Consider the following 57,671-nt stretch of genomic DNA (forward strand, 5'->3'; position numbering starts at 1 on the left):
CACCAACCCGTCTCTTTGACTCGTTGCTGGTAAGATAACACTCTACGGCTTCGATATAAGTTTCTACTGAAATCTTAGTCATACAAATACCCCCAAAGTTGTGTTCCAACTTTAGGGGTAAAGGTCAATCCGAAGGCTATTATCATTTAAACGTTGAGTTTGTGGCGCATCCAAGCTTTGCGGGCTTCTTCGATCAAGAATACTGGAATTGGAATGATCACCAAGAATAGCCAGTCGCTGGGTTGCAAAACCGTGGTGTTGAACAATCCTTGGAAAAATGGGACCACCGTCAACACGAATAGCAACAAGACTTCAAAGACGATACCATACCAAATGCGTTTGTTGGAGAAGATCCCGGCTTTGATCACTGAAGCGAATTGGGTCCGGCAGTTCAAGGCATTGGCGATTTGGAAGAAGACGATCGACCCTAAAAACATGGTGGTAGCGCGCGCATAGCCGACCCCATTGCCCATTAAAGCGACTTTTGGCCAGCCGTTTTGCCAGTTGACAAAGAAGTAGGCAAACGTGGAGATGACGCTGGTCAACAACCCATACCAAGCGAAAGCTTTAAACACGACTCGCTTGTTCATCAAGTGTGCCGTGCGCTTGCGTGGGGGCTGATTCATGATCCCAGGTTCTGAACGCTCTGAGCCTAGGCCCAAAGCCGGCAGCATGTCAGTACCTAAGTCAACCGTCAAGATCTGCATGACGGTCATTGGCAGCGGGATCAACCCGCGAGAAAACAGGAACAAGACACTCGGGATCGCTTCTGGGACATTCGAGGTCAAAATGTAGGTCAAGAACTTTTGCAAGTTGGCATAAACCGTGCGACCTTCTTCAATGGCGGCAACGATCGAAGCGAAGTTATCATCTGTTAAAATCATGTCGGCAGCATCTTTGGCCACATCGGTACCAGTGACCCCCATGGCCACCCCGATATCGGCTTTCTTCAAAGCTGGGGCATCATTGACACCATCGCCAGTAGAAGCGACGATCTCACCATTTTCTTGCAAGGTCGACACGATCTTGTACTTTTGTTCTGGGGCGACTCGGGCGAAAATGATCTCACCACGCAGCGCTTCTTGCAATTCTGCTTCGCTCATGGCATCCAATTCAGTGCCAGTTACGACACGCGCTTTGTCAGAAGTTAACCCGATTTTCACCGCAATGGATTTGGCTGTCAAAGTAGAATCGCCAGTGACCATGATGATCTTGATGTTGGCGGCGTGGCATTTGGCGACTGCGTCAAAAATTTCTGGACGTGGCGGGTCAGCCATGACCGTCAAGCCGACAAAGGTCAATTGTGATTCTGTGTTTTCAATCGTCAACGCGTCTAATTGACTTTGGAGATCTTTTTGCAAGGGGATCTCGCGATAAGCGACGGCTAAACTCCGCAAACCAGTCGCGGCAAATTTGGTGTTGGCAGCGTTGATCTTTTCACGATCGTCATCAGTGATCGGGCGCACGACGCCGTTGACTTGCACCGTGGTACATTGCGGCAATAAGTCTGACAAGCTGCCTTTGACACAAGCGGATAAGGTGTGATCGTCATGTTGATGAACCGTGCCCATGCGCTTACGATCAGAGTCAAAAGGAAATTCCTTTAAGCGTGGCGTCTGTGCTTGGGCATCATCGAGATCAAATTTCGCTTTTTGCGCCATGATCACTAAAGCCGCTTCAGTCGGCGTGCCTAAGATCTTCGGCTTGCCGTCGACCATTTGGACGGTGGTGTCGTTGTTTAATGCCGACACGCGCATCAGTTTGTCCAAATCAGGATCTTGTTTGTAATCGACAGGTTGGCCGTTGAGTTGGATCTCGCCGTTGTTGACGTAACCTTGGCCGGTGACGTCGTAATCATGCGCCAGCGTCCAAATATGGTTGACGGTCATTTGATTTTGCGTCAAGGTCCCAGTTTTATCTGAGCAGATCACCGTGGTTTCGCCTAAAGTTTCCACGGAATTCAAGTCTTTGACTAAGGCGTGTTTTTTAGCCATGCGCTGCACACCATGGGCCAACGACAACGTCACTGTTGGCAATAAGCCTTCTGGAATAAAGGCCACGATCATCCCCAACGCGAAAATAAAGGCCTTGGCGATCGGGTAATGCACAAAGAAAATCGACGCGATGAAAAAGGCGACCCCAATGGCAATGGCGATCATGGAGATCTGCTTGGTCAAGTGATCGAGTTGTTTTTGTAGCGGGGACATGACTTTGGTTTGTTGTTGCGTCAAGCTGGCGATCTTCCCAAATTCGGTTTTCATGCCAGTGGCGTAACACACCGCCAAGCCAGTACCAGCGCCTACTGTGGTGCCAGCATAAACCAAGTTGCTTTCGGCAAATTCGCCTTCACCTGCATCATAGCGAATATATTTGGATTCTGGCACTGATTCCCCAGTCAGTGCACTTTGATCCACTTGCATGGAAGTCGCTTCTAGCAGTCGGGCATCCACAGGCACGGCATTGCCGGCTTGTAAGGTGAACACATCGCCTGGCACCAGATCCACCGCGTTGATCTGTTGGCGCTTGCCGTCGCGGTAGACTTGCGTATATGTTGGCAACATCGCCATTAATGAATCAGTGGCTTTTTTGGCTTGGTGTTCTTGCCAAAATGAAAAGACCCCATTGATCACGTTCACCAACCAAATGGCGATCCCCAGTTCCAAGGTGCCACTTAAAATGGCAATGGCCCCAGAAACCCACAGTAAGATCGCCATTAAACTGACGAAGTTCTTCAAAAATACTTTCAATTGCGACGACTCTGCTGCTTTAGTGATCGAGTTTTGACCATATTGCGTGAGGCGTTTGGCCGCTTCAGTTTGGCTCAACCCCGCTTTTGAGGTATGGAGTTGATCCAATACCTCATCGGGCTTGGCTTGCGCATAAGTTGCCCGGGAATTCTCAGTAGCCTTCATGATCCCACACTCCTTTACGAACTATAGACACATTTTAACGCAATCTGGCGCGCGCAACCATGTTGTCACATTCGCTTTTCGGCATATCGATAACTTAATAGGAGATCAGCAGATTTTCAGTTGCAACTGACCAGATCAATGTTTACAGTAATAACAGAGGTGAAGGTGCAGTGAAAATGAAGTGGCAGTATTTCAAGTGGTTCGTCCCGATCGTGGTGGTGTTGCTCGTCGGTTTGTTCGGCGTGCGCAAAGTGATGATGAACCCGCATACCAAAGCGCCTGTGCAAGCCGTCCAAGCCCATGTTAAAAAAACCAAGCCCACCAAGAAAAAAGCGCCTCAACAAGCGGTGATCGATTGGCGCAAGCCGTCTGAAAATAAGCCATATCCTGACGTTAATCAGTATCCGAACTTAGAATTTGTGGTCAGCACGGCCAAACAACGAGTGTATCTCAAAGCCGCTGGCAAAACGCTTTACACCATGTATGCCTCAACTGGCGTGAATCATGCTACCCCAACTGGACATTACGCGATCCAAGCGGAACGCGGGTTGCACTTTTTCAATCCAGAAGTCCAAGTTGGCGCCAACTACTATACCAGCTGGTTAGATCATGGGACCTACTTATTCCATTCTGTTCCAACAGATGCCAATGGGCACTACATTGCGGCCCAAGCGGCTAAGTTAGGCAAAAAGCCAGGCTCGCATGGCTGCATTCGCTTAAGCGTCCCTGATGCGAAGTGGATCTATACCAATGCCAAAGTGGGGATGCCAGTGATCGTTGAGTGATAATTAGCCGGCTAACTATCTGCTAATGAGGTTCGGTCAGACACCTACCAAGCAATTTGCTTGGTGGGTGTCTTTTGCGTCAAATGCGGCAATTGGCGCTACCTTTGCAATTGTAAATGGCCTATAATAAAAACAATACCCTTGGGAGATCATCCATGATTGCAAAATTTATTGCCGATGTGCCGCTACTCCTGGTGCGTTTGCTGACTTTGAGTTTTTTTAGTATTGGGTTCATTCAGTATTTTCAACGCCTGTACAGTCAGGTGTTTCACGAACACAAGTGGCGTCGCTGGTATTTGCTCGCTTTGGCAATCGGTGGCGGCTTTTTCGTGCATTTTGTGGTGATGATGCAACCAGACAGTCAAACCATCATTATCTACCACAACTTGGCGCTATTTATGGTGATGATGCCGCTGTTATTTGACGGCTTCAATCATTTAGAAGTGGCAGTGGATTTCTTAGCGATCGCCGTGTTGTGGGGGTCGCATCACCAAAGCAACTGGGCACAGCCGCAAACGCTGGTGGCGATGGTCGCCTTTGGTGCGTTGCTGTGGGTGGCGCATCAATATGGCCAGTGGGTGTTGCAGCATTGGCCCATCGCCGTTGGCACCGCGTTTGCCATGGGGTTGTTGTTTTGGCTGAGTGTGCCAAATGTTTCCGCACGAATGCCGATGACCATGGCTTTGCGCTTAGAAAACGTCTGCTTGTTTGGGCTGATGTTGGCGTTTGTGTTAGGGTATTGGGCACGGCAAGTTAAGATCGAAGCCACCAATCGCCACTTACAAGAAGTGGCGTATCACGATCAAAACGTCGATTCGCATTACGCCGATCAACAAAAAGAACTCACTGCCTTGGTTGCACAAGCCCAAGTTCGCCATCAACCGTTGACCTTTGCTACGTTTGATTTGGATCATTTTCGCCAAGTGAATGACCAATATGGCCATTTAGCCGGTAATGCCGTGTTGATCCAAGTGGAACAGCGGCTTCAAAAAGTCTTGCAAGCCAGCCAAGTGGCGCATCGCTTTTATGCCACCACTGGCGAAGAATTCAACTTGGTTTTCCCGAATGCCACGCCTGAACAGTTAACGCCGCTGCTGGATACGTGCTGGCAAGCAGTGCGTAAAGGTGATTTTGATTTTGAAGGCCGCGGCATCGCGCTGACGATTTCCGGTGGGGTCACCGCGCTTAAAGCAAGTGACGTGGATGCCAATGATCTTTACAAACGTGCCGATGACAACTTATCGATCTCTAAGCGCTCTGGGCGCGATATTGTCACCATTAATGGTAAGCGCGTTTCTGGGGATGACAAACAAGTCAAGCACGTTGACGACTACCGCTTTTTTGCTCAAGGGGTGTATGAATTAGCCCAATCTGGCAACATTCGCCGCTCCAATGAATTGTTACTGCGTGCTTATGATCCCCTGCAAAAACGCTGGGTCTTGCCAGACACCTTCGAGCTGCCGGCGTGGATGCAAATCGCGTTGATCAAAGAATTCATGCAACGTACCGGCGCCAAAACGGTGAATATCAATTTAACGGCGCATCAATTCGACGATTTGGATTTTGCCACGGCGATGACGCAGTTCGTGGAATCTAGCGACGGGCCAGATCATTTAAATGTCGAGATCACCCAACTCAGCGATTCTGCCACCACTCGGCGCATCAGTGCCTTATATCGCGCGGCTGGCGTGAAGTTGATGATCGATGATGTAGGTAGCGATAACAGTTTTGAATTGGTGCAAGATGTGTTTGGTTACGTCAATAACGTGAAGTTCGCCATGCAAAATCTCCGCAAACAAACCAGCGCTGAGCAGCTGAAACAACGTGCGACTTTTTGGGTCAAAGTCGCCAAGCAACAACATTTGACCTTTGTGTTAGAAGGGGTCGAAAATCAAGCCGATATCGATTTGGCCCATGCCCTTGGGGTCAAATATGTGCAAGGCTATTATTTTGGCAAACCAGCTTTGTCTGTCCCTGATCCCACTGTCCCAGTGACCTTTTGACCCATGCAAAAACGCCTTACCGCCAGTGATTTTTAAAGGTGGTAAGGCGTTTTTGTCGTGGCTTCAAGTCAACTCTGTGGCCACTGAGTCGCCTTGCTTAAAGGCCACTAAGCTGTCTAAGGCTTGTTCGACCATATTGCGCACCGCCACATCGGTATAATAGGCGATGTGCGGGGACAATAACACATTGGGCATCGCCAAAAGCTCATCCCACATCGGATCGTTGAAATCGTGATCTTCAGCCAGTTGCAGTAAATCGTCGGCTTCATGTTCAAACGTATCGATCGCCACGCCGCCAAGTTTGCCTGAGCGCAAGTGATGCAAAAGCGCTCGGGTGTCTAATACATTCGGTCTGGCGGTATTGATGATCAACGTGCCTGCTTTCATTTGCCGAAATGCCGCGTCATCTAATAAGTGGTGATTGCTGGGATCGCCTGGAATATGCAAGGTGATGATGTCGCTGGTGGCGATCAGTTGCGGCAAGGCCACGGCATCATAGCGCAAGGTTTCATCTTTAGGCAAATGCGAATCTGAGATCAACACTCGCGCGCCAAAGCCATTTAAGATCTTGATCACCGCTTGGCCGATATGGCCGGTACCGATCACGCCAACTGTGCAGGCGCCAAGTTCGCGCCCCATAAAGGTTTTGGCCAAGCGGTAGTCATGATCATGCAAGGCCGTTTGTACTGGGCCATTTTGCCGCAGTAAGGCCAACATGCTCATCACGGCAAATTCAGCGATGGCAGCTGGCGAATATGCCGGCACATAACTGACGCGCACATGATGACGACGCGCCGCAGCTAAATCGACATTTTCAAAGCCGGCGTTGCGCAACGCCAAAAAAGGCACCGGTAGCGCTGCAAACAAGTCAGCCGGATAAGGCACTGTTTGAAAACAGGTGATGGCCTCGGCTTGGGCGACTTTGCGGCAAGTGTCGACATTTAAATAGTCGGCAAACAGATCCACTTGGTTTTCGGTGCGGGCGGCCCAAGCTTGAAAGTATGGGACTTCATCGCCGCGCACACCAAAAGCAGCAATATGCATCAGACACCTCCTGAAGGAATCAAAATTTTTCCGTATAGTTTGAATCTTAAGTTTAGCGGATGAAAGTGGTTTTATCAAATTTTATTTTCCCGCCTTTTGTTCTTTCATTATGCTATGATTGGGAAAAAGGGGGTGAGGCCATGATCCGATTTTGGGGCCAACCAAAGTATGCACATGATGAACGGTTTGCTTATGAGTTGTTTTTGCGCGAAAAAGTCGCCGATCAGTGGACTTTCCCTCAAGACTTTGGCCGCTTTGAAGCCGTTGACATTGCCGCCTTGCTCGCTCAAACTGTTGCAGCCGTGGACACTGACACGCAAATGGTGTCGATCAACTTAGATCAACCAGAATTTTCTCGGGTGGATTACTTAGAGGCGTTGCCGAAGCTTCAAGCACAATTACCTGACATGCAGCTATGCGTGGAACTGACAGAACGGCCTAATGGCGTGGCGTTGTCTGCTTTAATATCAGCCGCGCGCACCTATCAAGAAGCTGGGTTGTGGGTATGTTTGGATGACGTCGGCACCGGCGATAACCAATTGCCGCTGGTGAAAGCTTTAGCGCCTTATGTGCAAGAATATAAGTTCGCCTTACAAAACTTCCACGACAACAAAGATTTCATCACCTTGGTGTCGCCTTTGTTACAGTTTTGGCGAGAACAAGCGGAACTTGCCGGGGTGTTTTTCGCCATTGAAGGTTTTGAGAATAAACCGGATCTGAAAATTTCCGAAAATTATCAGCCTGATATCATGCAAGGTTATTACTTCGGACGCCCGCAACTCATTGAGGTCAGCGCGTCATAAGGGGTCAGTTGGAGGTGTGTGGATGCCAACATCGATCAAACAAAGTGTCACCAAAGTCGGCACAGTCTTAACAGATATGGTCATGCCCAATATTGCGGCATTTATTGCTTGCGGGTTATTAGCCGCGGTATGTGCGCCGCATGGCTGGTGGCCTAACGCTGAGATCTATCGCGTGGTGTCATTGAGCCAAGCGTATTTGATCCCGTTGTTGCTGGCGTTTACCGGCGGCAGCAATATTGGTGGCCATCGTGGCGGTGTGGTGGCAACGATCACGGCGATGGGCGTGATCGCTACCGCCCAATCAGCGGCGATCTTAGGGGCAATGATCGCCGGTCCGATCGCTGGATGGGCCGTCAATACTGTCGATGATCATTTGCGTCCGCATGTCAAACAAGGTTTTGAAATGCTGGTGAATAATTTCTCCGCTGGGATCTTAGGAATCGTGTTGGCCTTGGTAGGGTATTACGGCTTGGCGCCGATCGTTGATGCGTTGGCGAATGTGATCGCCAGCGGGGTATCGACATTGATCGCATGGCATTTATTACCATTGGCCAATGTCATTGTGGAGCCAGCCAAGGTGCTGTTTTTAAACAATGCGTTGAATCATGGGATCTTAACGCCACTAGGCACGCAAGCTGCTGCTCAAGCTGGACATTCGGTTTTGTTTTTGGTTGAAACCAATCCTGGTCCGGGACTGGGGATTTTAATGGCGTTTCATTTCTTTGGCCATGGCCATTCGCAAAAGTCCGCCGGCAATGCCGCCATCATTCAGTTTTTCGGCGGGATCCATGAGATCTACTTTCCTTATGTATTAAGCCAACCGGCATTGATCTTAGCGGCGATCGCTGGTGGGGTGGTCGGGACTTTCACCTTTGCCACGTTAGGTGCAGGGCTGACCGCAGTGGCGTCTCCTGGCTCGATCATTTCGATCTTGTTGTTGACGCCACAAGGGATCGGCAACTTCTTGGCAGTGTTAGCCGGTGTTTTGTTTGCGGCGGTAGCGGCTTTTGGGGTGGCGGCATTGATTTTGGTGCATAGCCATCAGCCAGTCACAGAAGTTGATGCCAGTGCGCATCAACAACATGCCATTCGCGAGATCATTATCACCGGCACCACTGGCATGGGCACGCCACAAATGGCAGTAGCGATCTTGCAAGCGAAGTTGCAGACGCTTAATGATATCACCGTTAGCGTCACCTCTAAGCCGATTCGTGAATTGAAACCTGACACCAACGCTTTGTTTATCGCCCGTGACGATTTGGTTTCGGTCGTACATGACCAAGTGCCAGGCGAGATCCACATTCTAGGCGTGACCAATTATTTGCGCTCACCAGTATATGATCAAGTTGTCGACATGCTAAAAGCGCAAAATCAATGACCGAGACCCGCAGCAATTGGCGCTGCGGGTTTTATTTTTGTGCGGTGAGTGGTTCGAAAATCTGGCGGCTGCGGGGAATTGGCGCCCCTGCGGAAAGCAGGCCAAGTTGCCGTCGCCTCCAGATTTTCTACGTTTACGAATTGAATTGACAAATCAATGGCGCATACGACGTGACTGATCGAATAGGCGACTAGTAGGTATAACATATTAGTGCCTAAGCAGTATCAGGCAGTTGTCAGTGATGTTGATGGTGCAAGGCGCATAGGTCGTTTGAATTTGGGACGGAGGTTGGTTGGGCCGGCATCGTGAGATTTCCGTTAGCGATTTATCGCTTACGGAAAGCCGCAGGAAAAGATCCGGCGGGTGGCGCGCATAGCGAGACATCCCGGCTAGCTTTTTCGAGGACCCTCACAATGCCGGCCCAACCAACCGGAGTCCCAAATTCAAACGACCGGCCATCAGCCCAAACAAAAAAGCCTAAAACGGCAACCGTTTTAGGCTTTCAGTTTAGTATTTTGGTTCTAACAAGCGCCGTGGGCGGATGAACGTGGTGATCGCCGTGTCATCTTCTGGAATGTAATCCGCAGCGGTGAAGAACGCTTGCATATCAGGATCATCACATACCAAAACGATGCGGGAAACTTGCTTAAAGTAGTCGTCGAATTGATCCAACAATTCATGACCGATGCCTTGGTGTTGATATTCTGGCAATACGATCAAGTCTTGAATGAACAACACCGTATGCATGTCCGAAACGCCACGGATCAAGCCGACTAAGCTGCCGTCTTCATCACGCGCCGTCAATAGCGTCGAGTTGGCGATGCCGCGAGCGGTTTCGCCAATGTCTTGCAAATAATGGGTAAAACCCACTGCGCCATAAAGCTTTTTAATTTCATGAATGGTCAAACCAGTTTCAAATCGGTACTGCACGATATTGCCTCACAATCATCTTTAAAGTGTCTGCGATGATTGTACCCTTTTGTTGATGAGAGTTCATGCCTAAAATCATTAGGATTCGGTAAAATCGATAAAACCCACATTGTCGTCAATATCGCCGCCATCACCAGACAAGGTAAAAATGCTCATGTTCGGGTCAAACTTCAAACTCAAATGTTCATCCAAGTCTTCTTTGGAGTAGCCTTTGATCCCGATCGGGCCTAAGTTGCTTGATAAGTCGACATCATAATCCGCAGCTTCATCTGAAGCTGGGATGACGTTGAGGGTGAATTGCACTTGCATGTGGATCATGGCATGTTGTGAGTAAGGTCCCACACCATCTTCAAACGTTAACAATAAGCGCTTATCCGGCGCCAAGTGCGGTGTGAGCTTGGCAACTGCTGCGTCGTTAAAATGAATTTCCATGGATATTGCCTCCTTTAATTGGCTACACTCCCTGAGATAAGCATAGTCACTTTGCGTCGATTAGGCAATTTATAAGCCTATACAATTTTTTCGAACGATATTTGCCTTTCGTCACAATTTCTTCACATTTACTCGCTATATTAGGGGCATGGAATAAGTCACCCACTTATTTCCATACCCATACCCAACTTTTTCATTTTTACTCCTCCAAGTAAAAATCGCCAAGTGGCCACCCACTGCTTGGCCAATCCTTACTCCTTGGTCGCCACCACCCATGGCGACCATTTTTTTGTGCCGAAATCAGGAAAATAGTTGATCAAAATATTTATAGAATTCCGAACGATTCCGTTGGACAAGCTGTCGAGCACATTTTCGTTAGGTAACAAATGCCGAAACAATTTTTGTTATTGATCATAATTAATATCTCTAATAATCAAGACGATGTGCTTGGATACTGAAATTAAATAACGCCTATCGCGAGTTTGCTCATGGGCTTTCACCACTCGAAGATCGCATTTTGGACCAATATTTTTACAATTCGTTCGGATTTTTCATACCACTCGACGCAAAAGTGAGATGAAAGCGGGTGGGCGCCGATATTGGCAGTTGAACCGAAATCTCGTGCAAAGGCGTAAATTTGTGTGTACCAATTTTCACACTGTTGAAAAGCGTTTTCAAGGTTGGCATACTTCTTGGCGTACGACAAATTATTCTAGTGTCAAGCGCTAGAAACCTTGGAGGGTTTTTAGGAAATCATATATGCAAAACCTTGGGCGCTCACTGCAGCTACCAGTGGCCGTACTGCCAGCTGCTGCGCTGTTGGTCGGGATCGCGAATTATTGGCTATCGTTTGGGCCAAATGCGATCGCCACGTTTTTGTTGCAAGGTGGTTTGGCAGTTTTGGGTCAACTGCCGATCCTGTTTGCAGTTGGGGTCGCGCTGGGCATGTCTGAGGGCAAAGACGGGGCCGCGGCGTTTGCTGGGTTAGTGGCGTTTGAAGTGCCAGTCAATGTCTTGAAGCCGGAAAATATCGCCGCTTTTACTGGGGTGAAGTTAACGGCTGTAGACCCAGCTTTTTCGCAGATCACCAATGTGTTTATTGGGATCATTGCTGGGTTGATCGCGGCGGCTTTGTATAATCGCTTCCATGCGGTGAAGTTGCCAATGGCGCTGTCATTTTTCTCAGGCAAGCGCGCAGTGCCGATCATGGCAGCGTTTGTCATGATGATCGTCGCGGCGATTTTGTTTGTGGTATGGCCGCCTGTATATTCCGCGTTGGTGGCATTTGGGGAATCTATCGTGAAACTCGGGGCGCTTGGCGCTGGGTTATACGGGTTCTTCAACCGCTTGTTGATCCCAACAGGCTTACATCAAGCACTGAATTCGGTATTTTGGTTTGATGTGGCTGGGATCAACGATATCGGCAAGTTCTTGGCATCCCAAGGGCCAAAAGGGGTCACTGGTATGTTCCAAGCCGGCTTTTTCCCAGTGATGATGTTTGGCTTGCCAGCTGGGGCGTTTGCCATTTACAAAAATGCGCGACCAGAACGGAAAAAAGAGATCGGTTCGTTGATGTTAGCTGGCGCGTTTGCCAGTTTCTTTACCGGTGTGACGGAACCGTTGGAATTTTCCTTTATGTTTGTGGCTTGGCCATTGTATGTGATCCACGCGTTATTCACAGGTTTGTCTTTGGCCTTTGCGGCGTTCATGCACTGGACGGCTGGGTTTGCATTTTCTGCTGGGTTGGTGGATTTCGTGTTGAGTTTCAAAAACCCGATCGCCAACATGCCTTATATGTTGATCCTTCAAGGCTTAGTGATGGCGGTGATCTATTACTTCGGGTTTGATTTTGCCATCAAGAAATTCAACATCTTAACGCCTGGCCGCGAAGCGCTGCCTGCAGATGAAGGCGTAGCGACAGTGGTGACTGACGACAGTGACGACAAGTACACCATTCAAGCCAAGCGCATTTACGCTGCTCTTGGTGGCAGTGACAACTTGAATGTGGTAGATAACTGTACCACGCGGTTGCGCCTGCAGTTAAAAGATACCAAAAACATTGATCAAGCGGCGATCAAAGCCACTGGGGTGCCAGGGATCAATGTGTTGGATCAAAACAATTTGCAGATCATTGTCGGCACTGAAGTTCAATTTGTTGCCGATGCCTTGAGCCAACTCAAAGCGACCAACACACCAGTTGCGGCCATTGAACCTAATGCCGCCGAAATTAAGCCTGTGCCGTCCACCGCGACGCAAGCCGGAGTGGAAGTGGGTTTTCACAGTGTGGCCAAGGGACATTATTTACCGCTGGAACAATTAAGTGATCCCACTTTTGCCCAGAAAATGTTAGGTGACGGCTTTGCGATTGATCCCATTGACGGCAATATCGTGTCACCAGTGGATGGTGAAGTGACCACCGTATTTCCAACCAAGCATGCCATTGGCTTCAAAACGGCAGGTGGGTTAGAAGTGTTGTTGCATATGGGCTTGGACACCGTTGAGCTCAAAGGCGCCGGCTTTGAGGTGCAAGTGGCACAAGGCGACGCGGTCAAGCATGGTCAATTAGTGGCGAAAGTTGACTTAGACGCAATCAAAGCCGCGGGCAAGCAAACGCCAATGATCGTGATCATCACCAACATGGACGCAGTAGGCCTATTGAAATATTTGGCCGTCAGCGACTCAGTGGCCGCAGATGCGCCGATTTTAATGGCAACGACCAAGTAACGGATTAATCAAAAACGCCATTTCAGCCGACGACTGAAATGGCGCTTTTTTGCTCGGGATCAAAGCACTTTAGGGACTCGGGGAAATTTGGCATTGAATTCAGCGCCATGCGGTTGCACGTCGGTGACGGTCAACTTGCCATGATGGGCTTTAACGATCCAAGCGCCGATCGACAAGCCTAAGCCGCTGCCGCCAGTTTGGCGATTGCGGGATTTATCCGCGCGATAAAAGCGCTCAAAGATATGCCTTTTGTCCTCATCGCTGATCGTTGGGCCAGAATTGCCCACCACCAGCTTCCAGTCATTGGCCGACAAGGTGATCTTCACCCAAACCTGGTCGCCGGCAGCGGTATATTTAAACGCATTATCCAACAACAATACCATCAGTTGATGGATGCGTTCTGAATCAAACAACGCCGTGCCATGTTCAGGTAAGTCCATGGTAAAGGTTTTAGCTTGAGAAGCGGCGATATCGTCATAAGGCCGCAACAACTTGGTGAAATAAGGATTTAATTCAAAAGGCTGAATATCCAGTTGCACCGCATTGGAGTCAGCTTTGGCGATCGTTAACAGATCCCCAGTCAACTGCCGCAAACGCTTGGTTTCTGCCAAAGAAGTGGCAATAGCTTCAGTTTGGTCGATGATCTTAGCGTGCGGTTTGGTCAACATCGCTTCTTGTTGGCTTTGGATCACAGCCAAAGGTGCTCGCAGTTCATGCGCGGCGTCGGCCACAAAGTCTTGTTGATGCTGCCAAGCCACCACGATCGGGGCCATCGAACGATTCGACAGCCAATAAGCCAGCGCCAACGCCAACAGCCAAAAAATCACCATGGTCAGCACCAAAGCTTGCCGGAAGGATTTTAAGGCGAACATTTGCGAGTCGATATTTTGCACGACCATCACGTACTTGCCGGCATAACTGCGATTCGGGCTGGATTTGCGGACCTTGATCAACAAGGTGCGATAAGTGCCACTGGTGGTGTTCAAGGTGCGCTTGACGTTGAGGTATTTTTTGTTGAGTTTCATATACTGCAAATACGCGTACGCGTCCATACCGATCTGCGCTTGGTTGGTGATCTTGCCTTTATTGTTGAACACCAATAGCGTCGTGCGCATCGGGCTAGGGTCGTTGGTGGCAGGTTTGCCGTTTCTTAACGGGTTGCGGTCGATGGCGAAGTTAGCTTGACTCGATAAGAGCTTGTATTTTTGTTGCATCATGGTTTGATCGACATCGTGATACACGGAACGCTCATACATCACAAACACGATCAGCCCTAACGCGATGAACAACCCGGCAAAACTCAGTAATTGGGCGACAAATAAGCGCCTTCGCTGGTGTTCGATCGCAGCATCGCTGTTCATTTGGCTCCCTCACTTTGCAGAATGTAGCCGACACTGCGAATGGTTTTGATCATCGCTTCGGCTTGGGTGTGGCGCAACTTTTTGCGCAAGTTGGACATGTAAACTTCCACTACCGAAATGGCAGTATCAGAATCAAAGCCCCACAAGCGGTCAAAAATTTGATCTTTGGTAATGATGGTATCGGCATTTTGCAATAAGTACACCAACAGATCATATTCTTTGCCATTTAAAGTCACTGGCGTATCGGCCACGCTGGCTGAATGGTTGGCCACGTCAACAGCGAGCGGGCCACACTGCAGGACGTTGTTTTGGGCAAGTTTACCTGTGCGCTTGAGCAATGCCTTTAAGCGCATGACTAACTCTTCACGATGGAAAGGCTTGGTCAAATAATCATCCCCACCTAACGTAAACCCGCGTAATTTATCGGCTAACGTATCTTTGGCCGTGAGGATCAACACCGGCGTTTGGACGGCGCGTTGGCGAATGGCTTTCAACAAGTCAAAGCCGTTGACTTCTGGCAACATGATATCCAACACGATCGCGTCGTAGATATCTTGTTCTGCCATGAATTCGCCGTCGCTGCCAGTCAAGGCTTGTGCGACGTCAGCGAAGTCACTGACAAATTCGCAAATACTTTGATTTAAGTGAGGATCGTCTTCGATCACAAGGATCTTTGGTTGATCAGTCATAGCCCAGCCTCTTTTCTAATTACCTTCACTATAGCTGCCGTGCCTAAAAACTACCTTAAAGCGTGTTGCAACTGCGCGCCAATCACGTACAATATTGGTAAACGCATGGGAGATGAAATTCATGGAACCCACTGAAAATGTGACCCGCCTGCAAAAAACCGAAGGCGCCAATACTTTGTTGGAACAAGGCTTTATCACCGAACGCGATGAGCCGGCGATGATGGACAAAACCTGGTGCCAAGAGTTTTTGCTACAAGTTAATGATGAATTGCGCCTGCGCAGTTTAACGCAGCGCGGCGTGTTGGAAAAGTTCAACTATTATATGGGTGATGGGATGATCATTTATGATCCCGAAGTGATGACCCAAGCCGATGCCAAGCGCAAGTTGCGCTATGCCCTAGGCTTTCATAAATAAGCTGGTTTTGCCAACACTGTGGCCAGCTTCGATGGCTTTGGTGGCAGCAATCAAGTGCTTCAGATCAAAAGGCGCCGTGCTAGTCACCGACGCTTGAATGATCCCTGCGTCATATAAGGTTGCCAATTGGGTGAGAATCTGTTTCGTCGAGTCATACGCCACGCCAAAATCTGATTTGGTGAACATGTATTCTTGATCAAAACTTGCGGCTTTGGGCTTCAAGCCAGCCAAGTCCAAGGGCTTTGTTGGGGTGACGATGGTGCCGATATGGCCAAGTGGGGCGATCAATTGCACCGCTTGGGCCAAGTATGGTTCAGGCGCATATAAAATCGCGATGCCGTCAACTAACCGCGGGATCTGGCTGGCCCAATCGTCATGATAATCCAAGACTTGATCGACATGATGTTGCCGCAGCCAGTCAAAGTGTTTGGCACTGGCAGTGGCGATCACTGTCAACCCAGCCCAATGTGCCAGTTGCGTCAGCATCGACCCGACCCCGCCGGCGCCATTGATCACCAGCAAGGTTTTGCCGGTATTGGCGTTAAGCGCTGGGGTGAAGCCCATTTTTTCAAATAATAATTCCCAAGCCGTTAAGCCCACTAAGGGGATCGCCGCCAGGTCTGAAGCTGGCGCAGTGTCAGCTACTGGTGCGATCAAATGTGCTGGCACCGCTTGAAAATGTTGGTAACTGCCAGCTTTTTTGGTGGTGCCGGCATAAAACACCCGTTGGCCAACGGTGTAAGCTTGCACCGCGCTACCAACGGCGGTGATGTGGCCCACGCCGTCATAGCCGAAAATTTTTGGATGCGCTTGAGGCTTCAAGTTAGCGCGCAACTTGGTGTCGATCGGGTTTAAACTGATGGCTTCAAGTTGTATGACGACTTCATCTGCGGCAGGGGATGGGATCGGCAAGTCCACTTCGGTAAACACATTTGGATCGGTGATCGCACGGCCGTTGAAAGCGGCAATGGCAAGATTTTTTGGCATAAAGCGCCTCCGCTGATTAAGATTTTAATAGCTCTAGTGTAAATCACCGACGCAATCTGGTAAACTGGTCACAGCTTGAATATTCGGAGGAAACCCATGTCTCATGCAAAAAGAAGCCACGCATACGGCTTATTCGTACTTTTAGTGATCGCTGCGGCGATTTTCAGTTGGATCGGCTGGTTTGCGACGAACCCCCAAAATCTGATGGCCAAAACTGCCACCATCAGCTTAGGCGTCGGCTTGGCAGTAGGCGTGTGGTTATTGGTGGGTTTGGATGCGTCATGTCAAACGCGCAAAGGCCGCTTTGGTGTCGATTTGGTGATCGGCGGCGCCATGATGTTATTGATCTATATTTTCATGTTGGGGTTGACCTTTGATTGGGTCTTCACCTTTGGCGCCATTGGCATCGTGGTGGTGTTATCCTTGTTATTTGCCGCTAGACGGATCTGATCGACAAAATCAAAACAGCTCTGCTTTGCGATTCAAAAATCGCGAAGCAGAGCTGTTTTTGTGCGCTTGATCAAGTTATTGGACGTGTTCGACGGCGATTTGAATATTTTCTGGGACCCGCGGGCGCAACACGGCAATCAAACTGGCCAAGTCGATGCGAAAAGTCATGCGCACAAAACGACGCGGATTCAAGCTGAAAATCGCCACGACCATTTGTCGACCATTCGGCAAGTCTAGTGGCGTCAAGGTGATCGCAGATAACTTGGTGTAAGGGATCACCCGCGAAAACACCCCAGTGGCGATCACGCGCGTCGGCGTCAAGCCAGAGTTGCCAGCCATGATCACCAAAGTAATGAAGGCGGCAGCAAACACGATGTAAGCGAAGCTGGTGGTGCCAGACGTGATCAACAGCGACGCTAAGATCCCTGCGAAAAACACTTGAAACATGGCATAGCCGCCGCGCACATCGATTTTATTTTGCCAATACAAGTAATACCCGCCGGCGATCAACATGCCGACGTCTAAAATGATGAAGAATATATCAATCATAGTTAATCCTTTCCATCGCTTGCGCTTGGATACAAGCCACTAGCTTGTTGATACCAATGAAACAAACGGGTGACAATGATCTTGATCACCGCAAAGCCTGGGATCCCTAAGATCACCCCGATCAAGCCGAATAAATTCCCGGCAGTCAACAATACCAATACGATCGTCAGCGGATGCATGGCTAACTTGGAGCCCATCACGAACGGCGAGATCAGTTGGGTTTCGATCACCCATTCCACAAAGAAGGTCACGATCACGGCAATCAGCATTTGCGGCGAAGTTGTCGCCCCCACGATCAGCGCCGGGATCATCGCTAGCGCCGAGCCGAAATAAGGGATCAAGTTCAACGGACCGGCGATCAAGCCTAATACCAACGCGAACTTCAAGCCGATCACTGAAAAGCCTACCATAAAAATGATCGCCACAGCCATGGCCACGGTCAATTGACCTTGGACATAAGAGCCGACTTTTTCGTTCATTTCATGCAAGGTATCACTTAAGCTGTGGCGCATGCGCGTCGGAAACAAGTTGACCACTAATGGTGCGAAGTGATCGCCGTCTTTTAATAAGAAGAACAAAATGATCGGCGCTGTGGCCACGGTGATCACCACGTTGCCGACGATGCCAAAGAAGTTCTGGATCCCAGTCACCGTACCTGACAACAAGGAGCCTTTTTTGCTGGAAAGGCTGGTCATCAGTTCTTTGCCAAATTGGTCCAAGTCGTGTTGGGAAATGAAGCTTTGGTTTTCGTTGAGATGCGTCAACCAATCGGTGAAACTTTGCCAATATTGCGGGTAGAACTTGACGATGTTGTTAAATTGCTGTTCGATCGGCGGCACCAGTTTGACGATTGCTAAAACCAACAGCCCTAATACCACAACAAACACCAAGGCAATAGCCAATAGGCGCTTGAAGCCATGTCGTTGTAAAAAGTTGACCAGCGGGTTGAGCAAATAAAACAACACGCCGGCTAAGATCAGCGGCGGGGCCACGATGCCGACAAATGAGCCCACTGGTTTGAAGATCCATGCGATCTGCGTAAAGATCCATAGCGCCAGTAGCACCAATAAGGCATTTAAGCAGCCCACAGTGAATTTACTATTGAGAAAACGGCGGTAGAATCGGGAATGATGATCCATTGTGACCTCCTTGAACGGGTTTGTACTATTAGTGTACCGAATCTAAACCAAATATGCGAATTTAGCCGGTGATCGTCATAATATGTTAGCGCTTACTAAAAAGCCTGTCAAATCAAGGATCTGGCGCTTCTGAATGTAAATTTGCTTTGTAAATTCACGATACAAAACCAGCAAACGCCGACATTAGGGCACCGAATGTAAAAATAATGTATAATTGAGCTTTACATTCGGAGAATTTCGCGTATACTATTAATCATAGCAAACCAAATGTGGTGGAAGGGAGTGTCATCAATGACATCAATTGAGATTATGAAATGGAGTTTACGGGTACTGATTTTGTTAACAGTTGTGCTGATGTTTACGCACATGGCAACTGTCGCGATTCTCTTGTTGGCCATCGATGTACACTTCGGCGTCTTCTATCTGATGACGCGTAACAAGTGTGATCGCCGCCAACTCAAACACATCCCGATGACGCATCGGATGTAAACTGTCGCTCACATCGCGCACCCAACCGTGCCGAATCGAGTAAGCCTGCTTCGGCAGGTTTTTTTGTGCATTCAAACGCGACGGGCTGTTCACCAACCACGACAATCGGCATCGACTAAAGATTGGCAGTTGTCACGTTGGTCTAAATGTTGAACGCGAAGATCAAGGTGAAAATACTGGCGCCCAAGTTGCCATGAGTAACGCCAGATGATCATCAAGACCAAAATGCGCCAAGATCAAGCAATCCCAACCAGTTCACTGGCCCAGCTCATAACGCAAACGGCTCTGCATCACGATCAAAGGATCGAGGCGCAGAGCCGAAAGGTGTTTTTAGTCGAGCATTGGCCGATATAAGCTGACCACGATGCCTAAGATCGTGACCGTGTCAAAATACATATCGGCCATATCATCATTTTCCGGGTGCAAGCGAATGCGCCCAGCTTCTTTATAGAAACGCTTAACGGTAGCTTCAGAATCTTCGGTCATGGCAACAACGACTTGACCATTTTCGGCATTTTGTTGTTTCTTGACGATGATCTGGTCGCCATCTAAAATGCCCATTTTGATCATGGAGTTCCCAGAAACCCGCAACATGAACAATTCGTCAGCGTCATAGCCGATGTCATCTGGCACTGGAAAGTAGTCGTCAATGTTTTGGATCGCAGTGATCGGCACCCCAGCGGCGACGGTCCCGACGATCGGAATGCCGCCATTGGTCACGCCGATATAATCGCGCCCAGCTTGCGTCAACATTAAAGTCCGCGGCTTGGTAGGATCTTTGGCCACTAAGCCGTTGTCTTCAAGCTTGACTAAATGTGCTGCCACAGTGCTGGAACTGGAAAGACCAACTGCCTTACCGATTTCACGTACAGTCGGCGGAAAGCCGCGATCTTCAATGGAGCTGTGGATGGTTTCGAGGATCTCTTGCCAACGTTTGTTCTTTTTTTCGGTAGGCATTAGGCCCACTCCTTTCGCGTATGCAACCTGTTTTGATTACTTACAGCGTACCAGAGCGAACAACTGTTTGCAAGATTTTTTCACTGGGAATTCGCGATTTCATGCGCTTTTGGCCGCTTGCATACACCGCTTTGGCAAAAAAACATTAAAAAAGTGCCAGCATCAGGCTGACACAGCAGTTTATGGTGTCAAGGTGCTTAAGTCATCGTTTTTCACCCGGCGGTAAATCGGACCATCAGGGAGTTGTTGCATGGCGGTTTTGGTCAACTTCTTGAAGCTGATGGTGCTTTGAGCGGCGTTTGGTTGTGCGGTGCCGCTAAACGTATAAGTCAAACCACTGATGGTGAGCTTGCCATTGAAGATCCCCGCTTGACTGGACGTGAAGTCTTCGCCATTGTGGCGGGTTTGGACATCCAGATAATAACCAGATGTGGAAGCGGTGAATTGCAACACTTGGTTATGATCGTCGCGATCAACAAAATAATGCCCAAGCAAATCGGCTTCTTTTGCTTTGAGTGGGGCAGGATGTTTTGGCTTATTAACTTGGATTTTGGTACTGGTTGAACTGGCTTTTTCTGGTTTTGGCGCCGCTTGGGCTTGGCATCCAGCCAAACTAAGCGCCAGCAACATGATCAATAATCCGCGCATTTGCTCACCTCTATGCTTAGTGTAGCACGCGCACGGCGATCATGACAATCGGGATCACCACCATGGAAAATAAAGTCGTCGCCGACACGGTGATCGACGCATTTGACGCATCAGCGCCATATAACTTGGCGACCACTGGGGCATTGGTCATCACTGGCATTGCCGATTGTAATAAGAAGACTTGCTTCATCAACAACGGCACTGGCGCGGCAAACACCAACAAGAACATAATGATCGGTGCAAAGACGAAGCGTCCGGCGAAGATCCCCAACAATTCTTTATTGAAGCGGATATTGCGCAAGCCGGCTTGATACATGCAAATGCCGATGAAAAACATGGAACCGGGAATGGTCAAGTTGCCGACATAATTCAGATCACTCATCAAGAAATCTGGCAGCTTGATCTTTAATAACACGAAGATCACCCCGACGATAAAGCCTAACAATGGTGGCGAGAACACTTTGCCTAAGACTTTCCTCAAGTCAAAATGTGCCGCATGCGGGCCATCGGCTTGGATCAAATACACCCCGATGGTCCAAAAAATCGTGGTGTTGGCCATGTAATACACCAGCACATAAGGCAATGATTTCGGTCCAAATAAGGCCATATTCACCGGTAAACCGATAAATACCGTATTGGAGTTGAAAAACATCGACTTAAATAAGCCGCGGCGGCCTTTAGGCACAGCTAGCGCGCGACACACGCCAAATGACAACCCAAATAAGATCGCCATGGACATCACTGGAAAGCGCAGATCCGGTAAAATCGTGGCCAGTTGTTTGGCGGAAAAGTCGCTGGTGATGGTCACGATCATGTAAGCTGGCAAGGCCACTTGGGTGACGACTTTGGCAATGATGCGGCTGGAGCGATCGTTGAACCAGCCAACTGCGGTCAACGCATAGCCAATGGCGATCAAGATCAAGATCTCTAAAACGCCGAAAACACTAGATAAGAATGCAGTCACAGTTGAGACTCCTTTAAGCAGTGGGATGAAAAACAATGTTTCTATTGTAGCACATGCCTTCAAAAGTTAAAATACGATTTGAAAACGATGAGAACGATTCGACAATAAAATAACCGAGCGCAGGCCTGGCGCTCGGTTGTTTTATTGTTCGATTTGGCCATCGCCATTAACGGTGACATACTGATTATCATGGGTTTGTTGATCGATCACGACAAAGGTGAAGTTATCACCTGTTTGCCCCATGGCAGTGATCGTATAATCCGAACTTGGATATTGTTGTTCCACGATCGCTTGGGCTTCGCTGACCGTCATTTTGCTGCTGGCATCACTGCTTGAAGTATCGTCGCTACTCGTGGCATCGCTGGTATCGTCGTCAGCGGTGCTTGATTCACCAGTTGTCTGGTGGCGGCTAGTTTGTTGGCTGATCGCCGCGGCGATGGTCGGAACTGTTTGTGACGTGTGCTTCAGCGATAACCTGGTGTTGACATACTCATAAGTGGTTTTGGATACGCGGTTATTTAAGACTTTGTTCAAGTAGCTAGGGTATGCCGCAATCTCTTGGCCATAACGGCTAGTGGCTTTGGCGCGGTGAGCGTTTTGCGCGGCTTTGCTGGCGTAGGTGAAAATCACCGCTTGTGTGCTTTTGAGTTTAAAGGTTTTGCGGCCAGTATAAGTTCCAGAATCCACGATCGTGCGCAGCGTTTGGCCTTGGATCTTGAGCTCGCGGCGATAGTGGCCGTTTGGGCGCAAACGTAAAGATACGCGCACATGCAGCTTTTCGCCGTCTGGATCTTTGGCGGCCCCATCAGCGCGCCAAGTACCACTGACGGTTTTGTTGGCTTGGTTGGTAGGCGTGGTGTCGATCACTTTGGTCACTGAGCTGGCATTGCTGTTGGGCCCAGAAACTTTGGCCCCGCGATAAATAAGAAACAACGTCGTGCTAGCGACAGCCACGATGATGATAATGAAAAGCCACAGGCCAAAATGCCGCCTGCGTCGTCTGCGTCGGCGCATAAGTTTCCTCCCCAAAGTCGATTGAATAACGTTCATTGTACCGCGTTTTTCTGAAAACGGCGGGATTCTTAAACATTTTTAATCCACTAAGCCGTGGTAAAATAGCGTTGAGGTGAGCGTATGCAAGCAAAATACACCATTGATGCGGGTCAAATTATTCAAAGCCCACAAGCTGTGCAGTGGTTGCGGGTAACCGACCCAAAACCTGACGAATTAGCGGCGCTGGATCGCCAGTATCATTTTCCTTTTGATTATTTACAAGCTGGCGTCGATCCGCATGAAGAACCACGAGTCGTCGGCGTGCGTGATGGTAGCGAGAAACCGGCTTTATTGGTGGTGCGCGTGCCAGTGGCGACAACCAACACCCAAGGCGATCGCGTTTATGAAACTGTGCCGCTGGCGTTGATGATGGTCGCGAGGCAGTTGGTGAGTGTTTCCGCCCAGCATTTGACTGTCGTTGACGACTTTATTGCCCAAACCCATGACATCGGCGACATCGAAGACCTAGCGTTGGCGCTGATGCAAGCGATCTTGTCAGCATTTGTGGCCGATGTCGACGAAATGGATCAGCAAACGCGTGCCATGGAATCGCGCTTGGCCACTGCCAGCCGCAATACTTTGTTATATGAGATCATCGCCTTGGAACGCAGCTTGGTGTATTTTGATGCGGCGTTAACTAAAACCCAAGATGTGGTGAAAAAGTTGGTGGCTTCGGCGCAATATTTCACCACGGATGAACATCTGTATCGCCTGCATGCGGTGAATGTCGAATGTAGCCAAGTGCTGATGGTGTGTGATTGCGCCCGCACGTTATTGGATCAATACAATACTGCAGTGTCGGCGATCGTGGGTAACAATTTGAATTTGATCATGAAAGTGTTGACCAGCGTGTCGATCATTATGACCATTCCGGCGATCGTATCTGGCATTTGGGGGATGAACACCTGGTTGCCATTTCGCCATGGGGTCAGTGGCTTTGCGATCATTTTGGCCGTGATGGGGATTTTATGTGGCAGTTGTGCTTGGCTATTGAAGAAAAAAGATTATTTCTAGATCATGAAAAGTCAATAACGTTTATGCAGACAAAAAAGGCGTCACGGCTAGTCAACGTTGGACTAGCCGTGACACCCAATCGGTATTTTGGACGCAAGATCAGTTGCAGACTCAAGCGATCACAATTCACATAGCGTCAGCGGATCGACCCATTGCGCATATTGGGCAGCAGTCACTTTACCGCTGGCAATGGCGGCAGCTTTTAGTGAGCTGCCGTTTTTTTGTGCAGTTTGGGCGATTTTGGCGCTGGCTTCATAGCCGATATGTGGCGACAAAGCCGTTACCAGCATCAAGGAGTTATCCACCAATTCGCGCATGTGGTGGGTATTGGCGCTTAAGCCTGCCACCAGCAAGCGGGTAAATTGGTCGATGCCGCCTGCCAGTAGCTCACAAGATTCTAAAAAGCTGGCAATGATTACCGGTTTGTAGACATTCATTTCAAAGTTGCCTTGGCTGTTGGCCACGCCAATCGTCACATCGTTGCCTAACACCCGCGTGGCGATCATGGTCAACGCTTCAGCTTGCGTGGGGTTGATCTTACCTGGCATGATCGAGCTGCCAGGTTCATTGGCCGGAATGGTCAACTCGCCATACCCACCGCGCGGACCTGATGCCAAAAAGCGAATATCATTGGCGATCTTCAGCAAATCTGTGGCCAAAGTTTTTAACGCACCGTGATTGACCGTTAATTCAGAATGCGCTGATAAGCCGTGAAATTTATTGGTCATCGCCACAAAAGGCGTGTGGGTGATCTTGGCGATGGTTTGCACCATTTGCGTGGTTTGTTCGACGGTGGTGTTCAACCCAGTGCCCACTGCGGTACCGCCTAAAGGCAAGGCCAACAATTGTGGCAATAACGTGGTTAAAGTGTCGGCATCTTGTTGTAAGGTGGCGACCCAGCCAGAAACTTCTTGGCCAAATGTCAACGGCGTCGCATCTTGTAAATGGGTGCGACCCAGTTTCACAGTGTGCCAATATTCGGTTTGTTTGGCGCGCAGCTGATCGATCAAGCTGGTCAAGGCCTGCAAAAGTGGTTGTCCAGCGGCATAAGCGGCCATATGCATGGCAGTGGGGAAGGTGTCGTTAGAACTTTGGCCGCAGTTGACATGATCGTTAGGCAATACGGTGGCATCGACAAACTCATTAGCTAAATGCGCCAGCACTTCATTGACGTTCATATTGGTTTGGGTGCCAGAGCCGGTTTGATAGATCCGCAAAGGGAAGTGATCAGCCAGCTCACGATCGCTAAACGCCAATAATTGTTTGGCCGCCTGTTGGATCGCTTCGCTGATGGGTTTAGCGACACTGCCAGTGTGGCCGTTGACCACAGCGGCAGCGAGTTTGACTTGGATCAAGCTGCGGATCACCGCCATGGGCATTTTGGGACCAGTGGCGAAATTATGGCGGGAGCGCTCAGTTTGGGGGCCCCACCACACTTGGTCTGGAATCTCAACTTCACCTAATGAATCGTGTTCAATGCGCATAATTGCCTCCTAAGCATGTTCATGTAATAACGTCATTAATTCTTTCATCGTCGGGCTCAACACTTGTCCGCGCCGTGTCACCACGGAAATGCTAAAGCGCGGTTGGCCAGATTCGCTTAAAGGCACGCAAGCTAAGTCATCAGCTGGTGTGACGGCAGTGCTGGCTAATAGCCCAATGCCAACGCCTGCGTGGATCATGGATTTTAACAAGGTGACATCTGGGGTGCGGTATACGACGCTGGGGTGGATGCCAGAAGCTTGCGTGAACCACTGCATGGCTTTGGTATGAACGAAACCTTCTGAAAAAGTCACAAAAGGCTCATCTGCCAGCTCTGAAAAACTGATCGCCTGGCGTTTGGCATTGGGGTGATCTTGCGGCATCACCGCCACGAAGCGATCATCTGCGACTGTATGGACATCCAGATCTGGCGCTTGCAAGGGCCCAGTGGCACCGAGTAAAGCCACGTCCAAATGCCCAGCGCGCAAGTCCGCCAATAAGTTGGCGCTACCCGCTTCAGTCGTTTTTAGCTCTGGCATCAAACCGCTGGCCACTAATTTTGGCGCGAGTTTGGGAAAATAAAAACTGCCAATGATCGGCGGTAACCCAAAGCGGATCTGGGGATGACGCAAGGCGCGCAGTTCTTTTTGGGCGAGTTTCAATTGTTTGCCGACCACATTGGCGCGCACATAAAGTTGCTCACCAGCAGGGGTGATGGTCAAGCGCCCGTGGCTTTGATCGCGGTCGATAAGCTGAATGGCAAATTGGCTTTCCAAGCGTTTCAACGCCATGGTGATTGTGGGTTGAGTGACGCCGAATTTTTTGGCGACTTGGGAAAAATTTTTTTCATCACAAAGCGCCACAAAATATTCTAAGTCGCGTGTATTCATTGTCCCGCCTCCTCATATCAATAAAGTTTATCACATCTGAGTCGTTTGACTATATTTTTTTGCGCAAGTTATGCTGTTAATCGTTAACAACCACAGGAGGAAATCGCAATGAAATATACTGCTCAACAATTATTACATGACCCATTTTTAAACAAAGGGACTGCCTTCACCCAAGCTGAACGCGACGCTTACGGGTTGAACGGCTTGCTGCCAAGTGCGATCCAATCCTTGAGCCAACAAGTCAAGCAAGCTTATGCTCAATATCAAAGCAAAAATGATAACTTACAAAAGCGCTTGTTTTTAATGCAATTGTTCAATACGAACCATGTGCTTTACTACAAGCTGTTTTCGGAACATATCGCAGAATTCATGCCAGTGGTTTATGACCCAACGATTGCTGACACCATTGAAAACTATTCCGCTTTGTTCATCGAACCGCAAAACGCCACTTACTTGTCCATTGACGCGCAAGATGATATCGAATCTGCGTTGCGTCGTTCCGCTAACGGCCGCGACATCCGCTTGTTAGTCGTGACGGACGCTGAAGGGATCTTAGGTATCGGCGACTGGGGCACGCAAGGTGTTGACATCGCTGTCGGGAAATTGATGGTTTACACTGCCGCTGCTGGTATCGACCCATCGCAAGTGTTACCAGTCGTTTTAGATGCAGGGACCAACAACGACGAGTTATTAAATGATGACTTATATCTTGGCAACCGCCACGAACGTGTTTATGGCGAAGCTTATCACGCATTTGTCGATAAGTTTGTGGCCACGGCTGAGAAGTTGTTCCCACGCTTGTACTTGCATTTTGAAGACTTCGGTCGCGCCAACGCCGCTGATATTTTAGATCAATACAAAAACCAGATCACCACATTTAATGATGATATCCAAGGCACTGGGATCATTGTGTTAGCCGGCATGCTTGGCGCGTTGAACATTTCCAAGCAAAAAATGACCGACCAAGTTTATATGAGCTTTGGTGCTGGGACTGCCGGTGCCGGCATTGCCGCTCGCGTTTATGAAGAATATTTACAACAAGGCATGGACCCCGAAGTTGCCAAAAAGCACTTCTATTTAGTTGATAAGCAAGGCTTGTTGTTTGATGATGACGATACCTTGACGCCAGCGCAAAAAGTGTTCGCTCGTTCGCGTTCAGAATTTGCCAACGCTGACGAATTGACTAGCTTAGAAGCCGCTGTTAAAGCAGTCCATCCAGATGTCTTAGTGGGCACGTCCACTCAACCTGGAACTTTCACTGAAAGCATCGTCAAGGAAATGGCTGCGCACACCAAGCGCCCGATCATTTTCCCATTGTCTAACCCAACCAAGTTAGCCGAAGCCAAAGCTGAAGATTTGATCAAGTGGACTGACGGCAAAGCCTTAGTTGCCACTGGGATCCCAGCCGCACCAGTTGAATACAACGGCGTCACTTATGAAATCGGCCAAGCCAACAATGCGTTGGTATACCCAGGCTTAGGTTTAGGCACGATCGCCGCCACTAGCAAGTTATTGTCTGATGACATGATCTCAGCTGCTGCGCACTCATTAGGCGGTATCGTTGATCCTGAATTAGCTGGGGCAGCCGTGTTGCCACCAGTGACGAAATTGGATCAATTCTCCAAAACTGTGGCGTTGGCTGTGGCTAATCAAGCCGTCAAAGATGGCTTGAATGAAGATGCCATTTCAGATGTTGAAAAAGCGGTCGCTGACATGCAATGGGTACCAGAATATCAACCATTAAACATCGAAATGGCTGACTAATATCGCCAAGACGCAACACCACAATTGAAGGGGGACGACAAAGTGACTGCTTTATACACTTCTGTCCAAAGTATTTTAACGATCGTTTTGATCATCGCTTTGGGGTACATTTTACAAAAAAAGGGCTGGTTTGATGAGGCCTTTGGCGGCACCATTTCCACATTATTGATGAAAGTGGCTTTGCCAGCATCGATTTTTATTTCCGTTTTGGAACGCTTGACCTTAAGCAAACTCGTCAGCATTGCCAGTGGCTTGGTTTACGGCTTTGGGGCCGTGATCTTAGGCTATATCGTGGCGTTTATTTTGGTCAAACTATTGAAAGTTCGGCCTGGTCGTCGAGGGACATTTATCAACATGTTCGTCAACGCCAACACGATCTTCATTGGCTTGCCATTGAACTTGGCTTTGTTTGGCGATAAAGCCACGCCGTTTTTCTTAACGTATTACGTGGTCAACACTGTGTCCACTTGGACGCTAGGCGCGTTTATCATGAGTTGGGATGATCCGACCAAAATTGCTGGTGTCGGTGAAAAGCAAGCCTTCAACTGGAAAAAGTTACTGCCTGCACCATTACTTGGGTTCTTAGTGGCTTTGGTCTTCTTGCTGTTGAACATTCCATTCGTCAATGTCGGCTGGTTGGGCTTTGCCAAAAATACGCTGGATTACGTGGGCTCATTAGTGACCCCGTTGTCATTGATCTATATCGGGATCATTTTGGCCAAAGCTGGGTTTGGCGCGATCAAATTCGACCGCGACTCTGTGGTCGCTTTGCTGGGTCGCTTCATCGTGGCGCCGCTGTTGATCACCGCGTTGATCTTGTTAGGGATTCATGCCGGCTTCAACGTGCCTTCACTTGAAGCCCAAACGTTGATCGTGCAAGCATCGGCACCAGGTTTGGCGGTATTGCCGATTTTGGCCAACCAAGCGCATGCGGATGAAGAATATGCCACCAACGTGGTCACTTTATCCACAGTGTTGTTTATCATTGTCGTACCGATCGTGATGATGCTGATCCAAGGTTTCTAACATGCCAAAATGGCATCGATTCACAAATAAAAACGTCGACTCATTGCGAGTCGGCGTTTTTTGTTGTGGTGACAGGGATCTCGATAAATTCGTCATCCCCGATAGTCATGCTCAATTGTCCAGAAAGTAGATCTGTGAGGTCATTTTGCAACGCTTTGAGCGCCGGTTGCGGCACACTGGTTTTAATTTCGACCCCAACGGCGTAAGTTATGGTCATCGGTAAGTGCTGGGCTTCGAGGAAATGTTGCACTGAGCCTAGCTGTGAATAACTGATGGCGATGGTGACTTGCGTTTGCATTCGCCGCTCGACGATGCCGACATGATTGACTGCGTTGACCACACTGTTGGCATAAGCGCGGATCAACCCACCAGCGCCGAGTTTGATGCCACCAAAATACCTGGTGGTAACGGCACACACATCATGTAGGCCCATTTCTTGCAAGGTTTTGAGCATTGGCACGCCGGCGGTTCCGCTAGGTTCGCCGTCATCGTTGGCGCGTTGGATGTGGTCGGTTTCGCCAAGGAGATAAACGGGGACGTTGTGGTTGGCTTTATAGTGCGTTTTTTTGACTTGGGTGATGAAAGCTTGCGCGTCTGCTTCTGAATGGATGCGCGCTAGTTGGGTGATGAAGCGGGATTTTTTAATGATCAGTTCGGCTTCACCGTTTGTTTGGATCGTACGATAAACCATAGGAGGCTCCTTATGCGATATGCGGGGATGCAACTACTTGATGTTGATAGTGATGACCTTAGTGTAGCACAAGCGGTCTTAGCGATGACGCCAGATGGCCGCTGTGTGCGCTGCGGCCAAAAACAAGCCATCAAGTTGCCGATCGGCGTGCGGTATTGTCCGGTATGTGTGAATCTAGGGCGGGTAGTCGAAGGACAGATGTTGTATCGATTTGCCGCGCCACACTTTGCGCCAACTCAGTCTTTGACTTGGCAAGGCGCATTGACACCGGCACAACAAGTCGCCAGCGATCAATTGTTAGCTTCAGTCAAAGCCAAACGTGAACATTTATTATGGGCAGTGACTGGCGCTGGAAAAACGGAAATGCTGTTTCCGTCGATTGCCCAAGTGTTAAATGCCGGCGGACGGGTGGGCATTGCCGCGCCGAGAATCGATGTGGTGCAAGAACTCGCCCCGCGGTTAGCGGAAGCGTTTGCGCACACGCCTATGGCGGTGCGCTATGGCGGCGCCCCTTGGCCCAAACGTGACGTGGCGCTGACCGTATTGACCACGCACCAATTGTTGCGGTATTACCATTGTTTTGATCTGTTGGTGATCGATGAAGTTGATGCGTTTCCTTTTGCTCGAGATCAAGCGTTGATGTATGCCGCCAAACAAGCCGTCGTCGGCAGTTTGGTGTGGCTAAGTGCCACGCCTTCAAAAGCGCTGTTGCAACAAGGCCGCAGTGGCAAAATCGGGTTAAGTACCTTGCCGCGGCGTTTTCATGGCCACCCTTTACCTGAGCCTAAACTGGCTTGGCTGAAAAAATCACGGCTACCCAACCAATTACCACCGCAACTGCTCGCCCAATTGAAAGCATCGATTGCAACGCATCGCGTGTTGTTGTTTGTACCAGACATCGATTGGCTCAAACCGATCACTCACGCCTTGCGCCAAGAGTTAGCCGTCAACGTTCAAAGTGTGCATGCCCAAGATGCACAGCGGCACGCGAAAGTGTTGGCGTTTCGGGCCGGTCAGATCCAAGTGATGGTCACCACCACGATTTTAGAGCGCGGGGTGACCATCCATCGCTGTGCGGTGATCGTGTTAGCCGCAGATTCGCCGCGATTTGGGCGCGACGCGTTGATCCAAATGGCTGGTCGCGCTGGCCGGGCGGCAGATTCGCCTGATGATCCGGTGTGGTTTTATAGCCAACATTTTACCCAGGCGATCCAAGCGGCCACGCAAACGATCCGCCAACTCAATCATATGAAAGCAGGATGAGTATGGCTTGTGTGTTATGTGGCCAAGCGCTCCAAGTGGATTGGTCGCTGGCCAAGATTTTTGCGCCTGGCTCGGTGCGACCCCCGCATTTATGTCGTGCGTGTTTGCGGCAATTTGAAAAAATCGACCCAGCCGGCGCGTGTCAAGGCTGTGGGCGCGCCGATTCGCCGCAGTTGTGTTATGACTGTCAGCGCTGGCAAAAAGCCGGCTATGAATTGTTGCATCATCGCGCCGTGTTTCAATATAACGCCGCGATGAAGGCATTTATCGAACAATACAAAGGCTTAGGGGATTGGCGGTTGCATGTGGCGTTTCAAGATCAACTGCAAGTTAACGCCAGGCGCGCGGCTTTGGTGCCGATCCCAACTGAAGCCGGGCATTATCAACGTCGGGGGTTTGATCCGGTGTTAGGGTTGTTTGGTCATTTACCGCTACATCAGTGGCTGACAAAAGCCGAAACGCCAGTACCGCAAGCGCAAAAAAATCGCGCCGGTCGGCTACTGACGCCGCAAAGCTTTGCAGTGAAGGGCACCGCCGAGTTTGCGCAAGTTTCACAAATCGTTTTGTTGGATGATCTCTACACCACCGGGCGCACGCTGTATCATGCTGCGAACGCGTTCAAAGCGGCAGGATTTCATGGAAAAATCACCAGTTATTCCCTAATTAGATGAATAATTCACAGCTTTTTGGTTTGTACATCGGCACCCAGTTCGGTATAATGTAGGTAGAGGTTGGAAGGGTTCTCAAAGGCCCACCAACCAGGCGCTGTGCATCATCACAGCGTTGATGAAAGGGGAGAAGTGTCATGCTAACATACAACGTTCGTGGCGAAAATATTGAGGTCACTGATGCCATTCGGGCTTACGTCGAAAAGCGCATTAGCAAACTCAACAAGTTTTTTGATAACTCGGTTCAAGCGATCGCGCATGTGAATTTGAAAGTTTACCCCGACAAGACGGCTAAAGTTGAAGTGACGATCCCGCTGTCTTATCTCACCTTGCGCGCCGAAGAAACTAGCCCTGATCTGTATGCCAGCGTTGACTTGGTTACCGACAAGCTCGAACGCCAAGTGCGCAAGTACAAGACCAAGATCAACCGCAAGTCCCGCGAAAAAGGGCTCGCCCCGATCCAAGTGGACGCTGCTGAAGAAGAAAATGTGCCAGAAGACGACTTACAAGTGGTGCGCACCAAGCGCGTTTCCTTGAAGCCGATGGATTCTCAAGAAGCAATTTTGCAAATGGATATGCTTGGCCACAACTTCTTCATTTTTGAAGATGCTGAAACTTCCGGCACCAGCATTGTCTACAAGCGCCGCGATGGCCGTTATGGCCTGATCGAAACTGACGAATAATAATGGAAAAGGGCTGCCGCGGCAGCTCTTTTTTTGTCGGATGACATTGATGCCGGTTGGCAGGCAAGACAAATGCGGCGGCGAGTGCTTTTTTATGCTCGCCCCGTTTTCAATTGTGGCAATCAATGCTAGAATAATGAAGATACTGTCAGTCAGTGTACACTCTTGTCGGGTCGCACCCGGCAAATCGTGACAGAAGGGAATTTAATTAATGGCTAATCCACTTAGAAAATGGGTCGAAAACGATAAACGCGAAGTCAACCGCATCGGTAAGATCGCCGATAAAGTGATCGCGCATGAAGACGAAATGGCGGCTTTGTCCGACGAGGAATTACAAGCAAAAACGCCAGCATTCAAAAAGCGCTTACAAAATGGAGAAACGCTTGATGACATTTTGCCAGAAGCGTTTGCCGCAGTACGTGAAGGCGCCAAGCGGGTCTTGGGGTTGTTTCCATTTAGAGTGCAGATCATCGGTGGGATCACCTTGCATGAAGGCAACATTGCCGAAATGAAAACTGGTGAAGGGAAAACCTTGACTGCGACGATGCCAGTTTACTTAAACGCCTTAGCCGGACATGGCGTGCATGTGGTCACGGTCAACGAATACCTCAGTGCGCGTGATGCCACGGAAATGGGCGAATTGTACAACTGGATGGGCCTTTCTGTAGGTTTGAACACCCATGAGAAGTCCTCTGATGAAAAGCGTGAAGCTTATAACGCCGACATCACCTATTCCACCAACGCGGAATTAGGCTTTGACTATTTGCGTGACAACATGGTCGTGTACAAACAACAAATGGTTCAACGCGAATTGAACTTTGCCATTGTCGATGAAGTGGACTCGATTTTGATCGATGAAGCTCGGACGCCTTTGATCATTTCCGGCGGTGCCGAAAAGTCTAACGGTTTATACATTCGTGCTGATCGTTTCGTCAAGACCTTAAAAGAAGAAGACGACTACAAAATCGACTGGCCAACTAAAACCATTGCCTTAACGGAAAATGGGATCCGCAAAGCGGAAAAAACGTTTGGCTTGAAGAACTTGTATGACACTGAAAACACTGCGTTGACCCACCATATGGATCAAGCGCTGCGGGCCAATTACATCATGCTCAAAGATATCGACTACATGGTCAAAGACGGTGAAGTCTTGATCGTTGATTCCTTTACTGGGCGCGCGATGGAAGGCCGGCGCTTTTCTGATGGGTTGCATCAAGCGATCGAAGCCAAAGAAGGCGTTGAGATCCAAGATGAAAACCAAACCATGGCGACTATCACCTATCAGAACTTCTTTCGGATGTACAACAAACTTTCTGGGATGACTGGGACGGCGAAGACTGAAGAAGAAGAATTCCGCGAGATCTACAACATGAACGTGTTGACGATCCCGACGAACCGGCCGATCGCCCGTGTCGACATGCCAGACATTTTGTACCCGACATTGGATTCTAAATTCAAAGCCGTCACCGAAGACATTAAAGCACGCCATGCCAAAGGCCAACCGATCTTAGTCGGCACTGTGGCAATCGAATCGTCTGAACGTTTAAGCAAAATGCTTGACGATGAAGGCATTCCACATTCTGTTTTGAACGCCAAAAACCATGCCCGCGAAGCTGAGATCGTCATGAACGCCGGCCAACGCGGCGCCGTTACCATCGCCACGAACATGGCTGGGCGGGGGACTGATATCAAACTCGGCCCTGGCGTCAAAGAAGTCGGCGGCTTGGCAGTCATCGGCACTGAACGGCATGAATCTCGCCGTATCGATAACCAGCTGCGTGGCCGTTCTGGTCGTCAAGGTGATCCGGGTTATACCCAGTTTTACTTGTCGTTGGAAGATGATTTAATGAAGCGGTTTGGTTCAGATCGGATTAAAGCAATGTTAGATCGCTTCAAACTCGAAGACGACGACCAAGTGATCCGCTCGCGCATGATTTCACGCTCAGTTGAATCTGCGCAAAAACGAGTTGAAGGTAATAACTACGATACCCGTAAAAACACCTTGCAATATGATGATGTGATGCGGGAACAACGTGAAGTCATTTACAAGCAACGCCAACAAGTGATCAACGAAGACGAAACGTTAAAGCCTGTTTTGATGGCGATGATCGACCGTTGCATCACCCGGATCGTGCAGCTGCATACTCAAGGCGAACAAAGCAAGTGGGAACTTGATAAGATCTATGACTATGTTACCAGCAACATGGTGCCAAGCGATCAAGTCGCAACTAACGCTTTTGACAACTTGAGTCAAGATCAGATCATCGACAAAATCGAAGGTTTGGCTGAAGCCAACTACGATGAGAAGCTCAAGCAATTAGGCGACCAAGCCCAAATGCTTGAATTTGAAAAAGTCGTGATCTTACGGGTGGTCGATTCCTTATGGACTGATCACATTGATGTATTGGATCAATTGCGTCAATCTGTTGGCTTACGTGGCTATGGTCAAATGAACCCGTTAGTCGAATACCAAGAAGAAGCTTATGCCATGTTTGAAGAAATGATCGCGCACATGGATGAAGACGTAACCCGTCTGTTCATGAAAGCCGAGATCCGTCAAAACATTCGCCGTTGATCCTCCCAAAAGACCGGGCATGCCCGGCCTTTTGCATTCAGTGAAGAAACGTGGCGTCCAGATCTTCTCGGTTCATGGTGATCACTGATTTGAGAAATCAATGGCGTTGTGGTGAACTGGCGCCACTGCGGAAAACTGGCCAAGTTGCCGTGCGGCCGGCTTCAGAAATCGGCAAAAGGCGCCGATGTTCTTACGCCTAGATTTTGAACCAGCAAAACCCGCTGTTTCAAAATCTGCCGGTGAAATCTGCGCATGCCGCCAAAGTTCGGCGTCATCCTTGATTTCACGGTCACGGCAATTGGCCAGTTTTCCTTCGTTATGCCAATTTTCTTACCCCTCTGCGGGCACTCGGTAGTGGCCATTGATGGCGCCAACAGTAGTGGCAATTCAGGTATTTCTTTAGCGTGGCTCATGTAAGCTGATCGGCGTGATCGCGATCAGCTTTGAAACTAGTTTGATCATATTCAAAAGGAGAATTCTGTATGGAAATCGCAGAAGCGCGCAATACGCTTGCGCAATTACGCACCAAAATAAATCAATTCAGGGGGTCTCTTTGACCTCGATGCCTTGAATGAACGGATTTCAGAAAATGAAGGCCGCATGGCTGAACCGGATTTTTGGAATGACCGTGAAGCGGCCCAAAAAGTGATCGATGCCAATAACATTTTGAAAACCAAGCATGATAATTTTTATGCTTTGGCAGATCAATTAGATGACTTGGATGTGTCGTTGGAGTTGTTGCAAGAAGAGCCTGATGCCGATATGCAACAAGAGTTGGAAGCTGGCATTCACGACCTTGAAGAAAAAATGAACACCTACGAAATGGCGTTGTTGCTCAATGGCCAATATGATGCCAACAATGCCATTTTGGAAATCCATCCTGGAGCTGGCGGTACCGAAGCGCAAGATTGGGGTGCCATGTTGCTGCGGATGTATCAACGCTGGGCAGACCAAAACGGCTTTAAAGTCGAAGTGGCTGATTATTTGGCTGGGGATGAAGCTGGCTTGAAATCCGTCACACTGTTGGTCAACGGGCAAAATGCATACGGCATGTTGCGCGGCGAAAAAGGGGTTCATCGTCTGGTGCGGATTTCACCATTTGATTCTGCTGGCCGCCGCCATACTAGCTTTGCCAGTGTGGATGTCATGCCTGAGCTGGACAATTCCATCGAGATCGATATTCGGCCAGAAGACATCAAAATGGAAGTCTTCCGCTCTAGTGGTGCTGGTGGTCAGCATATTAACAAAACCAGTTCTGCGGTGCGCTTGATCCATATCCCAACTGGCATCGTGGTATCCAGCCAAGCGCAACGTTCACAATTTCAAAACAAAGATACGGCCATGGGCATGTTGAAAGCCAAGTTGTATCAACGCGAACAAGAGATCAAAGCCAAAGAAGCTGCCGCAATCAAAGGCACCCAAATGGATGTGGCATTTGGTTCGCAGATCCGCTCGTATGTATTCCATCCTTATACCATGGTCAAAGATCACCGTTCCAATTATGAAACCGGCAATGGCCAAGCGGTAATGGATGGCGATCTCAATCCTTTCATTTACGCCTATTTACAATGGCAATTGTCCACTGAAAACCCTGATTAACTAAAAATAGCGCGTACTAAGAAAGTTTGCTTCGCGCTCAAGACGTGGTTTACAGGAGCTTGAAGTTGGCCGCCACGGCGCCAGTTATCCCGTTTGTCACATGACACCTTTGTGACAAACGCTTTTGTAACGTCAATGCAATGCTGTTGTTGTATACGCCTGTTATACTGGTCGCAGTGAAAAAAACCTGATTAAGGAGAATCGTGACATGATTCAGATGAAAAACGTGATGATGAAGTATGATAACGGCGTCGTCGCGATGAAAGATTTGAACCTCAAAGTCGATCCTGGCGAATTCGTCTATGTGATCGGTCCTAGTGGTGCCGGCAAGTCAACGTTTATCAAAATGCTTTATCATGAACTGACCCCAGCTGAAGGGGACATTGTGATCAACAATTATGATTTTGCGACCATGAAACCTTCAGAAGTGCCGTATATGCGCCGCTTGATCGGGATCGTGTTCCAAGACTTCAAGTTGTTGCCGCGCTTGACGGTTTATGAAAATGTCGCCTATGCGATGCAAGTGATCGAAACGCCTGATAAAGACATTCGCCCACGGGTTTTGGAAGTGTTGAAGTTGGTGGGCTTGGAACAAAAGCTACGCCGTTTCCCTTCAGAATTATCTGGTGGTGAACAACAACGTGTTTCCATTGCCCGCGCCATCGTCAACAAGCCGCAAGTGGTGATCGCCGATGAACCGACAGGGAACTTGGATCCAGAAACTGCCGAAGGGATCATGGAGATCTTGGAAAAAGTCCATGCCAATGGCACGACGGTGATCATGGCCACGCATAACCAACAAATGGTCGACGAACATCGTCACCGCGTGTTGGAAATTGCTGGCGGCCGCTTGATCCGTGACGATAAAGAAGGGAGTTACGACAGTGAAGCCTAATGTCTTAAAGCGACACCTCAAAGACTCCTGGAAGTCCTTGCGGCGTAACGGTTGGATGTCTGTGGCCGCAGTTTCTGCAGTCACTGTGACGTTATTGTTAGTTGGGATCTTCATGGCGCTGTTGATTAATGTGTCGCGCATTTCGACCCAAGTGGAAAATGATGTGCGCGTACGCGTGTATGTGGACCGCGGTACCAAAAAGGCCCAAGAAGCCAAGCTGGAAAAGCAGATCAAAGCCTTGCCTGACGTCAAAACGGTCAAGTATCGTTCTGCCAAAACGGAACTGGATACCATCGTCGGTAGTTACGGCTCGCAATGGAAAATGTTTTCTGGCGACAAGAACCCGTTGAACAACGTGTTCTTAGTGGATACCAAAAATCCTAAAGCCACCATTAAAGTGGCCAAAAAAGCCGAAAAACTCAAACATGTTTCTGAAGCCTCTTATGGTGGCTCCACTGCCAAGAAGTTATTCAAGACTGTCGATACCATTCAACATTGGGGCGTCGGGTTCACCATTTTACTGCTGTTTGTGGCGGTATTCTTGATCTCCAACACGATTCGCATCACGATCTTATCGCGTGCTGATGAAATCGGGGTCATGCGCTTAGTTGGGGCCACCAACGGCTACATTCGCTGGCCATTCTTGCTCGAAGGCGCTTGGACTGGCTTGTTGGGGTCATTGATCCCAATGCTGGTGGTGGATATCGGCTACGGTTTGGTTTACTCCAATGCCGGATTGACCACTGCGGCTAATGGCTACTCACTGTTTCCAACCATGCCGTTTCTGTTTTGGCTCGATGTGGCGTTAGCTGCCATCGGGATCATTATCGGGGCGTTAGGATCAGTGGTTTCCATGCGTCGCTTCTTAAAGATCTAAATCAACTGTTGGCCGTCACTTCTTTGGAAGTGGCGGTTTTTTTGTTCGACTTGAATCGCGCGAGGATTTACAGAACTTTTACGCCAAAACACCAAATGTATCCGCTGTCATTGAATTGTGTTGTCCTTGTATCGTTCGGCTTCTTGGCTTTACATGATATACTAAAGGCGAATAGGAAGGTGAACCGCGTGCGATTGTTTTTGACCTTGTTAGGCCCGATCACTTGGGTTGGCTTTTTCGTGGCGATATTTTGGCATTGGCTACGGTTGCGGCATGAACGCAAAGTCTTTTTGACGGCGATCGATCGTCATGCGACCGGTTTATGGGCTGGGGTGATCGGCGGCGTTGGCGTCGCGGTGGTCATTTCGGCGCTGAGTGTGCTAGGTGGGCTGGTGTTGACGCCGGCAGTGCTGGTGATGTTAAGCGGCTTAACAGCAGTGATGTTGTTGTTATCAGGGATCGGGTTTGGTCCTTGGTGGCTACCGATCGCTGGGATCTTGGCGATTGATCTGCCGCAAACACAATTTGTAGTCGGCGACGGACAAGCTTGGACTTGGCGGCTATTGGCGCTAGTCGGGTTGTTATGGCTGGCTGAAGCCGGTTTGCTGAAAGTCTTTGACCCGCCGATCGATGTGCCGAATTTGACCATGGGCAAGCGCGGTGCCAAAATCGCGGTATATGCCCATCGGCAATTTTACTGGTTGCCACTGGTGTTGCCGATCGCTGGCACGACTTTTGCCAAGTTGCCTTGGTGGCCAGTGTTGACCATTGGCAATATGCATTTTGCATTGATCGGCGTGCCGCTGATTTTAGGGGTCGCCTTGCGCACCAAAAAACAATTGCCGAAAACCGCCATCAAGTTATGGATCTGGCAATATTTGATCGCCGGGATCTTGGCGTTGGCCTTAGCGGCTGGGGCATGGGCGCTACCAGCGGCGGCCAATGCTTGGCTGATGGCGGCAGTCGTCTTCGGTTTAGTATTAGGAATCGCCAATCACCAAGCGAACTTGCGCGGGATCAACTATGTGTCTCAAACCATGACTGGCGTGCGGTTAGTGGCGATCCAACCCGAAACCCCAGCCGCCAAAATGGGTCTGGAAGCCGGCGATGTGGTGTTGTTGTGCAACCAAATACCGGTGCATGATGACGCGCAGTTATATGCGGCGATCCAAGCGCACCCCACGTATTGCCGCTTGAAGGTGATGCGCTTGGATGGTGCCATCAAGTTATGTGAAACAGCGATATATGAAGGGGCCCCACATGAGTTGGGCATGATCACTTTTGCGGAGGAACAAGCATGAAAAAGATCCTGGTTGTGGATGATGAACCAGCTATCGTGACGTTGTTAAGATACAATTTGGAAAAAGAGCATTTTGACGTGACCACAGCAGGCGATGGCGACTCAGCGTTGACCTTGGCGCTGCAAGAGCATTATGACTTCATTATTTTGGATCTGATGTTGCCAGGACTGGATGGGTTAGAAGTCACCAAAAAGATCCGTGGGGCGAACATTACCACGCCGATCATGATCTTAACGGCCAAAGATTCTGAAACCGATAAGATCGTCGGGTTGGAACTTGGCGCAGATGATTATGTGACCAAGCCGTTTTCCCCACGCGAGATCGTGGCGCGGATCAAAGCCATTGAGCGCCGCGTCACTGGCGATCAATCGGCACGCGCTGGCGACAATGGTAACAAAGCCGCCAAAGAATTGATCGTGGTCGGCGGCTTGCGCATCGATCCAGAGAATTATCGCGCCACCAAAGACGGCGAAAAGCTGACGTTAACGCCAAAAGAATTTGAACTGTTGGCCTTTTTTGCCCAGCGCGTAGGCAAGATCTTGTCTCGCGACGCCTTGTTAAATGGCGTGTGGGGCTTTGAATACCCAGCCGAAACGCGGATGGTCGATATTCAAGTGTCACATTTGCGCGATAAGATCGAAGCGGATCCCAAACATCCGACCTACATTAAAACGGTGCGTGGCTTTGGGTATCAAATGGAGGTGCCCAATGAATAGAGCGACGCGTCAATTGTTGACTTCAAGCCTGCTGGCAATAGCAGGCTTTTTCGTCATTATTGCCGGATGTGACCGGTTGTTGTTCCACCAACAAACCACCCATCTTAAAGCGGTGTATCAAACTTATTTGGCTACTGGCAAACAGATCAAAGCCGTGGCAACTGCCGAAGACGTGACCATCACGCCATTAGTGGGCAAGCCCAAGTCCCATCGGCAACAAATGATGCAAGACTTGATCGACCAAAAGCGCACGATTGTTAGCCATACGCCGCAAGTGGTGACCATCAATGGCGACACTGAACAGCTGTTTATTTTTGAAGGCAAGCACAATCATTTCGTGGGCGTTTGGCAAAAAAAAGCCAGCTTGGCCAACGCCGCGCCAGGAGATCTGTGGCTGTTTACGGCAGGGTATTGGTTGTTGATGATCATGTTGATCGGCTGGCAAGTCAAACGTCAGCATTATTGGCAAGGACACATTGCCACAATGACGCAAAACATTGCCCGAATCCGCAAAGAAGCCAGCGTCAATCCGATCATTTTGACGCCAGGTTCGCCGTTTATGGCTATGGGCACGGAGATCAATCGCTTGGAACAAGCGGTCGATCATTTGCGCACCAAAGTGGCCTTACGCCAAGCCAGTTTTGATCGCTTGATCGATCATTTGCCACAAGGGGTGATGTTGATCGATGCCGATCGCAATGTGTTATTGGCTAACCAAGCCATGTCGACGTTTGTTGGGCATCCGATCGCCCCTGGCGTGCACAACTATTTAGATGATGTCAAAACTTACCGTTTGGCGCGCATGATCGAGCACACGTTCCGCAATCAAAAGTCCCATCATAAAGAAATGACCATGCTGATCACCCAAAAGTCAGTGGATGCCAATGTCATCGCGTTAAAGGCGCAAGCCGATCGCGAACAAGTGTTGGTGATCTTATATGATGTCACGTATTTGCGCCAAGTCGAACAAATGCAACTCGACTTTGTCGGTAATGTGTCGCATGAATTAAAAACGCCAGTCACGGCGATCTCCGGCTTTGCGGAAACTTTGTTGGCTGGGGCCAAAGATGATCCTGACACTTTGGATCAATTCTTGCACATCATTTATGATGAAAGTACCCGCTTGACCAGTTTGATCACCGATATTTTGACGTTAAGTCGGCCTTCTGATGCGCCAGCCAAGCATTCTGCTGTGGATTTGGGTCAATTGTTAGACCAAGCCGTTAAAAGCTTGGCTAAGCCGATCAACGAAAAGCATTTGGATGTGCACATCAATGTGCCAGACGGCTTGACGATTCAAAGCGATGATGTGAAATTATCGCAAGTGGTCCGGAATTTATTGAATAATGCGGTATTTTATAACCGCGAGCATGGTAGTGTCGACGTGACTGCCACCACGCAACCAGATCAATTGACGTTGACCTTCCAAGACACTGGTATCGGCATTGCCGACACGGATCAACAACGGATCTTTGAGCGCTTTTATCGCGTGGACAAAGCCCGTTCGCGGCATAATGGTGGGACTGGGTTAGGCTTGGCGATCGTGGCTGAAATGTTGCAACAACTTGGCGGCGATGTGGCGATCCATTCACAAGTTGGGGTCGGCACCACCTTTACCGTGACGTTGCCACGCTAAGTGAAAATTCAGTCTGAAAATCATCCCATGACGGTTGAAAAAATACATTTACCACATTTTTACACCCCGCGTCAGTAAGATTTACACAAGGTTGTTACACTAGATGGAGAATAAAGACGGAGGCACGACGTGAAAAAATTGCTAGGCTTACTTGCCTTGATCAGCTTAACGCTTTTAGCGGCATGCGGCGCCCAAAATTCCAGTGGTGAATCGATCACTGCGGTAGGGTCATCAGCTTTACAGCCATTAGTTGAAGCGGCTGCAGAACAATATCAAACCGATCATCTTGGGGTGTTCATCAATGTGCAAGGCGGCGGGTCGGGTACTGGCCTCAGCCAGATCCAACAAGGCGCTGTCCAAATCGGCAACTCTGATCTGTTTGCCGAAGAAAAACCCGGCATCCAAGCCAAAAAACTGGTCGATCACCGCGTGGCAGTGGTAGGCATCACGCCGATCCTTAACAAAAAAGTCGGCGTCAAGAATTTGACGGTCACCCAATTGCGGCAACTGTTTACTGGTGAGATCACCAACTGGCAACAAGTCGGTGGCAAAAATCTTCCAGTGGTGGTGGTCAATCGGGCCCAAGGCTCTGGCACCCGAGCCACATTTGAACGTTGGGTGATGAACGGCCGGCAACCGATGGCGGCGCAAGAACAAGATTCGACAGGAATGGTGCGCTCGATCGTCGCCAATACCCCAGGTGCGGTGTCTTATGTGGCCTTTTCTTATGTTGATGATACCGTAGTCGCGCCTGCTTTAGATGGGGTGACGCCAACGGATCAACATGTGACCACGAATGCTTGGCCGATTTGGTCGTATGAACATATGTATACCAAAGGCCAACCTACTGGCTTGACCAAGCAGTTCTTGGCTTATATCCAGTCCCCAGCCATGCAAACCAAATTGGTGCAAAAAATGGGGTATATTCCTGTCACAACAATGAAAGTGCAACGCGACCACGCCGGCAACGTCGTGCATAACTAGGAGGCGCTCATGGATCCGATCAAAGACGCAATGCAACACAAATCCCGCTCTGCAAAAATCGAAGCCCGCGGGCATTTGATCAGCTTGGCATGTATCAGCTTGATCGTGGCAGTGGTGTTGGCCATTTTCTTCTTTGTGGCTAGCCGCGGCTTGGCAACATTTTTCACCAATAAGATCAATCTATGGGACTTCTTATCCAAAAGTACCTGGGAACCAGCGGTCAAAGATGCCCATGGCAACCCGCAAGTCGGCGCCTTGCCGATGATCGTCGGGAGTTTTGGGGTGACGTTCTTGTCTGCAGTGGTGGCGACACCATTTGCAGTCGGAGCGGCGATCTTCATGACGGAGATCTCGCCGAACCTAGGCAAAAAGTTGCTTCAACCAGTGATCGAACTGCTTGTCGGCATTCCGTCAGTGGTTTATGGGTTCATCGGGTTGTCCGTGATCGTACCAGTCATTCGGACAGTGTTTGGCGGCACTGGTTTTGGGATCTTAGCTGGGACTTTCGTGTTGTTTGTCATGATCTTGCCGACGGTGACCAGTATGACTGTTGATGCATTGAAAGCTGTGCCACGCCATTACCGCGAAGCCAGCTTGGCTTTAGGTGGCACGCGCTGGCAAACGATTTCTCGCGTGGTGTTACGTGCTGCCATGCCTGGGATCTTAACTGGGGTGGTGTTTGGCATGGCGCGGGCGTTTGGTGAAGCTTTAGCGGTCCAAATGGTGATCGGTAATGCCGCGATCTTGCCCAAAGACTTGATCAGCCCAGCGTCGACATTAACGTCGGTATTGACTTCCGGCATTGGTAACACCGTGATGGGGTCGCTAGATAACAACGCCTTATGGTCATTGGCCTTACTGCTGTTATTGATGTCGTTGGCCTTTAACTTATTGATTCGCTGGATCGGCAAGAAAGGGGAGATGAAGTGATGTCTGCAAAATCGATCGATAAATTGATGACTGGCGTGCTTTACGCAGTTGCTGGCATCATCGTGCTCCTGTTAGCCGGGTTACTGGGTTACATTCTGGTACAAGGCTTACCACATGTGTCATGGCATTTCTTGACCAGTCCCGCCAAAAGCTTTGAAGCTGGCGGCGGCATCGGCATCCAATTGTTCAACTCCTTTTACTTGTTATTGCTGTCCATGGTGATCTCTGTACCATTGGCATTAGGGGCTGGGATCTATTTGGCCGAATACGCCCGCGATAACTGGTTGACTGACGTGATCCGCACCGCCATTGAAATTCTAAGTTCACTACCTTCTGTGGTGGTGGGGTTGTTTGGTTTCTTGGTATTCGTGTTACAATTCGGATTTGGGTTTTCCATTTTGTCAGGGGCCTTGGCGTTGACCATGTTCAACTTGCCGTTGTTGACGCGTAATGTCGAAGATTCTTTGCGACAAGTCGGTTTTGCCCAACGCGAAGCTGGGCTTGCTTTAGGCTTATCACGTTGGGAAACGGTCATCCATGTGGTGATCCCAGAAGCGTTACCTGGGATCTTAACGGGGATGATCTTAGGGGCTGGGCGTGTGTTTGGTGAAGCGGCGGCGTTGATCTACACTGCCGGCCAATCAGCGCCTGCGCTGAACTTTGCCGACTGGAATCCGTTAGATATCGCCAGTCCGTTGAACCCGTTTCGGCCAGCAGAAACCTTGGCGGTGCATATTTGGAAGATCAACTCTGAAGGCATCCAGCCAGATGCCGCAGCGGTATCTGCTGGGGCGTCGGCAGTATTGATCATTGCGGTATTGGCCTTCAACATTTTGGCGCGCTGGGGTGGCAATCGCCTGTACAAGCGGATGACCGCAGGATAGGAGAACAATGCAAAACTATTCATTAGACGATCGTTATATCAAAGACTTGGATCCGGCTGAGCATGAATTTGCGATTACCACCAATGACGTGAAAGTGTATTATGGTGACAATGAAGCCGTCCATGGCGTGTCGTTGCCTTTTGAACGCTACAAGATCACGGCATTGATCGGCGCTTCTGGTTCAGGAAAATCCACTTTCTTACGCTCGCTGAATCGCATGAATGATAATATCGAAGGCAGTCGCGTCACTGGGGAGATCATGTATCGTGGGTTGGATATCAACGCCCAAGATATCGATGTGTATGAAATGCGCAAACACATTGGCATGGTGTTTCAGCGGCCGAATCCTTTTGCCAAGTCGATCTACGACAACATCACTTTTGCGCCAAAACGCTTTGGTGAAAAGCGCAAAGCCGTGTTAGATGAACTGGTGGAAACCAGCTTGAAACAAGCTGCATTGTGGGATCAAGTCAAAGATAACCTCAACCAAAGCGGTTTGGCATTATCTGGTGGCCAACAACAGCGCTTATGTATTGCCCGCGCCATTGCCATGAAGCCAGATGTGTTGCTAATGGATGAACCAGCGTCAGCGCTGGATCCGATCTCCACGTCTACGATCGAAGACACCATGATGCAACTTAAAGACAAATACACCATCATCATTGTGACGCACAACATGCAACAAGCAGCGCGGATCAGTGACTACACCGCCTTTTTCTATTCTGGGCAAGCCATTGAATTTGATGAAACGCGTAAGATCTTTACGCGACCGAAGATCAAAGCCACAGATGATTATGTGTCTGGGCACTTTGGGTAGTTAGCCGGCTAATCACACAAGGAGAACTTATGGCGAAAAATAAAGTGATCACCAGTGCCGACGTGAAGTTGTGGTATGGTGATTTTGAAGCCTTGCATGGCATTGATCTGGACTTCAATCAAAATGAGATCACCGCATTGATCGGTCCCAGCGGTTGTGGGAAGTCGACTTACTTGCGGTGCTTGAATCGCATGAATGATCTGATCCCAGGCGTGAAGATCCAAGGTGATATGCGCCTGCAAGGTGATGACATTTACGCGCCACAAATGGATGTGGTGCAGCTGCGCAAACGCGTCGGCATGGTATTTCAACAGCCTAACCCGTTTCCATTCAGCATTTATGACAATGTGGTATATGGCTTGCGCTTGCAAGGCATCAAAGATCGCGCCGTGCTTGATGAAGCGGTGGAAACCAGCTTAAAGCAAGCGGCGATTTGGGATGAAGTCAAAGACAAGTTGCATGTGTCGGCGTTGTCGTTATCTGGCGGTCAACAACAACGCGTCGTGATCGCGCGCGTATTGGCGGTGCAGCCAGATGTGATCTTAATGGATGAACCGACTTCAGCGCTGGATCCGATCTCTAGCACCCAAATTGAAAATATGTTGTTGGAATTGCGTGAACGATATACCATAATACTAGTAACGCATAACATGCATCAGGCTTCGCGGATCTCGGACAAAACCGCTTTCTTTTTGCAAGGGCGCTTGGTTGAATTTGCCGATACCAAGACGATCTTTTTAAACCCGCAACAACAAGAAACATCCGATTATATTTCCGGCCGCTTCGGCTAAGGTGACAGCGTGGCTCGAGTGATCGAGGCGCGCATTTGTGTATTTAAAATGAATCTCAGGAGGTTTCAGCATGCGGCGACTATTTGAAGACGAACTAAATGATCTGCATGTCCGTTTCTCTGAAATGGGGATGATGGCCAATGAAGCCATATACAAATCAGTTTCTGCGTTCGTCAACCACGACAAAGCGTTAGCGCGCAGTGTGATCGCAGAAGATCAACACATCAATAAACGTGAGGTCGATCTGGAAAAACGCAGCTTCGAAATGATCGCGCTGCAACAACCAGTCACCACTGACTTGCGCATGATCGTCACGGTGATGAAAGCCAGCTCTGACTTAGAGCGCATGGGCGATCACGCGGTGTCCATTGCCAAGTCGACGATCCGGGTGAAAGGCGAAACGCGCGTGCCCGAAATCGAAGCAGAAATCGCCCAAATGGCCCAAGCGGTCAAAGAAATGGTCAGCGAAGTGTTGGATGCTTACGTGAAAGAAGATTCTGTGCGCGCGCGTCAGATCGCCACTGAAGATCATGGCATCAATGAGTTTTCCAAGCGCATTTACGAAGAATGTATTCGGCGCATGCGCGAAGACTCTGAAACCATTGTCGGCGGCATGGATTACATGCTGGTGTCCAGTTACTTGGAACGCATCGGTGATTATGTCACGAACATTTGTGAATGGATCTTATATTTACGCACAGGCAAGTTGTTGGAATTGAACTCCAACGCCTCAGAAGACGGGTTTTAGTGCTCTGACAACTCGATAAATATGATTTTATGTTGCAACGGTAGAAGATACCGTTGTTTTTTTTACTTTAAAACTTAAAATTTACCAAATGCACACAACTCTTTTACTGAAAGTAGCGCTGAAATTTACGCACACGCCGTAAAATCAAAGGTGTTCTAAGGATGACAAGACGAAAGGAAGAACAACATGAAGAAATCCGCACTGATCACATTTGCACTGACTTTTACCACCTTTGCCACATTACTGGCAGGCTGCGGTGGCAGCTCCAGCGCCAAAGATGCCAACGCCGCATCTAAAACTTCCTCAAGCGCGCCAAAATCAGCCAAAGTGGTCGCAGTGGGCTCAACTGCCTTGCAACCTTTAGTTGAACAAGCCGCCTCTGCTTATCAACAAGACCACCCAGAAGCTAAGATCACGGTTCAAGGTGGCGGCTCCGGTACCGGCTTGAGCCAAGTGGTGCAAGGTGCTGTGACCATCGGGAACTCAGATATTTTTGCCGAACAAGGCAAAGGCGTTGATGCCTCGAAGTTAGTTGATCACCAAGTGGCTGTCGTCGGCATGGCCCCAGTGGCGAACAAAGACGCTGGCGTGAAGAACTTGTCCATGAGCCAACTGCGCGACATTTTCACTGGCAAAGTCAAAAACTGGAAAGCCGTTGGCGGTGCTGACAAAGCCATCACGGTGGTCAACCGCGCCCAAGGTTCTGGCACGCGCGCCACTTTTGAAGCAGCGGTATTGAACGGCAAGTCTGCAGTGACTAGCCAAGAACAGGATTCCAATGGTGCCGTGCAAAAAATCGTGGCCACGACTCCTGGCGCGATTTCATATTTGGCCTTTTCATACATTAAAGATGACGTGCAAGCTTTGTCTGTGGACAATGTGAAGCCAACTAGTGCCAATGTGGCGACTAACGACTGGAAGATCTGGTCTTATGAACACATGTACACCAAAGGCAAGGCCGATGCAGGTACGGCAGCGTTCTTGAAGTACATCGACTCTGATGCCGTGCAAAAGAACTTGGTGACCAAGTTAGGCTACATTTCCATTCACGACATGAAAGTCCAAAAAGACGCCAACAACAAAGTGTCTGACAAGTAATTCATCAAAACCAGCATTTGTCGGCGCGTATCGCTGGCAGATGCTGGCTTTTTTGTGGGTCGAAAGGAGTCTGGCATGCCGGAAATGTTGAATCGCGACTTGCATCGCTTGAATCATTTATTTGAAGATATGGGACTAAATGTCTCTGAACAAATCGAATTGGCGACCAAAGCGTTTTTAAAAAGCAATCGCGACGCCGCCCAAAAGGTGATCGACCGCGATGGCGTCATCAATGACGATGAATTGCATTTAGAAAAGCTGATCATTCAAACCTTAGCCTTGCAGCAACCTGTGGCATCAGATTTTCGCGTGGTGATGAGTATCCTGAAAAGTTCCACTGATCTGGAGCGCATCGGCGATCATGCAGTGGGGATCGCCAGAGAGACCCAAGCAGCTAGTACCCAACGCATCGCGACGATCGACGCGGTATTGACGCATATGAGTACGACGGTGCGCAATATGTTGGAACAGATCTTGACGGCTTATGTGCATACAGATGTCGCGTTGGCCAAACTAGTGGCCGCATCGGACTTAGATGTGGATCGCGATTTTGTTGCGGTACGCAAACACACCACCCAGTTAGAAGATGGGGATGCTGATTTGATCGCCAGTTACTTATTTGTGTCGCGCTTGTTGGAGCGCATTGGCGATCATGTGGTGAATATCGCCGAATGGATCGTGTACAACCACACTGGTAAAATCGTCGAGTTGAATCTTGGCAAACAAGATCGCCGGCGTGCGGAGGGTAGCAATGGGCATTTGGTTGATTAAAACGCTTCTAGTCGTCGGCATCGCTGGGTTAACTTATTGGGCGATGGCGCAAAAAGCGGCGCTGACGATCGCTCGGCGCAAACTGCACTAAATGAGATTATAGATCAACCACCCAAACGCATGGCATTAGGGTGGTTGGCTTTTTTATTGTGGGAAAAGTGACGCTGGGCTTGATGCTGATTTCAAAATCAACCTTAGGACCTATGCAATCAACTGCCGAAGCAGGCATACTAGAGTTACACAAGCAAGCCAACTGTTGAGCTTGCGCAATCGCAGTTGATTATCTGGAGGTAAATCTCATGAATGAACGTGAACGGATCCTTGATTTGGTCAAGCAAGGCGTGATCACTAGCCAAGAAGCCTTAGTCTTATTAGAAAATCTCGATAAAGCCAAAACCGTGGTGGATGCTCACGAACCTGAAGCGGCAAAACCAGCTGCATCAAGTGACCAACCTAATGCATCACAACAACCCACTGAAGATCCTAATGAAGCAGAATTATCGGCTTTGAATACCCAAATTGCCGAAGTGGCCGGTTCGCTAGACGCGGCCACTGCCCAAGAAAAAGCCATCGCGGCTAAGATCTCGGCAAACAATGAACAGATCATCGTGTTAGACACCATGGAAGATCTGGACACATTAACCGAAGAAAAATATCAAGAACGCGGCGACTTAAAGCAAGAAAACAACGAACTCAAAAACCAACGTGAAGAATTGGCGACGCAGATCGATCAGTATAAACAACAACTCGCCGATCTCAACCGCCAAAAGCGTACGTTGACCAAGCAGCGTTTCACCGATAAAGTGTTGCCAGATGGTTGGCAAGACCAAGCCAAAGACGCGTTAAATGACTTAGGCAAGACGATGGGGTCTGCCAGCACCCAATTCTCCCACTTGTTCAAAAAAACCATGAACAACGTGTTGGATAATGTGGACTGGAAAGACGTCACCGTCAAAGTGCCAGGCTTGGCCACTGAAAAGTTCAGCCACACTTTCACTTACCCTAACGCAAAAGCATCTGTGCTTGATTTGAAAGTTGCCAACGGGGATGTGACCTTGCGCCTTTGGGATCAAGATGATATCAAAGTGGAAGCGTCCGTTAAGCTGTTTGGTAAAATGGATGCCGCCACGCCGTTGGATGCTTTTTTAGATCGCAGCCACATTGATGTCAATGATGACCATTTTGTCTTTCAAGTGCCGAATCGCCGCGTCCAAGCTGATTTGGTGATCTCCTTGCCGCGCCGCACTTATGATCATGTCAATGTGCGCTTGCTTAACGGCGGCGTGCAAATGCAAGACCTGCAAGGCAAAGACTTCTATGTCAAAAATGCTAACGGCGACTTGAACTTTGGCAATGTGACGGCGACCATGCTTGAAACGCAAGGCGTCAATGGCTCTTTGAAAGTCAATGGGGGCGACATTCATGATTTAATGTTTGAAACCGTCAATGGCGACATTAAGTTGCACACTACCCCGCAAAAAGCCAACTTGCAAACCGTCAACGGGACGGTGCGCTTGACGCTGGATCATGATTTTGAGCAGTTGACAGCCAGTTCCGTCAACGGTACTGTTAAACTCGCGGCGCCGCAAAGCGTGGCCTTGTCTGGTGAAGTCAAAACACGTTTTGGCTTAGTCAAAAGTCGTTTATCCAACCAAGAAGCTTCTGCCAACAGCAAGCATTTGACGTTGGATCGGCCTGGCACTGGTGTTGGGCAAGTTGAGATCACCACAACTAGTGGTAACATTCAATTAAAAGATACGGATAACGACTAAATTTTTTCAAAGGAGAACGCGATGCCTTTCTTATTGATCCCAATTTTTCTAATTATCATCGGCGTCGTGATGCTTTGTGTCATCGGGCTGGTGTTTGGCTTAGTTCACTTGCTGTTTTGGCCAGTGGTGATCGGGTTGTTCATTTGGTGGTTGGTGAGCCGCAGCGACCATCATCACCACACCCATCATCAACGCACCGATTGGCAAGACGGCTTACACGAACGTAAAGCCGCACGAAATGTCCATGAAGAAAAACAGACCCATCATGATGACGATTGGAGCGATTTTTAGTGAGTTTCTTTCGCAAAGTGCTGCTGACGACAGTGGTCTTCATCATTTACGCTGAATTGTTTCCCAGTCAGTTGTTCATCGCCAGTTGGGGCACCGCGTTGATCGGTGCTTTGGTACTAGGCGTCTTGAACGGTTTGGTCAAACCAGTGATCAAGTTCTTCTCGTTTCCTTTGACCATCTTGTCACTGGGACTGTTCTTACTGGTGATCAATGGCTTTATGTTAAAGCTGATGACAGTGTTTGTTTCCGGCATCATGTTTTCCGGCTTTGGCGCGATGATGCTACTGGCCATCGTGATCAGCTTCGTCAATACACTATTTGATAATCACGAATAACAGGCTGTGACCCAAAGCGGTTTTAGCCCATCGCAAAAGCACCTTGGCACCATGATTCGGGTTTTGAATCAAGGTGCCAAGGTGTTTGTGTGTTTGGGGGTGAAAACCAGCAATCAGTTGCTGATGAGCTGTAACCGGTTTCCACAACCCCCTGTTCAGAACGGCTTTGAGATGATAGAATTGAACTAACTATGGAAGGACAGGTGGAGCTGATGGCAGATAGCGTAACCGTCGCACAGTTAGTCGCAGACACAAAGTTGGATGTATTCAGCGGAGAAGAGGATCTTGCCACGCGCAAAGTGGTGGTGAGTGATATTTCCCGGCCAGGTTTGGAATTGACTGGCTATTTCAATTATTACCCGCATGAACGCCTGCAACTTTTTGGCCGCACTGAAAATGCCTTTGCTGGCAATATGTCCAGTGAAGAGCGTCTGACGATCCTCAAGCGGATGTGCGCCGATGACACACCGGCATTTATCGTGTCGCGCGGCATGGCCCCATTAAAAGAAATGGTTACCGCCGCCCAAGCGGCTCATATTCCGGTATTGACTTCAAAGCTACCAACGACGCGGTTGTCCAGTTTGATCACAGATTATTTGGATGGCCGCTTGGCGGAACGTCGCAGCATGCATGGTGTGTTGACTGACATTTACGGCTTAGGGGTGTTGATCACTGGGGACTCTGGGGTCGGCAAGTCAGAAACCGCGTTGGAATTGATCCAACGTGGGCATCGCTTGATTGCTGATGACCGAGTGGATGTGTATCAACAAGATGAACAAACGATCGTCGGCGAAGCGCCGAAGATCTTGTCGCACTTGTTGGAAATTCGCGGCTTAGGCATCGTTGATGTGATGAACCTGTTTGGCGTTGGGGCGGTGCGTGAGCGCACGAGTATCGACTTGATCGTGCATTTGGAAGCTTGGTCGCCAGACAAGCAATTTGATCGTTTAGGCTCTGGGGAACAATCCCAACAGATCTTTGACGTGGCGGTACCAAAGATCTCCATTCCAGTCAAAGTTGGGCGTAACTTGGCTTCAATCATTGAAGTCGCGGCGATGAATTTCCGCGCGAAGTCGATGGGCTATGATGCCACGAAGACTTTTGAAGCCAACTTGAACAGCTTGATCAAATCCAATTCAGAAGAATAAGCGGTTGAAAGTCAGATCTGTGTGTCTGACTTTTTTCTATTTCAGGCAAGCAGTGACCCAATCGACTTGGCGATTTGTTTGTGCCAATGTGTCATCAGCCTGAGGACTGTCGGCAAAAGCCTTTAGGTGTGATAGACTATAAAAGCACAAATCAATTCGTGAACAAAAGGAGCAAGTTATGTTTGCTGCGTTAAATCCGATCGCATTACAGCTCGGCGGCCTTGAGATCCACTGGTATGGGGTGATCATCGCCTGCGGGGTGTTGCTGGCTGTTTGGCTGGCTATGAAGGAATCCGTTCGTCGAGGTATTTCTGACGATCACATTTTGAATTTGGTGTTATGGGCATTACCATTTGCCTTGATCGGCGCTCGGACTTATTATGTGGCGTTTGAGTGGCCGTATTATGCCCAACATCCTAGCGAGATCATCGCCATTTGGCATGGCGGCATCGCCATTTATGGCGCATTGATCGCCAGTGTCATTGTGTTTTTGGTGTATTGTCGCGTGAAGTGGCTACCAGCTTGGTTGGTGTTGGATATTGCCGCACCGACTGTGATGATCGCCCAAGCTATCGGGCGTTGGGGCAACTTCATGAACCAAGAAGCTTACGGGGCCAAAACCACGCTGAGTTACTTGCGCGGGCTGCACTTGCCGGAATTCATCATTCAACAAATGAACATTTCTGGCGCTTATCGCCAACCGACGTTTTTATATGAATCGATGTGGAATCTGGTCGGCTTTATTTTGATCATGAGTATTCGCCATCATCAAGGTTGGTTCAAGCAAGGCGAGATCTTCTTGAGCTATGTGATGTGGTATGCGTTTGGGCGCTTCTTTGTTGAAGGCATGCGCACTGACAGTTTGTATTTGATCCCAGGGTTGCGGATCTCACAAGCGTTGTCCATCGTGTTGTTTGTGGTGGCATTAGGGTTGTGGATCTATCGGCGCCGGCAAAATATCGACTGGTATTTAGACGGTGATCCGCTGGCAAAGGTCAATCAATAAGGAGAATTAGATTCTTGGTTAAAAAAATTGCAGTACTTGGTGCCGGTTCTTGGGGTTCAGTTTTGGCGAACCTGTTAGTGGAAAATGGCCATGACGTCGCGCTTTGGACCCATGACCCCAAACAGATCCCAGAGATCAATGACCAACACACCAATGCCCATTATTTAGGCGATTTCAAATTCCATGACGCTTTGAAAGCCACCGCTGACTTAAGCCAAGCCGTCGCCCATGCCGACGTGATCTTGTTTGTCGTCCCGACTAATGCCGTGCGTTCAGTGGCAAAACAAGTGAAACCTTTGCTAGAAGCCAGTCGCGAAAAGCCGATCATTGCCCATGCGGCCAAAGGCTTGGAGCGCGGTAGCAAAGACCGCGTTTCACAAGTGCTAGAAAGTGTCTTGCCTGACGCTTTGCATTCTGGCATTGTGGTGATCTCCGGTCCAAGTCACGCCGAAGACGTGGCGACTAAAGACATCACCACCTTAGCGGCAGCGTCTAAGAGCTTGGCTGCCGCCACCGCGATCCAAAAATTGTTCATGAACGATTACTTCCGCTTATACACCAATCAAGATGTCATTGGTGTGGAACTTGGCGCGGCGTTGAAAAATGTCATTGCCATCGGTGCCGGTGCATTACATGGGTTAGGCTACGGCGACAACACCAAAGCTGCCTTGATGACGCGCGGCTTGGCTGAGATCACGCGCTTAGGCGTCCGCTTAGGGGCAGATCCGATGACGTTTATCGGCTTATCTGGCGTCGGGGACTTGATCGTCACGTGTACGTCAGTGCATTCACGCAACTGGCGCGCTGGTAATGGCTTGGGCCTTGGCCAAAGTGTTCAAGCCGTGCTTGATAACATGGGGATGGTCGTTGAAGGCTATTCCACTGCCAAAGTGGTGCATGAATTAGCCGGCGAGTTGAACGTCGAAATGCCGATTTCTGATGCGATCTATCGCGTGTTGTATGAAAACGCGCCGATCAAAGACGTGATCGCTGATTTAATGAAGCGTGCTGGCAAACCAGAATTTGATTTTCATATCTCAAAGTAAGTGGTTGATTTAACGAATTGTGTGCGTTACAATTGACTTACGAAAAGAAAGCGGAGGTAAGACATTTATGGCGAAATCCTATGATGTAATTGTGATCGGTGCAGGCCCTGGTGGGATGACCGCAGGGTTGTATGCGTCACGCGCCAACTTAAGCGTGTTGATGTTGGATCGCGGGATCTATGGCGGTCAAATGAACAACACCGCTGCCATCGAAAATTACCCCGGCTTTAAGTCGGTGTTAGGTCCAGACTTAGCCCAACAAATGTACGACGGGTCGACGCAATTCGGCGCTGAATACGCGTATGGCAATGTCACCAGCTTAAAAACTGACGGTAACACCAAAATCGTGGAAACCGACGATGGCACTTACACGGCCAAAGCCGTCATCATTGCCACTGGTGCTGAACACCGCAAGTTAGGGATCCCTGGGGAAGAAGAATTCTCTGGCCGTGGGGTTTCCTACTGTGCCGTATGTGATGGCGCCTTTTTCAAGAATCGTGAAGTGGTCGTCGTCGGTGGCGGGGATTCTGCGATCGAAGAAGGCACTTACTTGGCAGGCTTGGCCAGCCATGTGACCATTGTGCACCGTCGCGATTCCTTGCGCGCGCAAAAGATCTTGCAAGATCGCGCTTTTGCCAATGACAAGATCAGCTTTGTTTGGAACGCTAACACAGAAGAAATCATTGGCGATGACATGAAAGTGACTGGTGTGCGTTACACCGATAAAGTCACTGGCGAATCACATGTGATCCCAGCTTCTGGGGTATTCATTTACGTGGGGATCATGCCATTGACTGAGTCATTTAAAGATGTTGATATTTTAGATGACAATGGCTGGATCCCAACTGATGACACCATGGCCACACGCGTCCCTGGCATTTTTGCCATTGGGGATGTGCGCGCCAAGAAGTTGCGCCAGATCACCACAGCTGTCGGTGATGGCGGACAAGCCGGACAAAGCGTATTCGACTATATCCAATCTTTACAAGACGCTGATTTAAAAGTAGAAGCATAATTTCAGTAGCCGCGGCCATGTGCCGCGGCTATTCTTGTGTCTGCGATTATTTAGAAAATAATTTGATAGGGTTCGGCCTTGTATTCGATGCAGAAAGCGCTACCATTTAAATGGATTACTGTTCTCACTACTTCGGATACTGGTCTAGACAACAGCACAAATTATCAGATTGGTTGGCGATTTTGTGGTATGCTAAGTAAGCGTGTCACGCACCTGCACGTCATTTTTTTACCAGACTTTAAGCGTTTTAGTACATGTTTCAAGGACTGGCATAGTATAATGAAAACGGATATGAAATGACATTATGGAAATGGAGTTGAATGTAATGGGTTATCATGAAAATTACCTGGTATGGGCGAATGAAGCTGACCTCGATGCGTCTTTAAAAGGTGAAGTGGCGGCGTTGGCCAATGATCCAGAAGCGCAAGAAGAGGCTTTTGCCGTCCCAATGGCATTCGGCACCGCCGGCATGCGTGGCGTGATCGGCGCTGGGATCAACCGCATGAATATTTACACAGTGCGCCAAGCCACTGAAGGGTTGGCCAACTTCATGGACACCTTACCAGCTGAAACCAAAGCCCAAGGGGTCGCGATCAGTTTTGATTCGCGCTACATGTCCCAAGAATTCGGCCAAGAAGCCGCTGCGGTTTTAGGGGCCCATGGGATCCCAAGTTTCTTGTTTGATGCATTGCGCCCAACGCCTGAATTGAGTTTTGCCGTGCGCCACTTAGGCACATACGCTGGGATCATGATCACTGCCAGCCACAACCCGAAGCAATACAACGGCTACAAGATCTACGGTCCAGATGGTGGGCAAATGCCACCAGAAGAGTCTGATAAGATCACCGAATATGTCCGCAACGTTGCCGATATTTTCCACATCAAGACGTTGCCAGTGCATGAATTACGTGAAAAAAAGCTCTTGACCTTGATCGGCGAAGATGTGGATGAAGCGTATTATGCCGCAGTGTCTACGGTTTCCATCAACAAAGAGCTGATCAAAACCGTTGGTCGCGACATGTCGCTGATCTACACGCCATTACATGGGACTGGCCGCATTCCAGCCCAAATGGTGTTGCGCAACGCCGGGTTTGAACACTTCCAACTGGTGGCCAAGCAATCCGTTGCCGATCCTGAATTTGCCACGGTACCATTCCCGAACCCAGAATTCCCACAAGCTTTTGACATGGCCATTGAACTCGGCAAAAAGTCGCAAGCTGATGTGTTGATCGCCACGGATCCTGACGCTGATCGCTTAGGCACAGCCGTATGGACCGGGACTGACTATCAATTGTTGACAGGCAACCAAATTGCCAGCTTGTTGTTGCACTACATTTTGGAAGCGCGCAAGCAAGCCGGCACCTTGCCAAGTAATGGGGCGGTCGTCAAGTCCATCGTGTCTACCGAATTAGCCACCGCCATTGCCAAAGACTATGGCGTGGATATGATCAACGTGGAAACTGGCTTCAAGTTCATCGGTGATCAGATCAAGCATTATGAAGAAACCGGCGAACACGAATTCTTGTTCGGCTTTGAAGAAAGTTATGGCTACTTGATCAAGCCATTTGTCCGCGATAAAGATGCCATTCAATCCACGGTATTGTTAGCTGAAGTTGCCGCTTACTACAAGTCCTTAGGGATGACGCTTTATGACGGCATTCAAGCGTTGTACAAAAAGTATGGCTACTTTGCTGAAAAGACTGTCGGCGTCGACTTCCCAGGTGTGCATGGCCCCGCAGAAATGGCCGCTTTGATGACCAAGTTCCGCGAAGAACAACCAGCAGATTTCGCCGGCGTCAAAGTCGAAAAAGTCGAAGATTACAAAGCCCAAACCACCAAGCTTGCTGATGGGACGACCACACCGATCGACATGCCAGTTTCTGACGTGTTGAAGTACGTGATGGCTGATGGTACTTGGATCGCCATTCGCCCATCTGGCACTGAACCAAAAGTGAAGTTCTATGTTGGCACCAGCGCCGATACCAAAGACGCTGCTGACAAGAAACTAGCTGATTTTGAAGCCGCTTTGGACGCATTCCGCACTGAATAAGTGAATTCAGGCGCTTTGATCGTGATGATCAAAGCGCTTTTTTTTGTGCCCTCAGCGCGGGTATTTGTGCCCGTTCTTTTTGATCCAACGAAGTGGTCGTCAAAATCAGCGCAAAAAATAGGCACTGATTCAACGCTTGGTTGAAAAAGTGCCCACTACACCAATTTAGGTGCCTTAGTTTACGTCTGTGAAG

At 49.2% G+C, this 57,671-nt stretch carries 53 protein-coding genes; 37 read left to right on the forward strand and 16 right to left on the reverse strand.

Annotated elements, in window-relative coordinates; all coding sequences use genetic code 11:
• Positions 1 to 146: 146 nt before the first annotated feature.
• Positions 147 to 2,912 (reverse strand): cation-translocating P-type ATPase, encoded by a 2,766-nt coding sequence (locus ACKTSG_RS03450; protein ID WP_407891985.1) that lies wholly within the window; start codon positions 2,910 to 2,912, stop codon positions 147 to 149.
• A 176-nt stretch (positions 2,913 to 3,088) separates the two neighbouring features.
• On the opposite strand from ACKTSG_RS03450, the gene ACKTSG_RS03455 reads away from it, so the two are divergent.
• Together ACKTSG_RS03455 and ACKTSG_RS03460 are read left to right on the forward strand one after the other, a co-directional pair.
• Positions 3,089 to 3,697: a L,D-transpeptidase gene (locus ACKTSG_RS03455; protein ID WP_407891987.1), complete on the forward strand. Its 609-nt coding sequence runs from the start codon at positions 3,089 to 3,091 to the stop codon at positions 3,695 to 3,697.
• A gap of 155 nt (positions 3,698 to 3,852) precedes the next feature.
• Positions 3,853 to 5,700 carry a diguanylate cyclase domain-containing protein gene (locus ACKTSG_RS03460; protein WP_407891989.1) on the forward strand — a complete coding sequence of 616 codons (1,848 nt, stop codon included), beginning with the start codon at positions 3,853 to 3,855 and terminating at the stop codon, positions 5,698 to 5,700.
• A gap of 63 nt (positions 5,701 to 5,763) precedes the next feature.
• Here ACKTSG_RS03460 and ACKTSG_RS03465 read toward each other — a convergent pair whose 3' ends face one another.
• Complete coding sequence (locus ACKTSG_RS03465) at positions 5,764 to 6,744, reverse strand: NAD(P)-dependent oxidoreductase (RefSeq protein ID WP_407891991.1); 981 nt, start codon at positions 6,742 to 6,744, stop codon at positions 5,764 to 5,766.
• A 140-nt stretch (positions 6,745 to 6,884) separates the two neighbouring features.
• Here ACKTSG_RS03465 and ACKTSG_RS03470 point away from each other — a divergent pair, with 140 nt between their 5' ends.
• Together ACKTSG_RS03470 and ACKTSG_RS03475 are read left to right on the forward strand one after the other, a co-directional pair.
• On the forward strand, positions 6,885 to 7,547 hold the full coding sequence (locus ACKTSG_RS03470; RefSeq protein ID WP_407891993.1) for an EAL domain-containing protein: 663 nt from the start codon (positions 6,885 to 6,887) through the stop codon (positions 7,545 to 7,547).
• Positions 7,548 to 7,569: 22 nt separating this feature from the next.
• The gene (locus ACKTSG_RS03475) at positions 7,570 to 8,925 is read left to right on the forward strand and encodes a PTS transporter subunit EIIC (RefSeq protein ID WP_407891995.1); all 1,356 of its coding nucleotides are present in this window, start codon (positions 7,570 to 7,572) and stop codon (positions 8,923 to 8,925) included.
• Between the two features lie 507 nt (positions 8,926 to 9,432).
• Here ACKTSG_RS03475 and ACKTSG_RS03480 read toward each other — a convergent pair.
• Entirely contained in the window at positions 9,433 to 9,855 is a 423-nt protein-coding gene (locus ACKTSG_RS03480; protein WP_407891997.1) for a GNAT family N-acetyltransferase, read from the reverse strand.
• Between the two features lie 78 nt (positions 9,856 to 9,933).
• Complete coding sequence (locus tag ACKTSG_RS03485; protein ID WP_407891999.1) at positions 9,934 to 10,287, reverse strand: iron-sulfur cluster biosynthesis family protein; 354 nt, start codon at positions 10,285 to 10,287, stop codon at positions 9,934 to 9,936.
• Between the two features lie 759 nt (positions 10,288 to 11,046).
• Here ACKTSG_RS03485 and nagE point away from each other — a divergent pair.
• Positions 11,047 to 13,011 carry an N-acetylglucosamine-specific PTS transporter subunit IIBC gene (gene nagE / locus ACKTSG_RS03490; RefSeq protein ID WP_407892001.1) on the forward strand — a complete coding sequence of 655 codons (1,965 nt, stop codon included), beginning with the start codon at positions 11,047 to 11,049 and terminating at the stop codon, positions 13,009 to 13,011.
• A gap of 59 nt (positions 13,012 to 13,070) precedes the next feature.
• On the opposite strand, the gene ACKTSG_RS03495 is transcribed toward nagE, so the two are convergent.
• Positions 13,071 to 14,372: a sensor histidine kinase gene (locus ACKTSG_RS03495; protein ID WP_407892003.1), complete on the reverse strand. Its 1,302-nt coding sequence runs from the start codon at positions 14,370 to 14,372 to the stop codon at positions 13,071 to 13,073.
• Complete coding sequence (locus ACKTSG_RS03500; RefSeq protein WP_407892005.1) at positions 14,369 to 15,061, reverse strand: response regulator transcription factor; 693 nt, start codon at positions 15,059 to 15,061, stop codon at positions 14,369 to 14,371. The genes ACKTSG_RS03495 and ACKTSG_RS03500 overlap by 4 nt, the downstream gene beginning before the upstream one ends.
• 121 nt (positions 15,062 to 15,182) lie before the next feature.
• On the opposite strand from ACKTSG_RS03500, the gene ACKTSG_RS03505 reads away from it, so the two are divergent.
• Entirely contained in the window at positions 15,183 to 15,476 is a 294-nt protein-coding gene (locus ACKTSG_RS03505; RefSeq protein WP_407892007.1) for a hypothetical protein, read from the forward strand.
• Here ACKTSG_RS03505 and ACKTSG_RS03510 read toward each other — a convergent pair.
• Entirely contained in the window at positions 15,459 to 16,463 is a 1,005-nt protein-coding gene (locus ACKTSG_RS03510) for an alcohol dehydrogenase catalytic domain-containing protein (RefSeq protein WP_407892009.1), read from the reverse strand. The genes ACKTSG_RS03505 and ACKTSG_RS03510 overlap by 18 nt on opposite strands.
• A gap of 96 nt (positions 16,464 to 16,559) precedes the next feature.
• Here ACKTSG_RS03510 and ACKTSG_RS03515 point away from each other — a divergent pair, with 96 nt between their 5' ends.
• Positions 16,560 to 16,913, forward strand: coding sequence for a hypothetical protein (locus tag ACKTSG_RS03515; protein ID WP_407892011.1), 354 nt, complete (start codon positions 16,560 to 16,562; stop codon positions 16,911 to 16,913).
• A 75-nt stretch (positions 16,914 to 16,988) separates the two neighbouring features.
• Here ACKTSG_RS03515 and ACKTSG_RS03520 read toward each other — a convergent pair whose 3' ends face one another.
• A complete protein-coding gene (locus tag ACKTSG_RS03520; protein ID WP_407892013.1) occupies positions 16,989 to 17,462 on the reverse strand; it encodes a hypothetical protein in 474 nt (157 codons plus the stop codon).
• A gap of 2 nt (positions 17,463 to 17,464) precedes the next feature.
• Positions 17,465 to 18,601 (reverse strand): AI-2E family transporter, encoded by a 1,137-nt coding sequence (locus ACKTSG_RS03525; protein ID WP_407892015.1) that lies wholly within the window; start codon positions 18,599 to 18,601, stop codon positions 17,465 to 17,467.
• A gap of 291 nt (positions 18,602 to 18,892) precedes the next feature.
• Between ACKTSG_RS03525 and ACKTSG_RS03530 the strand changes: the two genes are divergently transcribed.
• On the forward strand, positions 18,893 to 19,090 hold the full coding sequence (locus ACKTSG_RS03530) for a hypothetical protein (protein WP_407892017.1): 198 nt from the start codon (positions 18,893 to 18,895) through the stop codon (positions 19,088 to 19,090).
• 330 nt (positions 19,091 to 19,420) lie between these two features.
• Here the strand turns inward: ACKTSG_RS03530 and lexA are convergent, their stop codons facing one another.
• The 4 genes from lexA to ACKTSG_RS03550 form a co-directional block, all read right to left on the reverse strand.
• On the reverse strand, positions 19,421 to 20,047 hold the full coding sequence (gene lexA / locus ACKTSG_RS03535) for a transcriptional repressor LexA (RefSeq protein WP_407892019.1): 627 nt from the start codon (positions 20,045 to 20,047) through the stop codon (positions 19,421 to 19,423).
• A gap of 180 nt (positions 20,048 to 20,227) precedes the next feature.
• On the reverse strand, positions 20,228 to 20,695 hold the full coding sequence (locus tag ACKTSG_RS03540) for a hypothetical protein (protein WP_407892021.1): 468 nt from the start codon (positions 20,693 to 20,695) through the stop codon (positions 20,228 to 20,230).
• 16 nt (positions 20,696 to 20,711) lie between these two features.
• Positions 20,712 to 21,659: an AEC family transporter gene (locus tag ACKTSG_RS03545; protein ID WP_407892023.1), complete on the reverse strand. Its 948-nt coding sequence runs from the start codon at positions 21,657 to 21,659 to the stop codon at positions 20,712 to 20,714.
• 141 nt (positions 21,660 to 21,800) lie between these two features.
• A complete protein-coding gene (locus ACKTSG_RS03550) occupies positions 21,801 to 22,673 on the reverse strand; it encodes a hypothetical protein (RefSeq protein WP_407892025.1) in 873 nt (290 codons plus the stop codon).
• Positions 22,674 to 22,793: 120 nt separating this feature from the next.
• Here ACKTSG_RS03550 and ACKTSG_RS03555 point away from each other — a divergent pair, with 120 nt between their 5' ends.
• Positions 22,794 to 23,726: a magnesium transporter CorA family protein gene (locus ACKTSG_RS03555; protein WP_407892027.1), complete on the forward strand. Its 933-nt coding sequence runs from the start codon at positions 22,794 to 22,796 to the stop codon at positions 23,724 to 23,726.
• Between the two features lie 119 nt (positions 23,727 to 23,845).
• On the opposite strand, the gene ACKTSG_RS03560 is transcribed toward ACKTSG_RS03555, so the two are convergent.
• Together ACKTSG_RS03560 and ACKTSG_RS03565 are read right to left on the reverse strand one after the other, a co-directional pair.
• The gene (locus ACKTSG_RS03560; RefSeq protein ID WP_407892029.1) at positions 23,846 to 25,210 is read right to left on the reverse strand and encodes a class II fumarate hydratase; all 1,365 of its coding nucleotides are present in this window, start codon (positions 25,208 to 25,210) and stop codon (positions 23,846 to 23,848) included.
• Positions 25,211 to 25,219: 9 nt separating this feature from the next.
• Positions 25,220 to 26,098, reverse strand: coding sequence for a LysR family transcriptional regulator (locus tag ACKTSG_RS03565; RefSeq protein WP_407892031.1), 879 nt, complete (start codon positions 26,096 to 26,098; stop codon positions 25,220 to 25,222).
• Between the two features lie 102 nt (positions 26,099 to 26,200).
• Here ACKTSG_RS03565 and ACKTSG_RS03570 point away from each other — a divergent pair, with 102 nt between their 5' ends.
• The gene (locus ACKTSG_RS03570; RefSeq protein WP_407892136.1) at positions 26,201 to 27,862 is read left to right on the forward strand and encodes a malolactic enzyme; all 1,662 of its coding nucleotides are present in this window, start codon (positions 26,201 to 26,203) and stop codon (positions 27,860 to 27,862) included.
• A gap of 42 nt (positions 27,863 to 27,904) precedes the next feature.
• Positions 27,905 to 28,888: an AEC family transporter gene (locus tag ACKTSG_RS03575; RefSeq protein ID WP_407892033.1), complete on the forward strand. Its 984-nt coding sequence runs from the start codon at positions 27,905 to 27,907 to the stop codon at positions 28,886 to 28,888.
• Between the two features lie 40 nt (positions 28,889 to 28,928).
• On the opposite strand, the gene ACKTSG_RS03580 is transcribed toward ACKTSG_RS03575, so the two are convergent.
• On the reverse strand, positions 28,929 to 29,579 hold the full coding sequence (locus ACKTSG_RS03580) for a YigZ family protein (protein WP_407892035.1): 651 nt from the start codon (positions 29,577 to 29,579) through the stop codon (positions 28,929 to 28,931).
• A gap of 12 nt (positions 29,580 to 29,591) precedes the next feature.
• On the opposite strand from ACKTSG_RS03580, the gene ACKTSG_RS03585 reads away from it, so the two are divergent.
• The 26 genes from ACKTSG_RS03585 to ACKTSG_RS03710 all read left to right on the forward strand — a co-directional run bounded on the left by ACKTSG_RS03585 (position 29,592) and on the right by ACKTSG_RS03710 (position 57,478).
• On the forward strand, positions 29,592 to 30,842 hold the full coding sequence (locus ACKTSG_RS03585; protein ID WP_407892037.1) for a helicase-related protein: 1,251 nt from the start codon (positions 29,592 to 29,594) through the stop codon (positions 30,840 to 30,842).
• 2 nt (positions 30,843 to 30,844) lie between these two features.
• Positions 30,845 to 31,513, forward strand: coding sequence for a ComF family protein (locus ACKTSG_RS03590; RefSeq protein WP_407892039.1), 669 nt, complete (start codon positions 30,845 to 30,847; stop codon positions 31,511 to 31,513).
• Between the two features lie 134 nt (positions 31,514 to 31,647).
• Positions 31,648 to 32,193 carry a ribosome hibernation-promoting factor, HPF/YfiA family gene (gene hpf, locus ACKTSG_RS03595; protein ID WP_407892041.1) on the forward strand — a complete coding sequence of 182 codons (546 nt, stop codon included), beginning with the start codon at positions 31,648 to 31,650 and terminating at the stop codon, positions 32,191 to 32,193.
• 211 nt (positions 32,194 to 32,404) lie between these two features.
• Positions 32,405 to 34,768 carry a preprotein translocase subunit SecA gene (gene secA / locus ACKTSG_RS03600; protein ID WP_407892043.1) on the forward strand — a complete coding sequence of 788 codons (2,364 nt, stop codon included), beginning with the start codon at positions 32,405 to 32,407 and terminating at the stop codon, positions 34,766 to 34,768.
• A 482-nt stretch (positions 34,769 to 35,250) separates the two neighbouring features.
• Positions 35,251 to 36,367 (forward strand): peptide chain release factor 2 gene (gene prfB / locus ACKTSG_RS03605; protein ID WP_407892045.1). Its coding sequence is split into 2 segments (ribosomal slippage): positions 35,251 to 35,322 and positions 35,324 to 36,367, totalling 1,116 coding nucleotides; the frame shifts between segments, so codons are not numbered across the junction.
• A gap of 208 nt (positions 36,368 to 36,575) precedes the next feature.
• The gene (gene ftsE / locus ACKTSG_RS03610; protein WP_407892047.1) at positions 36,576 to 37,262 is read left to right on the forward strand and encodes a cell division ATP-binding protein FtsE; all 687 of its coding nucleotides are present in this window, start codon (positions 36,576 to 36,578) and stop codon (positions 37,260 to 37,262) included.
• Positions 37,252 to 38,139 (forward strand): permease-like cell division protein FtsX, encoded by an 888-nt coding sequence (ftsX, locus tag ACKTSG_RS03615; RefSeq protein ID WP_407892049.1) that lies wholly within the window; start codon positions 37,252 to 37,254, stop codon positions 38,137 to 38,139. The genes ftsE and ftsX overlap by 11 nt, the downstream gene beginning before the upstream one ends.
• Positions 38,140 to 38,327: 188 nt before the next feature.
• Complete coding sequence (locus ACKTSG_RS03620) at positions 38,328 to 39,440, forward strand: PDZ domain-containing protein (RefSeq protein ID WP_407892051.1); 1,113 nt, start codon at positions 38,328 to 38,330, stop codon at positions 39,438 to 39,440.
• Positions 39,437 to 40,156 (forward strand): response regulator transcription factor, encoded by a 720-nt coding sequence (locus ACKTSG_RS03625; RefSeq protein ID WP_407892053.1) that lies wholly within the window; start codon positions 39,437 to 39,439, stop codon positions 40,154 to 40,156. The genes ACKTSG_RS03620 and ACKTSG_RS03625 overlap by 4 nt, the downstream gene beginning before the upstream one ends.
• Positions 40,149 to 41,792 (forward strand): two-component system histidine kinase PnpS, encoded by a 1,644-nt coding sequence (pnpS, locus tag ACKTSG_RS03630; RefSeq protein ID WP_407892055.1) that lies wholly within the window; start codon positions 40,149 to 40,151, stop codon positions 41,790 to 41,792. Before ACKTSG_RS03625 ends, pnpS begins: the two co-directional genes overlap by 8 nt.
• Before the next feature lie 129 nt (positions 41,793 to 41,921).
• Positions 41,922 to 42,776, forward strand: a complete 855-nt coding sequence (locus ACKTSG_RS03635; protein WP_407892057.1) for a phosphate ABC transporter substrate-binding protein PstS family protein — start codon at positions 41,922 to 41,924, stop codon at positions 42,774 to 42,776.
• A gap of 9 nt (positions 42,777 to 42,785) precedes the next feature.
• The gene (gene pstC, locus ACKTSG_RS03640) at positions 42,786 to 43,706 is read left to right on the forward strand and encodes a phosphate ABC transporter permease subunit PstC (protein WP_407892059.1); all 921 of its coding nucleotides are present in this window, start codon (positions 42,786 to 42,788) and stop codon (positions 43,704 to 43,706) included.
• Positions 43,706 to 44,590, forward strand: a complete 885-nt coding sequence (gene pstA, locus ACKTSG_RS03645) for a phosphate ABC transporter permease PstA (protein ID WP_407892061.1) — start codon at positions 43,706 to 43,708, stop codon at positions 44,588 to 44,590. Before pstC ends, pstA begins: the two co-directional genes overlap by 1 nt.
• A 7-nt stretch (positions 44,591 to 44,597) precedes the next feature.
• On the forward strand, positions 44,598 to 45,407 hold the full coding sequence (pstB, locus tag ACKTSG_RS03650) for a phosphate ABC transporter ATP-binding protein PstB (protein WP_407892063.1): 810 nt from the start codon (positions 44,598 to 44,600) through the stop codon (positions 45,405 to 45,407).
• A gap of 29 nt (positions 45,408 to 45,436) precedes the next feature.
• A complete protein-coding gene (gene pstB, locus ACKTSG_RS03655; RefSeq protein WP_407892065.1) occupies positions 45,437 to 46,198 on the forward strand; it encodes a phosphate ABC transporter ATP-binding protein PstB in 762 nt (253 codons plus the stop codon).
• 70 nt (positions 46,199 to 46,268) lie between these two features.
• A complete protein-coding gene (phoU, locus tag ACKTSG_RS03660; RefSeq protein ID WP_407892067.1) occupies positions 46,269 to 46,946 on the forward strand; it encodes a phosphate signaling complex protein PhoU in 678 nt (225 codons plus the stop codon).
• Between the two features lie 186 nt (positions 46,947 to 47,132).
• The gene (locus tag ACKTSG_RS03665) at positions 47,133 to 48,044 is read left to right on the forward strand and encodes a phosphate ABC transporter substrate-binding protein (protein ID WP_407892069.1); all 912 of its coding nucleotides are present in this window, start codon (positions 47,133 to 47,135) and stop codon (positions 48,042 to 48,044) included.
• A 75-nt stretch (positions 48,045 to 48,119) separates the two neighbouring features.
• The gene (gene phoU, locus ACKTSG_RS03670) at positions 48,120 to 48,815 is read left to right on the forward strand and encodes a phosphate signaling complex protein PhoU (RefSeq protein ID WP_407892071.1); all 696 of its coding nucleotides are present in this window, start codon (positions 48,120 to 48,122) and stop codon (positions 48,813 to 48,815) included.
• Positions 48,816 to 49,114: 299 nt separating this feature from the next.
• Positions 49,115 to 50,587 carry a daptomycin-sensing surface protein LiaX gene (gene liaX, locus ACKTSG_RS03675; RefSeq protein ID WP_407892073.1) on the forward strand — a complete coding sequence of 491 codons (1,473 nt, stop codon included), beginning with the start codon at positions 49,115 to 49,117 and terminating at the stop codon, positions 50,585 to 50,587.
• A gap of 21 nt (positions 50,588 to 50,608) precedes the next feature.
• A complete protein-coding gene (locus ACKTSG_RS03680; RefSeq protein WP_407892075.1) occupies positions 50,609 to 50,878 on the forward strand; it encodes a hypothetical protein in 270 nt (89 codons plus the stop codon).
• Complete coding sequence (locus ACKTSG_RS03685; protein WP_407892077.1) at positions 50,878 to 51,213, forward strand: phage holin family protein; 336 nt, start codon at positions 50,878 to 50,880, stop codon at positions 51,211 to 51,213. The genes ACKTSG_RS03680 and ACKTSG_RS03685 overlap by 1 nt, the downstream gene beginning before the upstream one ends.
• A gap of 212 nt (positions 51,214 to 51,425) precedes the next feature.
• A complete protein-coding gene (gene hprK, locus ACKTSG_RS03690) occupies positions 51,426 to 52,361 on the forward strand; it encodes an HPr(Ser) kinase/phosphatase (RefSeq protein ID WP_407892078.1) in 936 nt (311 codons plus the stop codon).
• 178 nt (positions 52,362 to 52,539) lie between these two features.
• On the forward strand, positions 52,540 to 53,367 hold the full coding sequence (gene lgt, locus ACKTSG_RS03695; RefSeq protein ID WP_407892080.1) for a prolipoprotein diacylglyceryl transferase: 828 nt from the start codon (positions 52,540 to 52,542) through the stop codon (positions 53,365 to 53,367).
• A gap of 14 nt (positions 53,368 to 53,381) precedes the next feature.
• On the forward strand, positions 53,382 to 54,413 hold the full coding sequence (locus ACKTSG_RS03700; protein WP_407892082.1) for an NAD(P)H-dependent glycerol-3-phosphate dehydrogenase: 1,032 nt from the start codon (positions 53,382 to 53,384) through the stop codon (positions 54,411 to 54,413).
• Between the two features lie 67 nt (positions 54,414 to 54,480).
• Positions 54,481 to 55,428 (forward strand): thioredoxin-disulfide reductase, encoded by a 948-nt coding sequence (gene trxB / locus ACKTSG_RS03705; protein WP_407892084.1) that lies wholly within the window; start codon positions 54,481 to 54,483, stop codon positions 55,426 to 55,428.
• 325 nt (positions 55,429 to 55,753) lie between these two features.
• Positions 55,754 to 57,478: a phospho-sugar mutase gene (locus ACKTSG_RS03710; RefSeq protein WP_407892086.1), complete on the forward strand. Its 1,725-nt coding sequence runs from the start codon at positions 55,754 to 55,756 to the stop codon at positions 57,476 to 57,478.
• The last annotated feature ends 193 nt before the right edge of the window (positions 57,479 to 57,671 follow it).

It is taken from the genome of Lacticaseibacillus salsurae (assembly GCF_045862175.1).
In the GTDB taxonomy this organism is placed as follows: Bacteria; Bacillota; Bacilli; order Lactobacillales; family Lactobacillaceae; genus Lacticaseibacillus; species Lacticaseibacillus salsurae.

Excerpts from the sequence above, each read along its gene's own strand:
- ACKTSG_RS03450 (WP_407891985.1), bottom strand. The coding sequence starts at position 2,912 with ATGAAGGCTACTGAGAATTCCCGGGCAACTTATGCGCAAGCCAAGCCC.
- ACKTSG_RS03455 (WP_407891987.1), top strand. The coding sequence starts at position 3,089 with ATGAAGTGGCAGTATTTCAAGTGGTTCGTCCCGATCGTGGTGGTGTTG.
- ACKTSG_RS03460 (WP_407891989.1), top strand. The coding sequence starts at position 3,853 with ATGATTGCAAAATTTATTGCCGATGTGCCGCTACTCCTGGTGCGTTTG.
- ACKTSG_RS03465 (WP_407891991.1), bottom strand. The coding sequence starts at position 6,744 with ATGCATATTGCTGCTTTTGGTGTGCGCGGCGATGAAGTCCCATACTTT.
- ACKTSG_RS03470 (WP_407891993.1), top strand. The coding sequence starts at position 6,885 with ATGATCCGATTTTGGGGCCAACCAAAGTATGCACATGATGAACGGTTT.
- ACKTSG_RS03475 (WP_407891995.1), top strand. The coding sequence starts at position 7,570 with ATGCCAACATCGATCAAACAAAGTGTCACCAAAGTCGGCACAGTCTTA.
- ACKTSG_RS03485 (WP_407891999.1), bottom strand. The coding sequence starts at position 10,287 with ATGGAAATTCATTTTAACGACGCAGCAGTTGCCAAGCTCACACCGCAC.
- nagE (WP_407892001.1), top strand. The coding sequence starts at position 11,047 with ATGCAAAACCTTGGGCGCTCACTGCAGCTACCAGTGGCCGTACTGCCA.
- ACKTSG_RS03495 (WP_407892003.1), bottom strand. The coding sequence starts at position 14,372 with ATGAACAGCGATGCTGCGATCGAACACCAGCGAAGGCGCTTATTTGTC.
- ACKTSG_RS03500 (WP_407892005.1), bottom strand. The coding sequence starts at position 15,061 with ATGACTGATCAACCAAAGATCCTTGTGATCGAAGACGATCCTCACTTA.
- ACKTSG_RS03505 (WP_407892007.1), top strand. The coding sequence starts at position 15,183 with ATGGAACCCACTGAAAATGTGACCCGCCTGCAAAAAACCGAAGGCGCC.
- ACKTSG_RS03510 (WP_407892009.1), bottom strand. The coding sequence starts at position 16,463 with ATGCCAAAAAATCTTGCCATTGCCGCTTTCAACGGCCGTGCGATCACC.
- ACKTSG_RS03515 (WP_407892011.1), top strand. The coding sequence starts at position 16,560 with ATGTCTCATGCAAAAAGAAGCCACGCATACGGCTTATTCGTACTTTTA.
- ACKTSG_RS03520 (WP_407892013.1), bottom strand. The coding sequence starts at position 17,462 with ATGATTGATATATTCTTCATCATTTTAGACGTCGGCATGTTGATCGCC.
- ACKTSG_RS03525 (WP_407892015.1), bottom strand. The coding sequence starts at position 18,601 with ATGGATCATCATTCCCGATTCTACCGCCGTTTTCTCAATAGTAAATTC.
- ACKTSG_RS03530 (WP_407892017.1), top strand. The coding sequence starts at position 18,893 with ATGACATCAATTGAGATTATGAAATGGAGTTTACGGGTACTGATTTTG.
- lexA (WP_407892019.1), bottom strand. The coding sequence starts at position 20,047 with ATGCCTACCGAAAAAAAGAACAAACGTTGGCAAGAGATCCTCGAAACC.
- ACKTSG_RS03540 (WP_407892021.1), bottom strand. The coding sequence starts at position 20,695 with ATGCGCGGATTATTGATCATGTTGCTGGCGCTTAGTTTGGCTGGATGC.
- ACKTSG_RS03550 (WP_407892025.1), bottom strand. The coding sequence starts at position 22,673 with ATGCGCCGACGCAGACGACGCAGGCGGCATTTTGGCCTGTGGCTTTTC.
- ACKTSG_RS03555 (WP_407892027.1), top strand. The coding sequence starts at position 22,794 with ATGCAAGCAAAATACACCATTGATGCGGGTCAAATTATTCAAAGCCCA.
- ACKTSG_RS03560 (WP_407892029.1), bottom strand. The coding sequence starts at position 25,210 with ATGCGCATTGAACACGATTCATTAGGTGAAGTTGAGATTCCAGACCAA.
- ACKTSG_RS03565 (WP_407892031.1), bottom strand. The coding sequence starts at position 26,098 with ATGAATACACGCGACTTAGAATATTTTGTGGCGCTTTGTGATGAAAAA.
- ACKTSG_RS03580 (WP_407892035.1), bottom strand. The coding sequence starts at position 29,579 with ATGGTTTATCGTACGATCCAAACAAACGGTGAAGCCGAACTGATCATT.
- ACKTSG_RS03585 (WP_407892037.1), top strand. The coding sequence starts at position 29,592 with ATGCGATATGCGGGGATGCAACTACTTGATGTTGATAGTGATGACCTT.
- ACKTSG_RS03590 (WP_407892039.1), top strand. The coding sequence starts at position 30,845 with ATGGCTTGTGTGTTATGTGGCCAAGCGCTCCAAGTGGATTGGTCGCTG.
- hpf (WP_407892041.1), top strand. The coding sequence starts at position 31,648 with ATGCTAACATACAACGTTCGTGGCGAAAATATTGAGGTCACTGATGCC.
- secA (WP_407892043.1), top strand. The coding sequence starts at position 32,405 with ATGGCTAATCCACTTAGAAAATGGGTCGAAAACGATAAACGCGAAGTC.
- ftsE (WP_407892047.1), top strand. The coding sequence starts at position 36,576 with ATGATTCAGATGAAAAACGTGATGATGAAGTATGATAACGGCGTCGTC.
- ACKTSG_RS03625 (WP_407892053.1), top strand. The coding sequence starts at position 39,437 with ATGAAAAAGATCCTGGTTGTGGATGATGAACCAGCTATCGTGACGTTG.
- pnpS (WP_407892055.1), top strand. The coding sequence starts at position 40,149 with ATGAATAGAGCGACGCGTCAATTGTTGACTTCAAGCCTGCTGGCAATA.
- pstC (WP_407892059.1), top strand. The coding sequence starts at position 42,786 with ATGGATCCGATCAAAGACGCAATGCAACACAAATCCCGCTCTGCAAAA.
- pstA (WP_407892061.1), top strand. The coding sequence starts at position 43,706 with ATGTCTGCAAAATCGATCGATAAATTGATGACTGGCGTGCTTTACGCA.
- pstB (WP_407892063.1), top strand. The coding sequence starts at position 44,598 with ATGCAAAACTATTCATTAGACGATCGTTATATCAAAGACTTGGATCCG.
- pstB (WP_407892065.1), top strand. The coding sequence starts at position 45,437 with ATGGCGAAAAATAAAGTGATCACCAGTGCCGACGTGAAGTTGTGGTAT.
- phoU (WP_407892067.1), top strand. The coding sequence starts at position 46,269 with ATGCGGCGACTATTTGAAGACGAACTAAATGATCTGCATGTCCGTTTC.
- ACKTSG_RS03665 (WP_407892069.1), top strand. The coding sequence starts at position 47,133 with ATGAAGAAATCCGCACTGATCACATTTGCACTGACTTTTACCACCTTT.
- phoU (WP_407892071.1), top strand. The coding sequence starts at position 48,120 with ATGCCGGAAATGTTGAATCGCGACTTGCATCGCTTGAATCATTTATTT.
- liaX (WP_407892073.1), top strand. The coding sequence starts at position 49,115 with ATGAATGAACGTGAACGGATCCTTGATTTGGTCAAGCAAGGCGTGATC.
- ACKTSG_RS03680 (WP_407892075.1), top strand. The coding sequence starts at position 50,609 with ATGCCTTTCTTATTGATCCCAATTTTTCTAATTATCATCGGCGTCGTG.
- hprK (WP_407892078.1), top strand. The coding sequence starts at position 51,426 with ATGGCAGATAGCGTAACCGTCGCACAGTTAGTCGCAGACACAAAGTTG.
- lgt (WP_407892080.1), top strand. The coding sequence starts at position 52,540 with ATGTTTGCTGCGTTAAATCCGATCGCATTACAGCTCGGCGGCCTTGAG.
- trxB (WP_407892084.1), top strand. The coding sequence starts at position 54,481 with ATGGCGAAATCCTATGATGTAATTGTGATCGGTGCAGGCCCTGGTGGG.
- ACKTSG_RS03710 (WP_407892086.1), top strand. The coding sequence starts at position 55,754 with ATGGGTTATCATGAAAATTACCTGGTATGGGCGAATGAAGCTGACCTC.